The 57,671-nt window shown below is 47.8% G+C and carries 52 protein-coding genes, 3 tRNA genes and 1 pseudogene (1 of these 56 only partly in view); 33 read left to right on the top strand and 23 right to left on the bottom strand.

Going from position 1 to position 57,671, the window contains the following annotated elements; genetic code table 11:
- The 4 genes from METPAY_RS10655 to METPAY_RS10640 all read left to right on the top strand — a co-directional run.
- Window positions 1–926, top strand: partial view of a phenylacetate--CoA ligase family protein gene (locus METPAY_RS10655; protein ID WP_048152317.1) — the 3' portion only. It extends 367 nt beyond the left edge of the window; the window shows 926 of its 1,293 coding nt (coding positions 368–1,293); the start codon falls outside the window, past its left edge; its stop codon occupies window positions 924–926.
- Entirely contained in the window at window positions 923–2,221 is a 1,299-nt protein-coding gene (locus METPAY_RS10650) for a phenylacetate--CoA ligase family protein (protein WP_048152316.1), read from the top strand. The genes METPAY_RS10655 and METPAY_RS10650 overlap by 4 nt, the downstream gene beginning before the upstream one ends.
- Complete coding sequence (locus tag METPAY_RS10645) at window positions 2,221–2,655, top strand: ACT domain-containing protein (protein ID WP_048152312.1); 435 nt, start codon at window positions 2,221–2,223, stop codon at window positions 2,653–2,655. The genes METPAY_RS10650 and METPAY_RS10645 overlap by 1 nt, the downstream gene beginning before the upstream one ends.
- 52 nt (window positions 2,656–2,707) lie before the next feature.
- A tRNA-Arg gene (locus METPAY_RS10640) sits at window positions 2,708–2,779 on the top strand.
- A 36-nt stretch (window positions 2,780–2,815) separates the two neighbouring features.
- Here the strand turns inward: METPAY_RS10640 and METPAY_RS14325 are convergent.
- The 4 genes from METPAY_RS14325 to METPAY_RS10620 all read right to left on the bottom strand — a co-directional run bounded on the left by METPAY_RS14325 (window position 2,816) and on the right by METPAY_RS10620 (window position 12,255).
- Entirely contained in the window at window positions 2,816–4,612 is a 1,797-nt protein-coding gene (locus METPAY_RS14325; RefSeq protein WP_052418782.1) for a hybrid sensor histidine kinase/response regulator, read from the bottom strand.
- Window positions 4,613–4,872: 260 nt separating this feature from the next.
- A complete protein-coding gene (locus tag METPAY_RS10630) occupies window positions 4,873–7,899 on the bottom strand; it encodes a VWA domain-containing protein (protein ID WP_169743665.1) in 3,027 nt (1,008 codons plus the stop codon).
- A 197-nt stretch (window positions 7,900–8,096) separates the two neighbouring features.
- Window positions 8,097–9,515: a carboxypeptidase-like regulatory domain-containing protein gene (locus METPAY_RS10625; RefSeq protein WP_048152305.1), complete on the bottom strand. Its 1,419-nt coding sequence runs from the start codon at window positions 9,513–9,515 to the stop codon at window positions 8,097–8,099.
- A gap of 121 nt (window positions 9,516–9,636) precedes the next feature.
- Window positions 9,637–12,255, bottom strand: a complete 2,619-nt coding sequence (locus METPAY_RS10620; protein ID WP_048152302.1) for an MEMAR_RS02690 family S-layer glycoprotein — start codon at window positions 12,253–12,255, stop codon at window positions 9,637–9,639.
- A gap of 572 nt (window positions 12,256–12,827) precedes the next feature.
- On the opposite strand from METPAY_RS10620, the gene METPAY_RS10615 reads away from it, so the two are divergent.
- A tRNA-Gln gene (locus METPAY_RS10615) sits at window positions 12,828–12,900 on the top strand.
- Between the two features lie 66 nt (window positions 12,901–12,966).
- Here the strand turns inward: METPAY_RS10615 and METPAY_RS10610 are convergent.
- Genes METPAY_RS10610 through METPAY_RS10600 form a run of 3 tightly spaced genes read right to left on the bottom strand, consistent with a single transcriptional unit; the run spans window position 12,967 to window position 15,164 of the window.
- Window positions 12,967–13,674 carry a DUF1614 domain-containing protein gene (locus tag METPAY_RS10610; RefSeq protein WP_048152299.1) on the bottom strand — a complete coding sequence of 236 codons (708 nt, stop codon included), beginning with the start codon at window positions 13,672–13,674 and terminating at the stop codon, window positions 12,967–12,969.
- A gap of 15 nt (window positions 13,675–13,689) precedes the next feature.
- Complete coding sequence (locus METPAY_RS10605; RefSeq protein WP_048152296.1) at window positions 13,690–14,292, bottom strand: fibrillarin-like rRNA/tRNA 2'-O-methyltransferase; 603 nt, start codon at window positions 14,290–14,292, stop codon at window positions 13,690–13,692.
- Window positions 14,289–15,164 carry an NOP5/NOP56 family protein gene (locus tag METPAY_RS10600; RefSeq protein ID WP_048152292.1) on the bottom strand — a complete coding sequence of 292 codons (876 nt, stop codon included), beginning with the start codon at window positions 15,162–15,164 and terminating at the stop codon, window positions 14,289–14,291. The genes METPAY_RS10605 and METPAY_RS10600 overlap by 4 nt, the downstream gene beginning before the upstream one ends.
- A 112-nt stretch (window positions 15,165–15,276) precedes the next feature.
- Between METPAY_RS10600 and METPAY_RS10595 the strand changes: the two genes are divergently transcribed.
- Window positions 15,277–16,203 carry a calcium/sodium antiporter gene (locus tag METPAY_RS10595; RefSeq protein WP_048152289.1) on the top strand — a complete coding sequence of 309 codons (927 nt, stop codon included), beginning with the start codon at window positions 15,277–15,279 and terminating at the stop codon, window positions 16,201–16,203.
- A gap of 19 nt (window positions 16,204–16,222) precedes the next feature.
- Here METPAY_RS10595 and METPAY_RS10590 read toward each other — a convergent pair whose 3' ends face one another.
- Window positions 16,223–17,428 (bottom strand): tripartite tricarboxylate transporter permease, encoded by a 1,206-nt coding sequence (locus METPAY_RS10590; protein ID WP_048152286.1) that lies wholly within the window; start codon window positions 17,426–17,428, stop codon window positions 16,223–16,225.
- 103 nt (window positions 17,429–17,531) lie between these two features.
- Between METPAY_RS10590 and METPAY_RS10585 the strand changes: the two genes are divergently transcribed.
- The 6 genes and pseudogenes from METPAY_RS10585 to METPAY_RS10555 all read left to right on the top strand — a co-directional run.
- The gene (locus METPAY_RS10585) at window positions 17,532–18,227 is read left to right on the top strand and encodes a uroporphyrinogen-III synthase (RefSeq protein ID WP_048152517.1); all 696 of its coding nucleotides are present in this window, start codon (window positions 17,532–17,534) and stop codon (window positions 18,225–18,227) included.
- Entirely contained in the window at window positions 18,220–19,137 is a 918-nt protein-coding gene (locus tag METPAY_RS10580) for an RNA-guided pseudouridylation complex pseudouridine synthase subunit Cbf5 (protein ID WP_048152516.1), read from the top strand. Before METPAY_RS10585 ends, METPAY_RS10580 begins: the two co-directional genes overlap by 8 nt.
- 87 nt (window positions 19,138–19,224) lie before the next feature.
- Window positions 19,225–19,629 carry a pyridoxamine 5'-phosphate oxidase family protein gene (locus METPAY_RS10575; protein WP_048152514.1) on the top strand — a complete coding sequence of 135 codons (405 nt, stop codon included), beginning with the start codon at window positions 19,225–19,227 and terminating at the stop codon, window positions 19,627–19,629.
- A 113-nt stretch (window positions 19,630–19,742) separates the two neighbouring features.
- Window positions 19,743–19,828 (top strand) — tRNA-Ser (locus METPAY_RS10570).
- Between the two features lie 84 nt (window positions 19,829–19,912).
- Window positions 19,913–20,884 carry an alpha/beta fold hydrolase gene (locus METPAY_RS10565; RefSeq protein WP_048152284.1) on the top strand — a complete coding sequence of 324 codons (972 nt, stop codon included), beginning with the start codon at window positions 19,913–19,915 and terminating at the stop codon, window positions 20,882–20,884.
- Between the two features lie 595 nt (window positions 20,885–21,479).
- A pseudogene (locus tag METPAY_RS10555) lies at window positions 21,480–21,728 on the top strand (DMT family transporter); the annotation flags it as partial.
- 8 nt (window positions 21,729–21,736) lie between these two features.
- On the opposite strand, the gene METPAY_RS10550 reads toward METPAY_RS10555, so the two are convergent.
- From METPAY_RS10550 to METPAY_RS10530, 5 genes are read right to left on the bottom strand one after another with little or no spacing between them, the layout of a single operon-like run.
- Window positions 21,737–22,711, bottom strand: a complete 975-nt coding sequence (locus METPAY_RS10550; RefSeq protein ID WP_048152277.1) for a hypothetical protein — start codon at window positions 22,709–22,711, stop codon at window positions 21,737–21,739.
- A gap of 15 nt (window positions 22,712–22,726) precedes the next feature.
- Window positions 22,727–24,529 (bottom strand): type II secretion system F family protein, encoded by a 1,803-nt coding sequence (locus METPAY_RS10545; RefSeq protein ID WP_048152274.1) that lies wholly within the window; start codon window positions 24,527–24,529, stop codon window positions 22,727–22,729.
- On the bottom strand, window positions 24,519–26,264 hold the full coding sequence (locus METPAY_RS10540; protein WP_048152273.1) for a type II/IV secretion system ATPase subunit: 1,746 nt from the start codon (window positions 26,262–26,264) through the stop codon (window positions 24,519–24,521). Before METPAY_RS10540 ends, METPAY_RS10545 begins: the two co-directional genes overlap by 11 nt.
- Window positions 26,265–26,266: 2 nt before the next feature.
- Window positions 26,267–27,994 carry a hypothetical protein gene (locus METPAY_RS10535; protein WP_048152270.1) on the bottom strand — a complete coding sequence of 576 codons (1,728 nt, stop codon included), beginning with the start codon at window positions 27,992–27,994 and terminating at the stop codon, window positions 26,267–26,269.
- A 4-nt stretch (window positions 27,995–27,998) separates the two neighbouring features.
- Window positions 27,999–30,653: a hypothetical protein gene (locus tag METPAY_RS10530; RefSeq protein ID WP_157199066.1), complete on the bottom strand. Its 2,655-nt coding sequence runs from the start codon at window positions 30,651–30,653 to the stop codon at window positions 27,999–28,001.
- 296 nt (window positions 30,654–30,949) lie between these two features.
- Here METPAY_RS10530 and METPAY_RS14320 point away from each other — a divergent pair, with 296 nt between their 5' ends.
- The 6 genes from METPAY_RS14320 to METPAY_RS15530 are packed head-to-tail and all read left to right on the top strand — an operon-like array spanning window position 30,950 to window position 34,641.
- Window positions 30,950–31,561 (top strand): type IV pilin N-terminal domain-containing protein, encoded by a 612-nt coding sequence (locus METPAY_RS14320; protein ID WP_157199070.1) that lies wholly within the window; start codon window positions 30,950–30,952, stop codon window positions 31,559–31,561.
- Window positions 31,558–32,121 carry a type IV pilin N-terminal domain-containing protein gene (locus tag METPAY_RS14990; RefSeq protein WP_052418780.1) on the top strand — a complete coding sequence of 188 codons (564 nt, stop codon included), beginning with the start codon at window positions 31,558–31,560 and terminating at the stop codon, window positions 32,119–32,121. The genes METPAY_RS14320 and METPAY_RS14990 overlap by 4 nt, the downstream gene beginning before the upstream one ends.
- On the top strand, window positions 32,118–32,615 hold the full coding sequence (locus METPAY_RS15355; RefSeq protein ID WP_052418779.1) for a type IV pilin: 498 nt from the start codon (window positions 32,118–32,120) through the stop codon (window positions 32,613–32,615). The genes METPAY_RS14990 and METPAY_RS15355 overlap by 4 nt, the downstream gene beginning before the upstream one ends.
- Window positions 32,616–32,637: 22 nt before the next feature.
- Window positions 32,638–33,219, top strand: a complete 582-nt coding sequence (locus METPAY_RS14305; protein ID WP_052418778.1) for a type IV pilin — start codon at window positions 32,638–32,640, stop codon at window positions 33,217–33,219.
- Complete coding sequence (locus tag METPAY_RS15350; RefSeq protein ID WP_052418777.1) at window positions 33,216–33,746, top strand: type IV pilin N-terminal domain-containing protein; 531 nt, start codon at window positions 33,216–33,218, stop codon at window positions 33,744–33,746. Before METPAY_RS14305 ends, METPAY_RS15350 begins: the two co-directional genes overlap by 4 nt.
- Before the next feature lie 58 nt (window positions 33,747–33,804).
- Entirely contained in the window at window positions 33,805–34,641 is an 837-nt protein-coding gene (locus METPAY_RS15530; RefSeq protein ID WP_048152263.1) for a type IV pilin N-terminal domain-containing protein, read from the top strand.
- 701 nt (window positions 34,642–35,342) lie between these two features.
- Here the strand turns inward: METPAY_RS15530 and METPAY_RS10495 are convergent.
- The 3 genes from METPAY_RS10495 to METPAY_RS14295 all read right to left on the bottom strand — a co-directional run bounded on the left by METPAY_RS10495 (window position 35,343) and on the right by METPAY_RS14295 (window position 38,694).
- A complete protein-coding gene (locus tag METPAY_RS10495; RefSeq protein ID WP_048152261.1) occupies window positions 35,343–36,827 on the bottom strand; it encodes an outer membrane protein assembly factor BamB family protein in 1,485 nt (494 codons plus the stop codon).
- Between the two features lie 742 nt (window positions 36,828–37,569).
- Window positions 37,570–38,124 (bottom strand): type IV pilin N-terminal domain-containing protein, encoded by a 555-nt coding sequence (locus METPAY_RS10490; protein ID WP_084600811.1) that lies wholly within the window; start codon window positions 38,122–38,124, stop codon window positions 37,570–37,572.
- Between the two features lie 6 nt (window positions 38,125–38,130).
- Window positions 38,131–38,694 (bottom strand): type IV pilin N-terminal domain-containing protein, encoded by a 564-nt coding sequence (locus METPAY_RS14295; protein WP_052418776.1) that lies wholly within the window; start codon window positions 38,692–38,694, stop codon window positions 38,131–38,133.
- Between the two features lie 129 nt (window positions 38,695–38,823).
- Here METPAY_RS14295 and METPAY_RS10480 point away from each other — a divergent pair, with 129 nt between their 5' ends.
- Both METPAY_RS10480 and METPAY_RS10475 read left to right on the top strand, forming a co-directional pair.
- Window positions 38,824–39,678, top strand: coding sequence for a DNA-3-methyladenine glycosylase family protein (locus METPAY_RS10480; protein WP_048152254.1), 855 nt, complete (start codon window positions 38,824–38,826; stop codon window positions 39,676–39,678).
- Between the two features lie 189 nt (window positions 39,679–39,867).
- Window positions 39,868–40,269, top strand: a complete 402-nt coding sequence (locus METPAY_RS10475; protein ID WP_084600809.1) for a type IV pilin — start codon at window positions 39,868–39,870, stop codon at window positions 40,267–40,269.
- Between the two features lie 43 nt (window positions 40,270–40,312).
- Here METPAY_RS10475 and METPAY_RS10470 read toward each other — a convergent pair whose 3' ends face one another.
- On the bottom strand, window positions 40,313–40,672 hold the full coding sequence (locus METPAY_RS10470) for an ArsR/SmtB family transcription factor (protein WP_048152249.1): 360 nt from the start codon (window positions 40,670–40,672) through the stop codon (window positions 40,313–40,315).
- 204 nt (window positions 40,673–40,876) lie between these two features.
- On the opposite strand from METPAY_RS10470, the gene METPAY_RS10465 reads away from it, so the two are divergent.
- From METPAY_RS10465 to METPAY_RS10435, 7 genes are all read left to right on the top strand, one after another.
- Window positions 40,877–41,950: a permease gene (locus METPAY_RS10465; protein ID WP_048152245.1), complete on the top strand. Its 1,074-nt coding sequence runs from the start codon at window positions 40,877–40,879 to the stop codon at window positions 41,948–41,950.
- 7 nt (window positions 41,951–41,957) lie between these two features.
- Window positions 41,958–42,212, top strand: coding sequence for a hypothetical protein (locus tag METPAY_RS10460; RefSeq protein WP_048152242.1), 255 nt, complete (start codon window positions 41,958–41,960; stop codon window positions 42,210–42,212).
- A 4-nt stretch (window positions 42,213–42,216) separates the two neighbouring features.
- A complete protein-coding gene (locus METPAY_RS10455; protein ID WP_048152239.1) occupies window positions 42,217–42,456 on the top strand; it encodes a thioredoxin family protein in 240 nt (79 codons plus the stop codon).
- A 1-nt stretch (window position 42,457) separates the two neighbouring features.
- Window positions 42,458–42,862: a putative zinc-binding protein gene (locus tag METPAY_RS10450; RefSeq protein ID WP_048152237.1), complete on the top strand. Its 405-nt coding sequence runs from the start codon at window positions 42,458–42,460 to the stop codon at window positions 42,860–42,862.
- Between the two features lie 36 nt (window positions 42,863–42,898).
- On the top strand, window positions 42,899–43,222 hold the full coding sequence (locus METPAY_RS10445; protein ID WP_052418774.1) for a putative zinc-binding protein: 324 nt from the start codon (window positions 42,899–42,901) through the stop codon (window positions 43,220–43,222).
- A gap of 488 nt (window positions 43,223–43,710) precedes the next feature.
- Window positions 43,711–44,163 carry a DUF2178 domain-containing protein gene (locus METPAY_RS10440; RefSeq protein ID WP_245611629.1) on the top strand — a complete coding sequence of 151 codons (453 nt, stop codon included), beginning with the start codon at window positions 43,711–43,713 and terminating at the stop codon, window positions 44,161–44,163.
- Entirely contained in the window at window positions 44,147–44,341 is a 195-nt protein-coding gene (locus tag METPAY_RS10435; RefSeq protein WP_048152500.1) for a helix-turn-helix transcriptional regulator, read from the top strand. The genes METPAY_RS10440 and METPAY_RS10435 overlap by 17 nt, the downstream gene beginning before the upstream one ends.
- Before the next feature lie 278 nt (window positions 44,342–44,619).
- Here METPAY_RS10435 and METPAY_RS10430 read toward each other — a convergent pair whose 3' ends face one another.
- From METPAY_RS10430 to serA, 5 genes are all read right to left on the bottom strand, one after another.
- Window positions 44,620–45,852, bottom strand: coding sequence for an ABC transporter permease (locus tag METPAY_RS10430; protein ID WP_048152232.1), 1,233 nt, complete (start codon window positions 45,850–45,852; stop codon window positions 44,620–44,622).
- A complete protein-coding gene (locus tag METPAY_RS10425; RefSeq protein WP_048152230.1) occupies window positions 45,849–46,544 on the bottom strand; it encodes an ABC transporter ATP-binding protein in 696 nt (231 codons plus the stop codon). Before METPAY_RS10425 ends, METPAY_RS10430 begins: the two co-directional genes overlap by 4 nt.
- 12 nt (window positions 46,545–46,556) lie before the next feature.
- Complete coding sequence (locus tag METPAY_RS10420; RefSeq protein WP_245611620.1) at window positions 46,557–47,801, bottom strand: CARDB domain-containing protein; 1,245 nt, start codon at window positions 47,799–47,801, stop codon at window positions 46,557–46,559.
- 287 nt (window positions 47,802–48,088) lie between these two features.
- Window positions 48,089–48,697 (bottom strand): hypothetical protein, encoded by a 609-nt coding sequence (locus METPAY_RS10415; protein ID WP_157199065.1) that lies wholly within the window; start codon window positions 48,695–48,697, stop codon window positions 48,089–48,091.
- Between the two features lie 141 nt (window positions 48,698–48,838).
- Window positions 48,839–50,425 carry a phosphoglycerate dehydrogenase gene (gene serA / locus METPAY_RS10410; protein WP_048152219.1) on the bottom strand — a complete coding sequence of 529 codons (1,587 nt, stop codon included), beginning with the start codon at window positions 50,423–50,425 and terminating at the stop codon, window positions 48,839–48,841.
- Window positions 50,426–50,562: 137 nt separating this feature from the next.
- Here serA and ppsA point away from each other — a divergent pair, with 137 nt between their 5' ends.
- Genes ppsA through METPAY_RS10380 form a run of 6 tightly spaced genes read left to right on the top strand, consistent with a single transcriptional unit; the run spans window position 50,563 to window position 57,253 of the window.
- Window positions 50,563–52,842: a phosphoenolpyruvate synthase gene (ppsA, locus tag METPAY_RS10405; RefSeq protein WP_048152217.1), complete on the top strand. Its 2,280-nt coding sequence runs from the start codon at window positions 50,563–50,565 to the stop codon at window positions 52,840–52,842.
- 6 nt (window positions 52,843–52,848) lie between these two features.
- Window positions 52,849–53,940, top strand: coding sequence for a tyrosine decarboxylase MfnA (gene mfnA / locus METPAY_RS10400; RefSeq protein ID WP_048152215.1), 1,092 nt, complete (start codon window positions 52,849–52,851; stop codon window positions 53,938–53,940).
- On the top strand, window positions 53,940–54,491 hold the full coding sequence (gene hpt, locus METPAY_RS10395) for a hypoxanthine/guanine phosphoribosyltransferase (RefSeq protein WP_048152212.1): 552 nt from the start codon (window positions 53,940–53,942) through the stop codon (window positions 54,489–54,491). Before mfnA ends, hpt begins: the two co-directional genes overlap by 1 nt.
- Window positions 54,469–55,464, top strand: a complete 996-nt coding sequence (gene dph2 / locus METPAY_RS10390; RefSeq protein WP_084600807.1) for a diphthamide biosynthesis enzyme Dph2 — start codon at window positions 54,469–54,471, stop codon at window positions 55,462–55,464. Before hpt ends, dph2 begins: the two co-directional genes overlap by 23 nt.
- A gap of 12 nt (window positions 55,465–55,476) precedes the next feature.
- Window positions 55,477–56,076: an METTL5 family protein gene (locus METPAY_RS10385; RefSeq protein WP_048152209.1), complete on the top strand. Its 600-nt coding sequence runs from the start codon at window positions 55,477–55,479 to the stop codon at window positions 56,074–56,076.
- Window positions 56,077–56,083: 7 nt separating this feature from the next.
- A complete protein-coding gene (locus tag METPAY_RS10380) occupies window positions 56,084–57,253 on the top strand; it encodes an MFS transporter (RefSeq protein ID WP_048152206.1) in 1,170 nt (389 codons plus the stop codon).
- A 51-nt stretch (window positions 57,254–57,304) separates the two neighbouring features.
- Here METPAY_RS10380 and METPAY_RS10375 read toward each other — a convergent pair.
- Window positions 57,305–57,671 (bottom strand): HEAT repeat domain-containing protein (locus tag METPAY_RS10375; protein ID WP_169743663.1); only part of this gene is annotated, 367 nt, incomplete at its 5' end.

Below are 57,671 nucleotides of genomic sequence, written 5' to 3'. Positions count from 1 at the left end.
CCGACGAAGACACGTTCCAGAATGCAGTCAATTACGGACTATTCACAGGCGGACTCGGTTTCCACTACGGCGCCGAGAAGATAGGAATGACCGTTATCCCGAGCGGGACAGGAAATACAAAACGACAGATCGAAATGATCGACGATTTCGGTGTAACGGCAGTCCACTGCACGCCGAGTTACGCAATGCACCTTGCCGAAGTTGCGGAAGCCATGGGAACTACGCTTGAAACATTCAAAACCGGACTCTTCGGCGCAGAACCATGGTCGGAAAATACAAGAAAAACCCTGGAGAAGAAGCTCGGAGTCACGGCCTACGACTCCTACGGTATGAGCGAGATGTACGGGCCCGGCGCTGCATTCGAATGTCCGGAGAGAGACGGCCTTCACTTCTGGCATGACTGCTATCTTATCGAAATCATTGATCCTGTAACTGAAGAGGTGCTCGGACCAGGCGAACGCGGCGAACTGGTCGTAACCCCGCTCGTCAAGGAGGCAATGCCCCTTCTCAGGTACAGGACCGGCGATATCACCTGTATCCTCGACGACGAATGCCCGTGCGGCAGAGGAGCGAGAATTGCCCGCCTCACAGGAAGAAGCGACGATATGCTCGTAATAAGAGGTATCAACGTATTCCCCTCACAGATAGAGCATGTCTTAAGATCAATCCCCGAAGTAGGCGACCAGTTCATGGTCTACGTCGACAGGATAAACCATCTCGATGAGATGACAATAGACGTCGAGATCAAGAAGGAATATTTCTCGGGCGAATTAAAGGATCTCGAGAAAATTCAGAAAAAAATTATTCACGCATTAAAAGAGACACTTAATCTCAGAACAAAAGTAAACCTTGTTGAACATGATTCACTCCCGAGATTTGAGGGAAAAGCGAAACGCGTAATTGACAGGAGAGGTGATTCAATTTGAAATGGGACCCGCGAATTGAGGAGATACCCTTAGAGCAGCTTGCAGAACTTCAGTACAAACGGATGAAGACGCTTGTATACAGGCTCTACAGCTTCTCGGATTTCTATCACAAAAGGATGAAGGAACACAACGTTCACCCGGATGATATCAGGTCACTGGATGATGTCAAAAAACTGCCCTTCATGTACAAGAGCGACCTGAGAGACAACTACCCCGACAAGATCTTCACTGCATCACAGGACGAACTGGTAAGATACCATGTCTCCTCAGGAACAACAGGGAAACCGACGGTCGTCGGCTACACCCGGAACGATCTCGAGATCTGGACTACATCGCTTGCAAGAGCGCTTACCGGATGCGGAATCGGACGCGGGGATGTCATGCAGGTCTCCTACGGCTACGGCCTGTTCACAGGAGGACTGGGACTTCATTACGGTGCGGAGAGAGTCGGCGCCACCGTCGTCCCGACAAGCGTAGGCAACACCGAGCGCCAGATCGAGCTTATGCAGGACCTGAGGGTCACGGCAATCGCAAGTACCCCATCCTACCTGGTCCACATTGGGGAGGTTGCCGATAAGATGGGTGTCTCGATCGACAAAGATACCGATCTCAGGACGGCCGTCCTCGGTGCAGAACCGTGGTCGGTGCAGATGAAAAAGCATATTGAGGACAAAATGGGCATCACGGCCCACAACATCTTCGGAACCTCCGAGATGTCAGGGCCGATGTTTTGCGACTGTGCAGAGCAGAACGGGATCCACATATGGGGAGATATCGCCTATACGGAGATTGTTGATCCTGATACCGGCGAGCAGCTCCAGCCCGGCGAGAAGGGCGAACTTGTCATGACAATCCTCCAGAAAGAGGCACTCCCGATGATCCGCTACAGGGTCGGAGATATTACCTCGATGAACACCGAGGTCTGCGCCTGCGGAAGGACCCACCCGAGGATCGACAGGCTCCAGGGTCGTGTTGACGACATGCTGATCATCAGGGGAATAAACGTATTCCCGTCGCAGGTTGAACATGCACTTCTCGGAATTCCGGAAGTTTCCGGTCATTTCATGATCATAGTGGACAGGAAAGGGGCACTCGACGAGATGCTCGTCCAGGTTGAGATGAATCCCGAGGCGTTCTCGGACAAGGTAGAAGATATAAACGAGATCCGCCGCAATGTATCACATGTCCTGAGGAACTCGCTCAACGTCAGCGTAGGGGTGGAACTTGCCGCACCGGGATCACTTCCAAGATTCGAGGGAAAGGCAAAACGTGTAATCGACAGGAGGATGAACTGATGAAAAAGAATGACCATATCATAAAGCAGATCTCGGTATTCTCCGAGAACAAGCCGGGAAGACTGGCCGCAATAGCAAGAGCGCTGCAGGATGAAAAGATTAACATCTTCGCATTTTCCATTGCTGAGGCGAAAGGCTTCGGAGTCGTTCGCCTGCTTGTAGACAAACCTGAAGCAGCTCTTAAAAAACTGGCTGATATAGGTTTCATGGTCTCGTTTACCGATGTAATTGCGGTCAGGATGAAGGACAAGCCGGGCGGTCTCTTTGACATTGCAAAGATACTCGGGGAGTCGGAGATCAATATTGAATATTCCTATGCCTACTCCGGAAAAGAGGCTGCTGTCCTTATACTAAGGGTGGATCGCATAGACGAGGCCATAGAAAAGCTGATCAAATGCGGAGCGGACCTGCTCAAAGCTGAAATGTTCAGTTAAATCAAATTTAACAAAACTTTTTCCCAAAAAAGAACCAACCAGTAGTGTCAATGGATCCATAGGGTAGAGGATATCCTTTTGGGCTTCGAACCCAAAGACGCGGGTTCAATTCCCGCTGGATCCGCTTTAAAAAATGATAAAAGCCTTTTTAAGAATTTTTTTATTGACCTGTCAACCTGTACCCGCCTTCAGGCACAAGGATCTCAAATCTCGCTCCATCACCCGGTACGCCTTTCTCTGTGATCTCAATACCTGTGATCCCGAGGATCTCCCGTGCGAGGAACAGACCGAAACCGGTGTTATTCCCATAACCACGATCAAAAATTCGCTCCTTCAGGTCTTCAGGGACACCGGAGCCGTCGTCTTCCCAAGTTATCAGGAGGCCTGACCCTGCCTTTGAATACCCGATCCGCACGCAGGTAGCCCCGTCGGCATGGCGGACGGTATTGTCCATCAGGTTCAAAAAGACGCGCTCCACCATCGGATCGGCATGGATCGAGATATCAGAACAGTCGTAAATAATGGGAATTGGCGAATCATCCATCTTCCCAACGATATCATCCAGTGAGAGCCAGACCGGTTTTTCCACATCCAGTCGTTCATACTCTCTTGCAAACTCGGTATGACGACGGATGGCTGCCGCCGCATCCTTTACCCTCCGGAGATAATCCGTCTGAACGGTATCGACACTCAGCTCCTCTGCAAATTCGGTGTATCCCTGGACCACCATGATCTGGTTCAGGATATCGTGACGGGTGATCTCAGAGAGAAGTTTAAGTTTCCTGTTTGCTTTATCGAGAGCGATCTCGGATATTTTTTGCTCGGATATATCATCCAGGATAATCCTGGCTCCTGTGACAATTTCCTGGTCGATAATTGGAGATATATGTACACGATAGTAGGCTTTTTTTCCCCACCTGCTACAATATTCCCCTTCAAACGGAGGAATGGAAAAACCTGAATCTATGGATTTCAGAAGCATCTCTGAAAATCCGATATTGATCAAAGATGGAAATTCCAGGAGGTTGACTGTCCGGGTTTCCTCCTCCCCCGGAGATCCGATAAGATCCAGACCGCGCTGGTTTATGTAAGTGATGTTTCCCTGGGTATCGCAGGTTAGTATACCGATCGGTGCATTCGCTGCAAGGTCGCGGTACTGCTCTTCGCTCTCCCGCAATGCCTTTTCCATCGTTTTCAGGCTGGTTATATCTGTAAGAATGCCCTGAATCCCGATCACGCGACCTTCAATGAATATCGGACGGGCAGCCGTCTTCACCCAGGCAGAACTGCCATCAGCTTTGAGAAAACGATATTCTGTTGCTTCGTTGCTTCCGGAAAGATTTGAAAAGAACTGGGAAAGCCTCCCGTCTATGTCATTGGGGTGGACAAGTTCAACATAGGATCGCCCGATCACATCGAAAGCAGAATAACCGGATATCGATCTGATATTCCGCGATACATAGATGACGGTGGCATTTATATCCAGGACATAAAATACTTCATTGAGGTTCTCCATAATTTCGGGAGGCGCATTTTCTGATAACCATCTGTACAATTCCGCGTTTTTTTCGTATGTCTCTCCAGTACCTTTACCGGTAGCGCGCAGGATCGCCTTGATTAGATCAGCGAACTGCTGTTCGGGACTCCCCACTTTCCGGACATAAAAGACGGTTTCGCCGTTCAATGCATCGATTGTGGTATTTTCGCGCCCGTCACCTGTGAAAAGAATGAAAGGTGTTGTAATCCCGTGCTGTCGAAGGGTATGGAATATACTGATTCCATCCAAAGATCCCGAGATAATTACATCGGCATGTTCCCCGGAGAGCAGATCACCTGCCGCCTCAGAAGCGCAAGTGAATGTTTTAACGGAAAACTCCGCACTTTGCCCAAGAAAGGATTTGCCAAATTCTAAAAGATGCGGATCATCGTCGATATAAATTATGGAGAGCGGCGCCATGTTTTCATCATCTGCTACTGCCTGAAGAAGGCAGAGATCTATCGGGAAAGTCCAAAGTACCCCCCTTGTTATTATTAAAAGTGTTGATCATTTTCTATTATAAAGACAGTAGATTAAAACAATGAAGGACTTTATCGGCGAGACCGGGAAAATCACGGATTAATTCATTGATAATGAAATGAAAGATGAAACGAATAATCTGCAAATCGTGTTGGTCCGGTAAAAAGGGATTTTGGTTGATTTTATTGATCTATTTTCCGCTATTCCAGCTTTATATAAGCATCCACGGAGGATCCAACTATAGTACTCAACTCTTCAACATCATCTGCCGTATCGGGTGCGGAAGCGGTGAGCCTGATATTATAATTCCCCGGCGGCAGATCGCGAATTGCAAATGATGATTCCTGGGAAAGAGATGAGACCGGCCCGGAGACATCATCCATAGTATTGAAATGAATCCAGCCGCTTTCGTCACCCTGCCTGTGATAACTGAGTTCCTGGGAAACAGAGTATGTACCGGTATAATCAAGGGTCCACCTGAGATGGATTAGATCGGTGTCGGTACTTGTAATCTCAAAATTTGAGACATCCATGGATGTGAAGTTAACTCCTGTCGAGTTTAAATCCGCAACGGCTGTGAAATACGTATCAGGAAGCTTCAGGGTATCAGTACCATTATTGAACGTTATATATGAGGAATCATTGAACAAGTTGATGTTTCCTGCTTTTTCTACCTTAAGAACATAAGTAGCCTGCCAGGTCTGGTTCAGGTAGACAGTACCAACACCGAAATACAGGGATTTGTTCTCCGCCCACCACGCACTTTGGTCCACAATTTCAGAGGTGTATGTTCCGTTGCCGTATCGGTTCTCTATGAGAGTTGAGATCTCTGGATCGTAAACATACTCAAGAACAGTGTCACTTCCCGTATTGGAGACGGTTTGATTGTTGATCTCTACATCCTGGAACATCAGTTCCATAGCAGTATCCACACCTGCCGCCTCTTTCAGCTCACCTGCGATATCTTCATAGATCTCCTTCAGATCGTCTCCGGATGGTGCATAATAATATTTCCCACCGGTATCCTCGGCAAGACTCTGGAGAACTGCTTTGCCTGCCGATGAGATCCCGTCTGCATATGCTATTGAGAATATCTTTATGCCATTGTCTTTTGCAAAGACTCTCATATCCTGCTCTGGATAATTGAGATCGCTGAAAGTGTAATAATTATTCTGCATAGAACTCCAGTCCCATTTTGTACCCCCGTACCCTCTTGCAAGGGGGTCACCGTAGTAATTATAATCACCGTCGGACAGGACTACGACAGCCTTCACGGCATCATCCCTACCGTTATCGCGGAGATGCTTTATAGAATAATACAGGCCTTTTCTCATCGGGGTTCCGTCATCCGGGACAAGAGCCTTGACTTCAGTATTATATTCTGAAAAATCCTCTGTCAGTTCAAGATCGATAGTTGCATAATCGTTATAGTTCTTATCGTTTCCAGCATAGTGCTCGGAGATATATTCATAATCATCGGAATATGAATTATCATACCCCGCCCAGTACCTGTTACCATAATCTATGATATCCGCATTACCGTAAGTTCCGAATGAGACCAGCCCCAGCCGATCCCATCCTTCCTTCATCTCGATCCCGAAATCTTCCAGTGCGTCCATAAGAGAGACCATCCTGTCAGGGTAATCTCTCAGCATACTGCCCGACCGATCGGCAGTAAGCATCACATCAATAGGATCGGGCTGGAGCGCCCACCCGTCGCCGATAAGCTGAATAGTTACGGTAACTGTATCGTTTACGGCTACTGTTTCAGGAGTTACATTAGTTTTTACAGTCAGGTATGGATAGTTCTTCCATTCGAGATCGATCTGCCGGACAGTCGTATTCCACTGTGCACGCACCTGGCAGGACGCATTGGCCAGTTTTGAATAGTCAGTCGCGTCCCAGTCTGTCTCAAAAGTTCCGGGAACAAAATTAATTACCGCGAGACCATCCTGATCAGATACTGCCGAGATGCTTTCAAGATACGGGACGGCCAGTTGTGAATCAGGATATTCACCGTCTATTATCGAGAATGTTACAGTCTCCCCCATTACCGGATTTCCCTTCTCATCGATTACCTTGGCACGAAGTTCCGACGTGAAGGCAGTATCCACATCATGGCTCGGCATTACCTGTGGATTAGCGGTAAGAAGCATATCCGTCGGATCTGTGCTTACGAATTCGAGATCAGTCTCCCTGGAAATACTCAAGTTATCTACAGAAGTTGCGATAAGAGAATAAATTCCCTTGATCTCCTGCGGACCATAGGAGATCTCAATCTTTCCTGAGGAGTTTGAAGCCCTGTAAAATGCAGATTCATCAGGATCGGTCGGCTCTATGTACAGCTGCCTGTTTCCGGAAGGATTGCCCCACTGGTCAATCAACTGGTAGGTAATATAGAATTTGCTTTCCCCGTCTGCAGGCTGATACGGGGGATCTCCGGAGGCCGGACTGACTGTAACTACTATATCTACTGGTTCGGCGTCTGCCAGACTGGTGATAGTCAGAATTTTGGAGTCAATGCCCGATGAAGGGACTATATTTACGAGATTCGTCCCTGCGATCTCTGATATGCGGAAGAGAGCTTCCGCATATCCTGTCGAATTAACATAAACATCAATGATATTACTGGTGAAATCGGAACCATCCCAGAATTCCGAAGTCTCGGGACTAGAGATAAGTTCGAATGATTCGGATGTTCCCCCCACATCCTCCTCTTTTTTGCTGTCAATACGGTTCCCGTATTTGTCTACAGCACTTATTGTGATCGGAACGATACTGTTTACAGTGGCCTCATAATCGTAATCAACGGATGCAAAAGAATACATTGAAGCATGATCTACTTTCTGCGGGAATTCCTTTGTAAGTGAGTCGGCGTAACCGTCGGCAATATAATTTACAGTTACCTGAATATCGGCAATTCCGCTTTTTTCACAATAAAAATCAGTTTTCCATGGAGAAACCGTATCTGTTGAAGGGGTTGCATTACCAACAGAAACAGGATATGAAACAGTTGTAGACGGGAGACTTATGTTTCCACCCGATTCTTCCTCATCAACGACCATATAAGCCTCAAACTCAACGCTCTGAACTGAAACGGACGTATTGCTCACAATGACTTCGATTACAGCAGGATCGCCCCCCGCAGTCATCCAGTCTTTATCGGATACTATCGTTATTTCATCAGAATCCAGAGCATAGACCGTGGAAACAAAAAAAAACAACATTATAATTATGGCTGGCAGCCATATTCCCCGCCTGAACCCCATCTCAAATATCCCCGGTTATATATATCATTGTTAGTCTTCTGCAGAGGTATATATACCTGAATATTGCTTTCAACAGAAGAAAATAAACCGAAAAAGCGGTAGCCTAAAAGAAATATATTTTCAGGATATTCTAAAAAAATGAATAAATTCAATTATCAGAGACTTCCTCCGTCTCTGCCGCCGGGATATCTCCCCCTTCCTCTTCTATCCCTCTTTCCTACAAATTTCAGGGCATATACCACAATTACGACAATAACTATCAGCACAACGACTCCGCCTAAAAGTGCGGTATTGAATGAGCTCTCCATTGTCAGTGTTATTGTCATCTCAGTGCTGCCTAAAGGCACGTCTTCAGTCTGTGTTAAGTCTTTATAACCGTCCTTAGTAACCGAAAATGTATAATCCGAATCTGTCAGAAGCTCTGTAGTAATAGTACCCTGTGAGTTTGTCGATCCAATGCTTTTTCCGTCAAGAATTACGGATGCACCGGAGATGGCATTATGATTACTGTCTTCTACGACTACGGTGACATCAGCCCGGATGCTCTCCATAGTAGCGACAATATTATCACCCACTCCATCGATTAGAACTGTCTCCTCCCAGTCAGAATAGCCGGTCTTCCTTATTTCGAAGGTATGTTCGCCGGCATTCAGATTTGTGACGTCGCTTTGGCCGTAATCATCGGATTTGCCGAAATAAATGTCATCGATATAAATCTCTGCCTCTTCAATAGGAACTTTGTTGGAGTCATATACGGCTATTGAAACCGGGTACAGCGTCTTTGATATCGAAACAGAATATATTATATCATCGATGCCGAAATAGTGAGTGTCTGTGTAAGACTGATATTCATCAACCTTAATCTCGATATAATAAGATTCCTCATGATCCAGATATACGTTCAGACGACCCTCACTGTCTGTTACACCTTCAAGATCGCCGTCTATATACACTGAGACTCCGTCAAGCGGAAGTCCGCTCTCGGATTCGGTGACCTGAAATATTACACGATCGTTTCTCTGGAGCAGATAGTCTACGTCCATTGAACTCTCGTCCATCTCGACTTCCCTTTCAATGGAATTGTAATTGTCCTTTTTGACAACTACGATATACGTTGAACCCGTGTAAACCGAAAATTCAGCAGAACCATCGTCATCCGTCGATTCACTGTCATCTATGTCATCTCCAGAGACCTTAACAATTGCATCCTCTATCGGTTTGAGAGTATCCGAATCCAGAATATTTATTGTTAAAGATCCGCTCGCTCTTTCAAGTTTAACGTCCAGTGAAGTTCTGGTATATGACACCATATCTGTCCAGTAGTCATATCCGTCTTTTTTAATAGTCACCCTGAATTTTTCACTCTTGGAATGGGTATATTCATATTCACCATCAGAATCCGTTTCTCCAACATAAGTCCCTGCAATATAGATAGAAGCATCTTCTATTGCTGAGCCATCATAATCATCAGTTACAGTTATTGTAAGAGTTGTTGTGCTGGCTGAAACCGGGGGTATCAGAAAAAGCAGGATAAAGAAGATAAAGCAGGCTGCAAATATTCGTTTATTATCCATATTTCTAATTTAGACTTAATATAAAAAAAATGTTTCTTCAAAATATAAAATTCATATCTCAGAATTTTATGTTATTGAATAAATCCTGAATTTAATTTAAAGAAAAAAAAATTTGATGAGTTTATTCTTTCCTGAGAACAAGTGCAGCTACTGCGCCAAGTCCAATCAGTGCGACAAGAGCTCCGAATCCGGGTGCTGCTGTCTCTGTTGGTGTTGCCTGGGTTGCAGTTGCAGTTGTTGTTACAGGTCCGGACGTCGCAGTTGCACTTGGTGTAGGTGTCGACGGACCGGGTGTCAGGATGTTGAATGTTGTTGTTGCAGTTGCTGTAGTCTCGATAGACTCAACGTTAACAATATACTCATCTGCCTTGAATGACGATGCATCTACATCCATCGACCATTCGTTGTAGGTTGAACCTGCAACGACCTTTACGGTCTCAGACTGTCCGGAGAATTCTCCGCTCTGTGACTTCTGTGTCGCTGTGAATGATGAGGATGTTACTTCAACAATAAGGTCATCGTCGACTGCGAGGTTGGTTGTACCCGAAATTGTGAATGAGTCACCAACGTAGTGGTCTCCGACTGTGTTGATCCTGATCCAGGGCTCTTCTATAAGGAATGTGAGCTTCGTGTATGTATCATCGATATCAGCCGAGTCAATCATTTCTATAAGTGCCTCTGCTGCATCGGATCCCTGAAGTTTGTTGTCTCCGCCCCAGATTACAAATTCTGAGTTGTAGCCAGTGTTGGTGGTCGCAGAGTAAGCACTTGCGACAGGTGCTTCTACAACATACGTTGGGTTAGTACCGGATGTGAAGACGTTAAACTCGTCGTTGTACATCGGGTGCTGGACGACTACGAAGTACTGTCCGCTTGCGAGATTCTTCGTGTCTCCGCTTCCGAACTCATACTCGAATGATCCATCGTCATTGACGGTCTCGGTTACCATTGCATCGCTGTTGGTAGCCTCTCCGTTCCAGTAGTTCTTTCCAAGGATCCAGATTGCTACACCCTGTGTGGGGTTGCCTTCTGCTGTTCCGCGGATGTAAAGCTTGTCACCCTTTGCGACTGTTGATGCTGAAACTGTTGCTGTAACGAACGGCTTCTTGACAACAATAGAAACGGTGTCATACTTTGTTCCAGAAAGGTGATCCTTGTCGTAAGGTCCGTTGACTGCATATACAGTGTATGTACCTGCATCAAGACCTATCGTAGAAGTCTCAAGCTTGTACTCCCATGTATTGTCAACGTTTACAGCCTTGCTTACAAATGAGCTTGCATTTTCATTGACTACTGCAACCGATGGTGTAGCAAGATTTGCACCGTTGTCTGCAAGGTTAGGTCCTGTAATAAACAGATAGACATAATCTGAATCGGTGTCAGTACCGGAGAATGTGATCTGTTCACCAAGATAATATGAACCGTCGCCGGATGCTGTAATCGTAACTGATCCCTTCTCGACTGTAACCTTAACGGTCTCGTAAAGCTGGGTGTCGGTCTCACTTTCTACACGGACAGTGTATGTTGCTGCCTTTGTGTTGGGAGCAGTTGTAATACCGATTGTGATTGTACCATCTTTACCGGTCTTTGCTTCTACAGCATAGGGGTTATCTACTGTCGCGGTAGATCCAACGTCTGACCTGTTGTTTGCCACGTCAGAGTACATCTTTGTATTACTCTTGTATGTGTAGTTAAGGCCTGTGTTGATTTCCGCAGAGATGTTGTTGTTCAGGAAGGTTACATCATCCTGACCAGTCTGGAACTGTGGCGGGATGTCAGCGGTAACTGTATCGCCCGAGCCATTACCATAGTTGTATGAATTCGTGCCTGAGATCCAGACATAGTATTTCGTGCTGGGCTTACCATCAATCGTTACTGAAAAGTCATTGTTGCGGACAACAGTCTCTTTATCAGCTGTAATTGAAACGGTATCCTTATCCAGCTCAATGGTTCCAGTCTCGGAAACTGTCTCTCCGGTGATTTCACCCAGGTTGTCCTTCATTCCGTTGACATTAGACTTCGCAACTACCTGGTATGTTCCGGCAGAGTACCTGCTTATGCTAAGCTGCCAGGGTGTCTGAGTACCGGATGTGGGTTTTGCCGCCTCGGAAATCAGGTAATACTGAGAGGATGATGGCTTAACACCTGTAATTGTGGTAGAGTTACCGGAAGCGTTTATCAGCTGAACGAGAGTTGCCCCGCTGGGTGTGATAACGTTGAGGTCGATACCTGCTGAGTAGTTAATGCCGGAGCCAGCATCATTACGGGAAAACAGCGAATACATATTGCTGTCGACACGTAATGTAACATTGTCTCCCGTAATTACTTTCTTTCCTGTGACATCGGTTACTTCATCATCAGTAACGTCCCAAATTGAAATGTCCAGAGTTGGCACGTATACATAGAAAGCAAGGCTTGCACCATTCGGCTGTGCACCGGTATAGTTGTACCATGAGCCTTCATATGCTGAAAACATTCCCGGATTTACATAGAAAGATCCGTTGTCGCCTACAGAGTATACAATCGCAGGCTGATCTGTTGATGCAGTTGAACCTGATGCGAACCATGCGAGCTTAGATGTGTTTCCCATTGCAGGTGCAATGTTAAGACCGGATTCTCCAACGAATATCACATCGCCGGTAGTAATGTTCGGAGCATATACTCCTGCAGATGCTGAACCTACTGCCATTGCTGCGAGCACCATTAGAGAAACCAGTGCTAATGCAAATTTTTTCGTCATTTAAACCTCCTTAAATAATTCCTTTTCAAGGATCAGGCAATCAATCGTATTTCGACAGATGCCGAATACTGATTCACCTTGCCCCATACTCCGAACGACGGAATATATAGCAGTATTTGTGGAACACATAATATATCCTTTGTGGTTGAAAACTCGAAAGGCGTAATATAAAGACACTAAAATTGAGAGACAGAGTGCCCTTATTTTCACATTTTTTGGAGGTGGTTGAAAACCCGGCCGAAACGACCATCATAAGGCAACTGCATTTCGTCAAACAGTAATCACTGCAATCCGGAATTTACAGCCTTAGTTTCATTATATAATCATATATTCCCAATAGATATTAAATGCGCTGGGATAAAGAGTATGAAATTAAAAAATAAACCATTAGAACAGAGTATTTCTATAAAAAAAATAATTCTGCAATTATTTGTATGGCACTTTGAGACACCCCCCCATGATAGAAAATACGACAAGAACACAGACCAATGCTGATGAACCGGAATCACCCCCGGACCTGATTCGTCAGGTTAATTAATACTTACAGCAAAAATGTAATGGCACAATTAATTAGTCCGGTAGTGTAGCGGTCAATCATGTGAGACTCTGGATCTTGCGACAGCAGTTCGAATCTGCTCCGGACTATTCTTTCTTTTGTTTTTGATCTCAAATTAAAAAATAAGACCAGGATTTATCAGTTAATTTTCGGTTTTAGGCAAGAAGAGCTGCTATTATTCCAGTTAAGAAAATACCGTCAAACGTTCCGGCACCACCTATCGACACCATATCCGCACCGACGGAACTCATTTTCCGCAGATTAAGGAGATCTGCACCGATAAGCGTCCCGAGAGTTCCACTTACATAGGCAATCACCGGAGCAGCCCCGGAAATCCCGAATGAAAGCACCAGACCGCAGATAAGAGCGGACAACGGTGGGATCAAAATCGGAATTCCCACCCCAACTCCGGGAACGGGCTTTGCTACAAAATATGAAACTGCAGCTACAATCATAATTCCGGCCAGCGATGAAAACAGGATACCAGACCTTTCCTGGAAGATGAATACCCTTGCAAGAAGATATGTAGAAACCAGAAAAGGCACAACTGCCCCACCTATATTTACGGCAATTATCGTGATTCCACCGGAAAATTGCGGGCGGTACCTGAAGTCCATCAACCGGCCGTGGGGAACACGGATCACTTCAGGGTCCGATTTGATCCTCATGACTGGAATATTGAAGAAACTTCCTGCGATCGTTGCAACGAGTATCAATAATATTCCTGCCAGCCCGAAGCCCAGTTTCGAAAATGCACTCCCGATGAGTCCGAGGAAAAGGAGGGGAATCATCAGAATAAGGATTACAACAAGTGCCGCTATCAAAAGGAGTGAAAACGGGGTCAGGTAGATCAGGCGTTTCATAAACCTACCTGCAGTTCATACATGCCTGCAGACAATACATGCATGGTCTTTATGATATGGCTTCAACCAGCAAGAAAATTCAATTTCAAGGCCGGATGACTCGATAATTGTTTTGGAATCCTCGAAGACGCTCTCCGGAGTTTCACATACATCCACGCTCCTCGTCTTGAGCATGAGGACAAGAGTTCCGCCTTTTTTCAGGAACGGGAGATTTGAAACGGCAATCTCGGCCTGGTTAGGCTGGGCGACATCCTGGTAGATCATATCGACCTCGCTCACAAAGGCTGCATACTCGACAGGCCGGGTCGCATCGGCCATTATGGGGACTATATTTTTTCTCCTATCGGATACTTCGATCAGGTCCTGCATAGGTCTCGGTGCAAACTCTACTGCATATACAGTCCTGACATAATCTGCAAAATGGGATACGGTCGTGCCGTTCGCAGCCCCAAGATAAAGGACATCCCAGCCGCTTTCGAGATCGATGCCATCATATATTCTGGCGAGTGCGGCGAATTTACTCCTGTACGGATCCCATACGCGATATCCCTTAAGCATCTTCTCGCCGTAGACTCCGCCTTTTCCTTCGGAGACCAGAACACTGCCGATCCTGATCATTCGACATCGCCTCCGGCTCCGCCAAAGACAGCATCGATCCTCTCCTGTGCCTTTTTGAGAAACTCCACGTCCGCTTCGCCCCTGAAATAATCTATCCTGGCGGCAATACCGAGTTTGCCGGCAACTACCCTCGCAACCTTTCCCCTTACCGCCTTATCGGCGTTGTGGACACGCCTGTGCTGGAAGATTATCCCGTGCTTGGGAGAGGGGGTTCCGCCTTTAAGGTGCGTAAAAAGTGCACTCTCAGCCCCGGTAACCTGTATCGCAGAGGCCGGAAGGAATGCAAGCTCCCTGAGCCCTCCGACAGAGGAGATCAGGCGTGCAGCAACAAGGCCGCCGACGATCTCGCTGCAGTTGGGGGCCACTTCTACAGCTTTTCCTGAGATCTCCTTCATCAGGCGGGTTCTTTTATCAGAGAGGGCGTCGATCTCTGCAGCAATCGATGAAAGGCCGGATCTCTTCTGCCGCCTCATCATTCCGATTACCTTCTTCTGGTTCATATTTTTGTATTTTCTCGAAAAGTCGGGGTTCTTTACTATATACCACTCCATTCCTCTCTCGACAAGGAGGTTTATCACGTGGTCGAGTTCGTTGAGCATCCGGACCATCTGGATGAGTTCGATATCCCCGGAGCTGTAATATTCACTTATCTTTTCGCGGGCAAGAGCAGCGGTGACCTTACGAAGCTCCGCGATGTAATCCTCACGGGATGAGAAAACACCGCACTCAACTGCTGTCTCCGGTTCAACCGGGACAAAATTATCCATCTCAGGCTCAAGCGATCTGCACCTTTCTATAAGCTCATTGGTTTCCCGTGAGAATGGTATGCATTCCCCGCCATCTGTTATATCCCCGAACCAGTATCTCTGCATGACAATACATTAATCGATAAGTATCCTATTTAATTATAGCATCTGAAATCAGAAAGAATATCGCGTAAAAACGTAAAAATTAAGCATTAAATAGAAATTTAAGTGTTCAGCCATGATTATTGACATATTGCTCTTCATTGCAGGCCTGGCATTCCTGATTAAGGGTGCAGACTATTTCGTTTCGGGAGGTGCCGGGCTTGCGGCAAGATTCGGGGTATCGCCGGGAACGATCGGGCTTACGGTAATTGCATTCGGAACTTCTCTCCCCGAGTTTGTCGTAAGTCTCAATGCCCTTGCAGAAGGGAGTTCCGGCATCGCACTTGGGAACATAATAGGGAGCAATATCGCCAATATAGCACTTGTACTTGCATTATGCGCCGTAGTCGCCCCGGCAATCCTCTCCTGCAAAGGATGCCTGAGAAAAGATCCGATAGTAAGCGATTACCTGATGATGATTGCTGCAACAGTGATATTCCTTGTATTTGCGTTCTTCAGCCCGCTCGGCATCCCTGCAGGAGTCGTTTTCCTTGCTGCATTCGCTGTGATAATATACCACCAGTGGAAGAAGGGCAAAACCGACAGCGAGAAGATCGAGGCTCACGGAAACCTTGACTATATATATATCGCCGGTGGAATTGCGGGCGTTGTAATAGGTTCAAGGATACTTCTTATAAGTGCGACCTCGATAGCCCAGACTTTCGGTATTTCGGACTATGTTATCGGCATCTCGATGGTTGCCGTCGGAACTTCACTGCCCGAACTTGCGACATCTCTTGTTGCAGTGGTCAGGGGGCAGCACGGGATATCGATCGGAAACATCCTCGGGAGCAATATCTTCAACCTTCTCTTCGTTCTGGGTGTCGGATCACTTGTCACACAGGTACCGGTTCCGGACTATTCTCAGGTGCTGGTGATGGCCGGATTCTCCGCGGCCGCAATCCTTCTCTTTACGAAGTCAAAAGCTGCAACGAGGGCCTTCGGGTTTGTTCTGCTTGCATTATATGCAGTATATATCTACCTTGCATTTACCGCGATCTGAGGAACTTCCCTTTTTTTAGTTACAGCAGGCCGAAAGACCAGCATATCACCGGAAGCATAACGGCACCAATACAAGGAATCCTTCTGATGTTCACGTAATATGGAACAAGTCCGGTCATTGTAGCAAGAATAAGGATAATCAGGCCGAACGGTCCGGTAAATGCAAGACATAGAATCGTTACGAATCCGATTACTGCAAAACCAAGCTTCCTTGCATCGATGCCGGAGAAGAGCGAGGCGCTTCCGGATAAGAATATTGTGAGTGTGTATGCGGCAAAGGCGGCCAGTGCACCGGCAAACAGGAGGGTTGTCACCGGCGGGATATCTCCCTGGGAAAGAGCCACCATGACACCGTTTCTGGTTCTCGATATGGCATAAAAAGCGGCAAGGGCTAGGAAGGCATTCGCGGTATTCGCCGCCCCGGTGGCCGTTATGAATCCTTCGCCCTCCTTTTCTATCCTGAATACCGAGGCCAGAACGGCATTTGCCGATGCATTCGACAAACCGGGCAGCCAGCCGACGACAGCGCCTGCAAAAGTTCCGGCAGTCCCGCTCTTTGCGATATCCCGCATGAGGAGACTTACCCCGTTATTCTCCTGCAAGGGCATCTTTCCCTGTTTTGTATGGAGAAGCACCGATATCCCGAAAAGTCCTGTCAGGAGCGGCATCAGGAAGGATGAATCCCCGAGAGTGTTCCACGAGAGCCAGCTGTACCTGAACGTGAGCAGGCCGAGTATGCCGGATACCATAAAGACGGCAAAGGACCACTCGGGAGATTCGGACTGCAGGATCAGGATGCCTGCGAACGTAATGAGTATGATTCCTATCCACCAGTCGATATAGCCCTGGAGAGAAGGGAGAAGAAAATAAAATGCGGCGAAGAGCGGCAGGGATATTGCAGTGCCGAACGCTCCGCCGATTGCAGAGAGGCGGACCGCTTCCCCTGCCCTTCCCTCGAGGCACATCCTGTGCGAAGGAAGGACTGATATGGCCGTATCTGCGTCCGGCACCCCGAGAAATGCCGCAGGGACGGCATCAAGGAATGTATGAGTTATGAGTGCTGAGAACATCGATACGGCAAGTGCGGCCGGGCCGGCGATGACAAGAAGAGCCCTCTGCACGGATAAAAGAATTCCGGCCATTGTATTGGCGTGTATGCCGGGAATAAGGCCGCTTATGGTCCCCAGGACCACCCCTATCACAACCCCGGCGATTATATCGTACATCAGTCCCCCAATGATTATTCAAACCCGGATATTGAAAAACACAGCGGTTTTGCCCGGCCGGATTGACAGATTATTTAATCTTATATCTCTTAATCTCTGGATAATGAGGATTGCAGTCACGAGGCTTCGGGAAAAAGCCGGGAAAGATGCCGAAACCTGCAAAAGATACGGGCACGAGTGCTATATCGTATCGCCGCTTAATGCGAGGGTCTACGAGAAGGCGGTCATGGAGTTCGTATCGGCGGCAAACAGGGACGAGTTCGACTGCATCTTTTTTACAAGCGCACTTCCGGCGCAGGTCATTGGTCCGCTCCTCCAGGTCCGCCCGAGGATGGTGGCGATTGGACCCCAGACTGCAAAGACACTGACCGAAATGGGATTCGACTGTGAGACTCTTCCTGACTTTTATTCGAGGGACTTTGCACCATATCTCGGCGACTGGATCAGGGGAAAAAAAATAGGAATTCCGAGGGCAGATGTTCCTAATCCACAGCTTATCGATTCCATAGAAGACAAGGGGGGAATCGCGGCAGAGACGCGGATCTACGGACTTGAACCGACGGGCGAAAAGCTCGACCTGGATGGTGCCGATGCTGTGCTCTTCACAAGTGCCGGCTCGTTCAGGAATGCAGTATGGGACAAGGATCAAAAGATCTTACGGATCGCTATCGGGGATGTGACAGGAAAGGCGATGGACCTTTCGGGGTGTCCGCCGGATGTGACAGGTGACGGGTCGCTTGCCGGGACTCTTGAAGCCCTGAACAAGTATCTTGAAAGCGGGGATATGCAAAGTGACTGAATTCATAGATCCCGAACTGAATTCCGCACTGAACTGCGGGGTTGTAGTGCTTGACAAGCCCCAGGGGCCGTCAAGCCACCAGGCGGCTGCATGGGCGGCTGAGATCCTCGGTGTCAATACCGGACAGGGGGGGACTCTCGACCCGATGGTATCCGGTGTTCTGGTACTGATGCTCGGTCGGGCGGTCCGGCTCGCTCCCGTTCTCCTGAACCACAGGAAAGAGTATGTTGCCCTAATGAGGCTTCATAAGAATGTCCCGGAAGAGAAGATCAGGACTGTCGCGAAGGAGTTTATCGGCCGCCAGTACCAGAGGCCCCCGAAGATGAGTGCGGTCAAAAGACAGCTTCGTATACGTGAAATATACGACCTGGAGATCCTCGATATCGACGGAAGGCTTGTCCTGATGCGGGTCGAATGCGAGGCGGGGACATACATCCGCCTTCTCTGCCGCCACATCGCACTTGCGATGGGATCAGGGGGACAGATGGTCGAACTCCGGAGGACGAAATCGGGGCCGTTTACCGAGGATGAATGTGTAACACTGCATGATCTAAAGGATGCGGTTGAATATGCAAAAGAAGGGAACTCCGGGCCGCTGAAGAAGATGATCCTCCCGGTCGAGAGGCTCGCCGGCAGTCTCCCTAAGGTCGTCATCAGGGACAAGGCGGTGGATGCGATCTGCCACGGTGCGATTCTTGCTGCGGTGGGCATCCTCGAAAAGGACAACTATAAGAAGAACGCCCGTGTAGCGGTCATGACACAGAAGGACGAGCTTGTCTGCGTCGGGAAGGCGATCGTCTCCTCCGAGGATTTCGCGAAGAGCGATACGGGGTTTGTCATCAGACCGGAGATCGTCATTATGGAGCCGGGCACATACGAGAAGGGCTGGAAGACGAAGAAAAGAGACTGAATACTGCCGGATATTACCGGAAAACATTCTTTTTGCAAAGTTATAACTATCCTGACCGTTTATCTCTCAATGAAAGGAGTGACGAATATGGTAAAACTTACAGACAATATACTCGAAGCAATGGGAAATCTCAAGACGTTCTACCTTGCGACAGCTTCAAAGGACGGTGTCCCGAACGTAGCGCCGATGGGTGCGGTCTTCGTCAAGGACCCGGAGACGATCTGGATCCAGGACAACTTCATGATGAAAACGCTTGCAAACGTCGAAGAGAACCCGAAAGCGGCACTTTCCGTCTACGGTGCAGGTGCGAAGGGCTGCTTCCAGATAAAGGCGGACGTGACCGTCATGAAGTCAGGGCCCGAATTCGCCGAGATGAAGGCACTTATCGAGAAGATGAAGCCCGGCCTTCCGGGAAAGAGCCTCTTAGTCCTGAAGGTGACCGGCGTCTACCAGTGCATGCCCGGACCCGAAGCAGGAAAGAAACTTCTCTAAAATCCTTTTTTTACACGACGATTCAGGGGGCAAAATTCCGCTGAAAAACAACACAAAAAACAATAGAGTTATTAGAATACCACTCCAATAATGTGAAGCACTATTCTTACCTTGCTGAGGTAGTCTAGTCCGGTAGGGCGCAGGCCTGGAAAGCCTGTGGGGAACTTTCCCCTCGGGAGTTCAAATCTCCCCCTCAGCGTTTCTAAAAATTAATGCTTAGATTGACAAGTGTGATATAGAAAATTACACATACCTGACTTTAGGAAGTCCTGCTATGCGTAAAATGATAGAAAAAATATATCTGGTAGCCATAATTTTTGCTGCAGTTCTTGTAATATTTTCTGCCGGATGTACGGATAAAACTGGTTTGGACAACTCCCTGTCTGAAAATTCAGATAATTTAACCCTGTCCAAAACGAACAATTCTGTCTTTGATGATGCAGAGCTGCATTATGCAAACGTAAATGGAATTAACATCGGCTACAAACAGGCAGGAGAAGGCTATCCTCTTGTAATGGTGATGGGATATGCGGCAACAATGGATGCATGGGACCCTTCCCTTCTGAATTCTCTTGCAGAAAATTATAACGTCACGATCTTTGACAACAGAGGAACAGGCTATACAGATATAGGTGAAATCACGGCTGAAAACATGACATATGAGACTTATGCTGATGATACCGTTGCACTTATGGATGCTGTTGGCATCGAGAGATCATATCTTATGGGATGGTCGATGGGGACAGCTGTTTCCGAGGAGATTATTCTGAAGTACCCGGAAAAGGTTGAAAAAGCTGTATTGTATGCACCTTATTATAACGTATCATCTTCAGATGAGGAGTACCTGAGGGAATATCTACGGCAGGTAGCTTACGGAGAGGCCAATAAATCGACTGTTATTGAAAACATGTTTCCCAGGGACTGGCTTATCTGTCATAACCCCGATGAATACCTGCCTGCTTCTTCTGAAACACTGAATAAAAACGGAATTATGGCCGCGTATTATGCAAGTCTTAACTGGAACGGCTCACTGAACAGGCTTAATCAAATAGAGATCCCTGTACTTTTAACCGGCGGAACAGAGGATGTTCTAACGCCTCCGGAGTTTTTAAGAATAATGGCAGGGGAGATTGATGGTGCATGGACAGCAGAGTTTAAAGGTGCAGGACACGGTTTGATGTACCAGAATCCTGATGGCCTGGCAAAAACTGTGAATCTCTTTCTGGACCTGGATGAGGATATAAGTTGCTATTAAATGTAGTATAATACTAATTTCGGCTCTGTATAAATCCTCTAAACAAGTCTTCATAAAGCAGTTGAATTGTAAAAATAAGCCAATAAAAACACCACAATGAAAAATCCATTTTTCATACAGTAAACCTTAAATAAATCCCAAAATACACCAAAATCGCCGAAAATATCGTCCGCATAGATTGCCTGTATCAGACGATCTCGTCCTCGATCGATGTGAACATCGTCTGAAAAAACAGGGCAATCTCGTGCCGTTATATCAATGCAATCCACAGGCATTTGGCGATAAAAAGCGAGATATGCGGGTATTTTCCAGGGGTGATCGAAACATTCCAAAAAAGGCTAAAATAAGGCCAAAATGAGCGTTTTTTACCATGCCTTTACACAGACAATACATGGACATACCCCCCGGAGAAAGTGAGGATGCTCGCCCATCCTCACTTTCGACTATCGCCATCAGGGGGAGGGTCACAGGGAGGGGGACTTGTTCCCCCTCCCTCTCAATAACCCAGACACAATAATAACCCCTGCCAGTAAAAACAGAAAACATGGTTTTCAATAAAAATTCAGGTGGTCCGGCATGATGCGCTGGCTTTTCCAATATCTACGCCTCGATACTGACCTTCGTCCTCTGGGGGATCTCGTTTACGGTCTTCATCTTCGCCTTAAAGCACTTCGATCTCAGCTTCGCCTACGCGATCTGGGCGGGAATGGGAATCCTCCTGGTATCGATGATCGGGATTCTTTATTTCAAGGAGCCCGCCAGTTCGATGAAAGTCCTCTCAATCATTGTAATAGTAGCAGGAGTCATAATGCTGAACCTGAGCGACGTCCGGGCAGGGGCGTAACAGATTTCTCACCCGGCAGAAACCACGATCTCTGTCTTCTTTATTACGACCGAAAACGGAGACGATGCAATAAGAGTGATTGTACCGCCATCCGAAGATGAATCCGTCTCAACACTATCTATATTATCGTAGGCGAGATCTGCCATGGAACTATTAATTTTTTCAAATATGCAGGTGGAAAATTCAGGTATTAATCCTTCTCCGGTAATATTTTCAAACCTGAAAGAAAGAGTCGTTACATTATCATAAGAAACCGTGTTCTCGCTCGGATCTACTGTCTCGATCTTCAGTGTCGTCATACTATTGCCGCTCACAAAATTATTTTCTCCGGGGATCAGGGTGACGAGATCTATCTCGAGCGAAGTCAGGTTAGAGTCTCCGTCATCCTCAGGATCAAAATCAACAAATGACTTTGCAAATATCGACAAGCCTCCGCTATTCTCAAAATCATCAATTACATCGGCCATCTCGTAATATTCAAGCGGAACCTCGATATCATCCTTTGTCACATTTATGTAGCCATACTGCCAGCTGTAGCCCTGCCCCTCCCAGAACGTATACGACGGCTTAAACTCCGCCTTTACCATCGCGGCAGAGGCAACCGGATCGCCGGATGAGTTGTTGTATATATCAAAGATCGTCCCCGCATCGCTGACCGACAATGTCCCGCTAGACTTCTCCGGGCTCATTATGACATCACCCGCACCAAGCGGGATCGTATGGCCATACGATGCACCTTTCTTCTCGCTAACGATATGCCCGATATCGTTTGAAAAGTCCATGAAAGCCTCCTTTATCTCCGAAACCTGTGCAATTTCGGACTGCTCCTTCAAACCCGGAAGATACTCCGTCGAATAAAGGCTGATGAATGTAGCAACAACCGCCAGAATCAGCATAAGTGCGATCACGGGAGCAACAGCTTCCTCACAAGCCGCTTTCCGGGAAACTTCCCCTGAAACCTTCAACTCTCTTACTCCTTTCATCAAAAAACCTCCATCTCAAAGAATATACACGAAGAGAACGATCGATGCAATCAGAAAGATAATCGTGTGCTTAAGCCCGGCAAGGATGTTGTTTGAGCTCAGCTGTCCGGCCATTATACCCGAAAAGCCGCCGATGATAATCCCCACCCTGAACATGTCGCGGAGATTTCCGGTAATATCGAAGGTAACGTCAAGATCCTCGAAACTCGCGACGAAGGAATCGTTCAGCTGGTAGGAGCAGTAGAGATAGATGCCAAACGAGAGATAGATCACCGCAAGATAGACAAAAGAGACATTGAACCTCTTCGACTGCATCTTCAGGTAGTGATCCAGATCGCTTATTGCAATCGTGAGTATGTCCCTCAGCTGATCGGTAATCTCGCTCGCCTTCACAATAAGAGATATGGCACGCTTGACGGAAACGAGACCTATCCTCTCCTCCATGCGGACAAGTGCACTCGAAACGCTGTAGCCCCACTTCACCTCCCTCGACGCGATCTTCAGTTCGGACGAAAGCAGCCCCAGCTTCGAACTCGACACCATCTCGATCGCGGTCTGGAGCGTCATTCCGAGATCCTTCATATCCGCAATATCCCTAAGGAACTCCGGCATCTGGGCCTCGACCCTCCTCGTGTACATCTTCCTCGATTCGTACGCAATCGATACCGGAAGAACGAGGGCGATGACGAAGAGGCAGATGAAAACTTCAAACGTGAACTCCGGAAAGATTGCCGCAACTCCCCCTGAAACATACTGCCACGCGACAATCATAGAAAATGCCAGCCCGAAGAAGAGCCCGACCTGGTAGTCGGATATGTAAAACCTGAACGGGTCTCTCAGGATCTTTTCGATCGCCAGGAACTTCTTCCTCTTCTCAAGGCCCTTGAAGAAACCGGCATCATACTCATTCTCGGTTTTCTCTTCGATGATTTCGTCGGTAAACTCGGTCTCCCTGATCTCCTGGTGCGAGATCGTGAGGTTGTCGCTTGGAAGAAGGTAGTAGAGGATCATGATCAGCGCTATCGCACCCAGGGGAAGACCGATATACATGAGCGGCATTATCCCGCCGAGCTGCCCTTTTCCCGAGAGATTTTGCGCAACCAGCATTATTATAAGCGCAATCGGCCCTGCAACAAAGGCGGTAACATACACCTCCGCAATCATCTCCATAATCTGGAGAGTCGCCTCCAGCTCCTGCCGGGCAAGCTCCCTGTAACTGTCAGACCGCGAATTGAAGAACTCCTTAAGATTTCCGCCGGTCCTGAAAACCAGAGCCAGATCATTTAAGAGATCTGCAAAATTCTCCGATGGCGTTATCTTCTGCAGGTTTCTCATGGCCGTCAGGAGATCCTCCCCGAAGATTTCGACATCCCTGACAATCATCCCGCATTCATGTGAAACCTCCCCGTAAAGATCCTCTGCTTCAAAGACACTCTTAAACAGGGAATACAGGGTGACATTCGTCGAAAGCGCCTCCATATATGTAAGTGCATATGGAAGATCGATATCTATCCGGGTCTTCCTACCGGCTGCAACAAGAGAAGGGTAGTAGAGCAAAGCGGCAAAAATTGCAGACACGGCGATTACGAATACCAGCAGCTGGGATATCGAATACGGGAGAAAAGGCAGAAGGTTTAACTCCACTCCGAATACGAGAAGAAACAGCTGGACGATAAGAAGTGCAAAGGCGCTGAGAAGCGTAAGGATAATACAGAAATGAAGATAGAGGCCTGGATTGATCGGAAGCCGGGCTCCCTTAAGCGATCTTCCCAATTTTTTTACATCCAGGAGCGACTCGACGAACGTATTAATCTGCATTGTATGTCTTCTTCCTCAGCTCGTGGATGAAATGCGATATCTCGTTGATATCGTAGATCTTCTTCTCGCAAAGCCGCTCAAGAAGCCTCTTTCTTATATCGATCTGTCTGCTGAGCTCCTCGTCCGTCCAACCATGGGTATATGCGATGCTTTCAAGAACCCTTGATTCCGAATACTTCTTCTCGAATATATCGGTCCTGAGATCCCATTCGTAAAGCGGGTTCCAGCGGATCGTACCTTCGTCGGCATACATCTCGTTCAGCGAAAGGCAACGCCTGTACCCGATGCCTGCATTGAACTGCAATCCCTGTATAAGCATAAGATCAAGTGCGCCGAACATGACAGGGGGAACGTTGATCGGGTCGTGCGTCAGCCTGTTTATCGCCTCCCTCACACCGCCTGCATGCAGGGTCGAAAATGTCGTATGGCCGGTATTCATCGCCTGGAAAAGTGTCTGGGCCTCCTTCCCCCTCACTTCGCCGACAATGATGAACTCAGGCCTCTGCCTGAGCGAGGCCTTGAGAAGGGTAAACATGTCCACGTCGCCCATATCGAAATTCTTACCGCCCTCACGGGTTACGAGGGGAAGCCAGTTCTTATGGGGGAGCTGAATTTCACGTGTATCCTCGATGGAGACCGTCTTCGATACGGGAGGGATGAAGAAAGACGCTGCGTTCATCGTCGATGTCTTGCCACTCGCCGTTCCCCCGACGATGATCATGCTCTTGTTGTTCTCGACACACAGCCAGATTACTGCCATGAGCTCGGAGCTGTAGGTGCCGAGTGTAATGAGGTCGACCGGAGTCATCGGGTCTGCCTTGAACTTGCGTATTGTGAACGAACTGCCCTTGGAGGAGATTATGTCGCTGTATGTAAGCTGTGCCCTCGAACCGCCGGGGAGGGCTGCATCGACGAGAGGAGTCGTAAGAGACATCTGTTTGTCGGCCTTTTGTGCGATCTTAAGAGCGTATTTGTTAAGCTCCTCGTCACCGAAGGTGATGTTCGTTGCAAGGTTGGCATATTTCCGGTGATATATGAAGATCGGCATGTCCTTGCCGTTGCAGGTGATATCCTCTATATTTGCGTCCTTCATGAGGGGATCGATCTTCCCGTATCCGGCAAAATTGCGTTTCAGGAAATATATCAGGATCTCAAGCCTGTCGTCCGGAATTTCGGGATCGAAGGATCGAATGATTCTTTTAACCTTCCTTTCCTCGAATGCCACTTCGTCCTTCTGGTGCGGGGACGTGTAGATCAGAACGTTCCTTAACTCTTCGTAGGTCTCCTCAAGAAGCACGAACTCTTTCTCGCTTACCTTCGGTTCGACGATGACATATTCGAGATCCATCTCCCAGTTTTTCATGATCTTAACGTAGGTAAAAGGGGGAACCAGCCAGTACCTGTCGATTACCCACCCCTCTTCCTCGGGAGCGAGAGGAGGAAGCGGCGGGGTCTCTGCATAAGGGTCATGAGGAAGCAATTCTTCGACGGGATCGGTCTCCCCTGCCTTCACCTGCTTCAGCATGCCGACAAGCATGGACAAAGTATCATTCGAATCCGGGTTGCCGGATTTTTCCTTCTTTCCTTTAAGAGAATTAAGAAAATCATCCAGTTTCCCTGTCAGCCTGTCTTTGAGCGGGGGGGAAGATGATTCAACAGGATTTGTTTCAGCCCCAGGGGATGGTATTTCCTCAAAGGAATATGCATTCTCCCCGGGAATTTCTGTCTCATTCATTATCAGGCCGCTCCACTGCCATGCACCTGGATGGAGATTTCAGCTTCGCAGTTCCTTACAAAGACGGCAATGTAGAAGTTTCCGGTTTCATAGAAAGGAAGATACTTTACGTTCTCCTGCCCGGTCTTATAACCGTAAGACATCTCCCCTGCGAGTGTTGCCGTTCCGTTATCCTCGTCCACCCTGAAGACTGCAATTCTTATATCGGAAAATGAGGATATTTCATCAAGATCCCTGTCGGGAGGATCTACCGGCCGGGCAACACATTCTATTCTCCATGCCGACGGTGGGGAGATATAGATCTCGTTCGATTTAGTGTAAAGCAGCGTGGGCTCGGCGATCTCGTAATTTATGACATTGAGATACCATGTCTGGTCGTAATAGTTCACATTCGTATCGTACCATACATCCTCCCAGTACTCGTCCTCCAGGGCGTTGTTAGCCTCACTGATCTCGTCCACCAGGCCGACAGGCCCGGGCGGGAGTCCGAGCACCTCGGAAATACCGGCCTTAAACTCCGTATCAGATATATCTTCCAGTGGAGACGGCCTCCTCAGCAGTGGTGTCATAGTGGAGTCTATTTCATCGTCGCGGGTGATCGTTATGTCATTTTCAGGGTCGATCAAGGTGTCGAATATTTCGGGTTCGGTCTTTGAAAGCTCCCCGGGGATCTCGCCGGGAAGTACGGACGAGTTAAGTACGTCTATATATACATACGAATCCCCGGCAACCCAGGATGCATTTTCAATCCTGCATAAAACCGGCACCATTCCCGGCCGGGAAGTGAAATTTTCGGGTGTTTCCAGTGTAGCAGCAGGAATATTCCATGAAACTTCTCCGGCGGCAGCTGTCTGTCCGTCAGAATATTCGACAGTTCCGTTTCCTTCAAAATAACCGTATTTAGGTTTGAAACTCTGCATGGATGGTATATTGAAGGTACCTGCCTGGATGTAGCAGTTCACGTTGCCGGCAGGCACGCTCCGGAGAACCGTATAAGTCTTACCATCCGTTCCCTCTTCGCACCTGATGCCTATTGCAGGATATTCCCATATCATCTGACCGCGGTCATACTGGTCGGGATAGACCATGATCGCAACAGGATAACCCATTTGATCAAGAATTGACGCAGCAAGGATACTCATATCCTCCCGGTCGCCCTTGCCTTCCCATACTGTTTCGAGCGGGTAGCGGTAGCTGCCGTCATTCGCCGTATTTTCAAAGTCTCCCGGTCCGAACTGCTCAATGCAGGCAATTGTATTCATTATTGTGTCGTAATCGCCCCATCCGTTCTCCACGGACTGTTCCAGTATATAATTTGACAGTCCCCTGACAAGCCTGCCATCACCGTCTGTTACAATATATTCGGTGATAACATCGCCTGTCTCTTCACCGGGAACAGATCCGGCCCGTTTTGCTTTGAAAGAATTGTATGTCGAATTTTCGATTGTGAAGCTTAAGGAGAACTGTTTATCCTTATATGTCCAGTTAAAATCTACGACTTTTTCATCGGAATCTTCATTTGTACTTTGTGATGAGTTTTGGGTTCTGATCGTCGACGAACTTTCCGTAGCTGTAGATAATGAATTCGGACCTGAGGTTATACTTCCGGATTCATCCCCTCCAAGAAATCCTGCGACCTTAAGGCCGATAATCGCACCCACAATGACTATACCGATAACGATTGCAATTGTAATTTTGGAGAGAAGGTCCTGGTTAATCGCGAGATCCATATCTTCACCTCCTCTTTGAATACAATAGTGCACAGGCAGTAAACGACAGGGACATTACGTAGAACAAAGGCCCGAATCCTGATGCCTTTGTTGTGGGTTCCTCAGTAATCCGGGTTGTTGGAGAACGTGTATAATATGATGTGGCAACGGTGGTGACCTTTGCAGTAGTAGATTGTGGCCGGGCAGACAGTCCCTCGCCGACATTCTGGCTTGCTGAGACCTGTTCTTTATCGTAGCCCTCTTCATGCAGGGTAAACAGGAAGGGCTTTTCGAACTTGATCTCTTCGCATTTTATTACGCCTACATAATCCCCAGGTTTCATCTGTGCGGAGATGTCTGCAGGAATTTCAAAAGAAAAACTCCTTGAGTCCTGGTCGACAGTATTTCTTCCCGGGTGCGTGCTGCCGCTGTAGACCCTGTATGTGCTCTGGGTCTTTCCGGAGTAATACATATCAGCCTCATAGACTGCCAATGTCATACTGTCCCCTGAAAGATCGATCTGGTTGTACGGGTAATCGAGTGAGCATTCAAGGTTTGTAGTACCCGTGATGGGCACTGCCTCCCCAACCTCGTAGTCAATGACCGGATCTACATTTACCCTCGCTCTTTCTATGACGAATTTCTGTTTAACCATCGTGTCGTCGATGTAAGGCGAATCGAATGCTTCTTCAATTGCGGCAAGTGCCGAATCCGACTGAAGCGACGAGAAATCGATAGTCTTTCCGCTGGTCGTGACAATTGTCGTTATTGTTCCGGAATAGGAGTTTCCTTCTTCGGGAAGAACATCGAAAACCTGGTTGTTCATAGGGTGCTGGTATATAACATAAAAGCTGCCCTCGCTCATGTTATCGGAAAAACTCCGGGGAAGATTCAGGCCCGAGTACCCGGGAAAATCGTTTTTTTCGGCAAGTTCGCTCAACTGTTCTGCATCAGTGCTGTCCGAATCTACCTTCAGGAGAGGAAACTGAGTATATCCTGTATATTTGAAATTCTTCCCTATGATATAGTAGCGGATTGTACCGGTATATGAAGATTCGTTCGGGCTTCCTCTTGCCGACCAGAGAGACACTATATGATCTCCCTGGGCAAAAAATCCTGGAGCTTCTTCAGGGAATTTGACATTTATCGAGGCGTCGTTTAAATCTACAAAAAGATAGTCTTTGACCTCCTCTTCAGAAAGCCCTCTGCTTTCATAGCCGACAGGCTCCGTAGTTGCAAAAATTGTGTATGTCCCTGAAGAAAGACCTGTTTTTCCCGTATCCCAGTCAAATGAAAATTCCTGCTGACCGGCGGAAATCTTCACCGAATCAAATGTGGAGTTGTCGCCGTCTATGACCGCAGTTGATGGACTGGAGGGTTTCACACCGTTTGAATCCAGATTGTAGCCTGTAATATAGAAATAGACATACATATCGCCACTCGCAGGGGCTGCGAGTGTTCCTTCTACCGGAATCGTATCGCCGAGACAATAATACTGGTCGGCACTTAGCGGGAGATCGTATAGCTCGATGTCCTGGCTTGTCCCAGGTTCTACCATGATCCAAGCAGTCGTATAGGTATCAGGATTATTGGTTTCGTAGATCTTAGGATAGAAATTCCTGGTGGTGCGGCTGTAATCGCCTCCTATTTCAGGAATATTGAGCTGGACTCTGACGGTTCCGCTCCAGTCCGGGTGTACTGTCGCATTGTATTTATCAACATATATATCATAATTACCGGAAGATGGAAGTTCGGGTTTCCCCTCCATTTCATCCTCGATCGAGATTGTATAATATGTGTACGGCCTCCCTCTGATTGTCAGGGTCGTTGAATCGCCCATCTGAACTGTTGATGGTGATGCCGATGCTGCGAGGGTGTAGCGGACGACATCGAAATCATAATCTGCAGTATAAAAAGAGTTCTGACCGTTATATGCAGTAAACTCCATGACATATGACCCTTCCTCCGGATTCAGGTTCTGGTCTCCGATGCTAAATGCAAGGGTATTATTGTTTCTAGTAGGGTCTTCCATCAGATCCATGAGTGAGACGGAATCGCCGTCCATATTCGTAACTCTACTCAATTTAAGGCCGCTGGCAGTTTTGAGACTGTATTCATACCACGGGTTGACAAAATTCCCGTTGTTCAGGTTCGTCGAGTCGATTTTGAACTGGACGTTCATATTGAGAGGAATTACAGCAGGTGTTTTGGTGTCGGTTGTCGCCGGATTCACGTCGGTCCCAAGTGCCGTTCCTGTCCGTATTTCTATCCCCCCGTCCGGTTCGGAGACAATGCAGATTGAATTTCCCCACGAACCGTTATAGAGTTTAAACGGCCTGTCAAGGTACGTCGACAGGACATTGAGCCGACCTGAGAGCACAGCTTCGGCATCCAGTGTCTGCATGGCGAGTGCGCCGGAAGATCCGCCATCGCAGGCGAGCCAGAGGGGCGCCTCAAGAGGCGGCGTAGTCTGGAAAGTAGAGAAATTGAGACCTCTTTCCCCGTTGAACACAGTATCGCCGGGATTTACTCCGGCATTTGATCCCTCAGGAGAAGAATATCTTGCGGATGCTGGTACGGTTATTAAAATGCCGATAACGACCAGTATGACTAAAAATACGACTCTCCCCTGACTCTTTGCTTTCAGGACCCTCATAAATGTACCCGGATTAACTTCCATGTAAGGTTTGCAGCACTAATAAAAAAAATTTGTTTTTTATAAACTATATTTGGCAATGCTCGGGAATTCTCAACACCCACATTGCCACCCCGACGCCAGTAAAAATAAAAATTTAACCTTAATTCCTCATTTCGACTGAAAATGATACAAAAAAGATGAATTGGGGCAATATGGTCAGTTTCACTATATTTATCAACCATCAAAATATAATAAAAAAACAACTCTTATCAAAAAAAATTGTTAAAAAACAATTTGTGTTGGTTTGGGAAAAATACCTACCTTTGGTGGTATCTGGTATGGAGAAGAAGCATAGAGATTTTAGTTCGGAGGCTGTTTCTCCCGTGATAGGGGTTATGCTGATGCTTGTCGTGACGATAATTATCGCCGCGGCGGTCTCGGCATACGCGGGAGGTATGGTCTCTGACCAGAAGGAAACACCAACTGCGCAGCTTGATGTGGAGTTGAAGAGTGAAGGAACATATCCGAAGCTTGTCTTCACGCATCTCGGGGGGGATTCGCTGGACACGAGTGAACTGAAGATCATAACCTATTTCCACGACATCACCCGCACAATTGACGGAACCACATTGACAGGGATCTACAAGCACACAACCGACGGCTCTCTCAATCCTATGGACCCGGAAAACTACTTCGATGCAGCGGATTATGAGACAGGCAACGGATCTCTCATTTCCAACAACGGGTACCCGTGCACGATATCGAACGGAGAGCCAGTCAAATACTGGGGCAACTCCACCATGATGCCGGGCGACATCTATACAACGATCGATCAGGCATCGCTCAGAAGTGTCATAACCGTTGGAACCGTCGGTGACGAGCCGATCGAGGTTGAAATCATTCACATACCGAGCGGCAAGACGATCTTCAGCGGAGAGGTGATCTATTGACAAAAAGAGCATTTCATGAAAAAGAAAGCGGGGTATCGCCAGTCATCGGTGTAATGCTGATGCTCGTAGTGACCATCATTATAGCGGCAGTCGTCTCGGGATTTGCCAGCGGACTCACGGATTCGTCAACAGACACACCCGTAGCCACGTTCGAGTTCAAGGTCTATTCTGCATATGTCATTGCCAGCACCAATGGCGATATAGCACCATATGTAGAGGCAACTATGAAAGGCGGTGAGGCGATCGATACGGCAGATCTGAAGATCGTGTCCTATCACGAGGATGAAAACGGCACACTCTGTTCTTATGAATTTACAAAATCAGTTGTTACACGCCCCGCCCATTACACGCCGAATGCTTTTCTGAGTTTTACAGGGACAAGTACCGACAATTTCTTCGGGGAAACCGGCTGTTACTGGCACACAGGTGAGAAATTCACCGGAGGTCCGGGATATCTCCTTAATGTCGCACACCCCCAGGCAGGCAAGAAGATCGAGATTAACATGGTGTATGAACCGTCCAACACGATCATCTGGTCGGATGAGGTGACCGTCATATGAAATTGAGAACCGAAGATGCAGTCTCCCCGGTCATAGGCGTAATGCTGATGATCGTAGTGACCGTGATTATCGCCGCAGTCGTCTCAGGTTTTGCCGGAGGATATTCTGATGAGGATCGAAAGGCCCCGACAGCAGTAATTTCATGCAGGGCAACAGACAACAAACTCCTTTTCACCCATGAATCGGGAGACTTCGTGGATCTGGTGGACTGCAACATAATACTGACAAACGGCGAAGAGACAAGGAGTTTTGCAGGCATATATAAGCTCGAAAAGGTTAGTCCACGTGGATCTACTTCAAAGGACACACAGATCACCACCGGCAACCAGTTCTACCTGACTGCAGACAATGACGGCAGCGGAAGCGGAGTCGACGGTGCATACCTCGGCTGGGATGACCCTGATTTTTACCTGACAATCGACGAGATCGGGACCTACAAAGTAATAGAGAGAGAGAGCGGACAGATCATCTCTGAAGGCGTTATCGCCATATAAATTAGGAATTCAAGGTGAAAATATGAAAAAAATGGAAATAAGAGAAGATGCAGTCTCACCAGTTATCGGCGTGATGCTGATGATTGTCGTGACCGTAATTATCGCCGCCATTGTTTCGGGATTTGCAGGAGGAATGAGCGATAACCAGAATGCAGCACCAACTGCGGCGATACAATGCAATATCGTGAAAGAGGATGCGGACAATGTAGTGATGACTTTAAAGCATGTCTCGGGGGATTCCCTCAAGACAGCCGACCTCAGGTTCTATGTCAGCTACATAAACTCGGGAGGCATCCCTGTTCAGAACAGGTCGCAGGGGGTCAAGGTAGAGAACGCATTTACCGATTCTGAAGGGAATATCGTGACCGCAAGAGTTCCATATCTTACCGATGTCAAAGTAGGTGACGTAGGAGATGACGACACCAATTACGGGAACTTCATCTGGAACCCGGGCCAGATTATCACGACAGGCAACGGGGATGGATTTGCAGCAATTACCGGTCTTGATCCGGAAGAAGTAGAAATCGGCGATATAATCGGCATAAGGCTCGTAGACACAAATTCCCAGAAAGCAATCTTTGACAAGGATGTGAGAGTACAATGAGAAAAATTGCAGCGATACCCGAAGATGCAGTCTCCCCGGTCATAGGCGTGATGCTGATGATTGTCGTTACTATAATAATAGCGGCAGTCGTATCGGGATTTGCAGGAGGAATGAGCTCTACAGAGAGCAAAGTACCGAATGCGGCATTTACGGTCGATCCCGATCTGGACGGCAACGGGACGATCATGTTCAAACACACCGGCGGAGACGAACTCCTGATAGATGAGGTCCTTGTACAGTTAGAGTACGATGACAAGAGTATCACTTTGTCGAACCTCGACAATATGACAGGCCCTGATTACGACTATCTCACCGAGATGGGCGGCGATGCGGACGGTTTCATAACCGGAGGCGACAGGATGGTCCTCACTTGCGACGACAACGATGCCTCGAACAAAACGTTCACATTCAGGCCGGAAACTGCAGCAGTTAGCTTTACAATCCCGTACTATGCACACGTCGGTTACATGATACTTGACAAGGAGAGTGCAAAGGCGATCCAGACAGGAGAGTTTGTCCTGAGATAAGAAACGCCAGACCCTGCATATTGTGGCAGGAGTTACGGCGTTTTCAGGAGGATTTCAAATGAAAAAGATAAGGAATAATCACGAAACAGAGGCGGCTTCGCCGGTGATAGGCGTGATGTTGATGCTTGTCGTGACAATCATCATTGCGGCGGTTGTCTCAGGGTTAGCAGGAGATATAGGGCTCGACAAGAAGACAGGGCCGAATGTCGTGCTATCAGAGCCGGTACTGGACTTTGATTCAAACGTGATCAGAGGAGATTTGATTAAGATTACATGGATTGCAACCCCTTACGGGAACCCCTCTATGGAGATGCCACTCTCCCCTCCTCAAGAAGTGTTCCTACCCCCAACTGTGAATGACCAGCACGGACTGACTTTCACACACCTGGGAGGAGACCCGATCGATCTCAAGGACCTGCAGATGTCATTCAATTCAAACGACATGGGCATAGTAGTCGATTACGATTCAGTAAGGTCACAGATATCAGCCGGGGCCTTTGAGCCACAATATGAGATCGGTGATGATTTTAATAGTGCCGGCAATATCTCCAAGTGCGAGCTGTCTTACTACAATAACCCAGGCAGGGATGTAGAATACACTCTGGACGAACTTGTGGAACTGAGCAACAGCCAGCACTACGGTTACTTTGCCAAGGTGAGCCCGGAAACGGATGACGACACCATAATACGCACGGGTGACCAGTTCAAAATCTATACCGACGACGGAGGCCAGCCATGGGCGATTGCGGCCACGAATGATGCGGGAATTACACAGTCATTTGCCTTCGAGTTCGGCTCGGGCAACAACTGGATACTGTCGCACAAGCCTTCGGGAGAAATCCTGGGACAGGGAGATCTCGTCTTCCCTGACAACAGCATCATCGAAACAGAATGAAACGGAGGTTTGAAGAAGAAATAAAGAGGCATCAATCATTAAAAAAACCCTTTCTTTATAAATTCAATACCTTTCACAGGTAACCGTTCTTTTTTACTACCATAACATTTCGGCCAGACCTTATCCTCTCACGGAACAGATAAGATAAACAATCTGTTGTTTCTGTCAGGGACTTTATCTAAAAGGCCAAAGACACCGGCGATTCCTGAAGAAACCGTCCCCGGAATCAGCAACAAAAAAAGTCGAACATACCTCTTTCGTTGAAATATCCAGCAAATAAACGTAAAGTTATGACCTGTTCTTTTGATGTTCAATAGAACATATCGCTTAGAATATGCCGATACTTCATCAATCAGAAATTCCATGCCCCCTCAATAATCATATGAAGAACAAACGTTCAAGCAGGACTTTGATTTTCCCAATATTGTTTTCAGGAGCCTATGCGCTTCTAAGATAATATAAGAGATCCTCCGGGAATAAAAATACCACACAGACGGTTCATTCCTTCGTACCCCCCACTTCAAATTGCTTAAAGTACCCGGGATAAATCAATGAGACAACTGCAAGGAAAATTTTCACGGCCATTCACAAATATAACCTACTCCCGCACCAAAGATCAGAAAAATGTTCCAAACCTGAGTTTGTAAATTAAAAAAGGATGACGGGAATCATCCTTTGTCTTGAATGAACGATCAATCTGTTCAACCGAACACGTAGAGCTTTCCGTCATTTCCGGCAGTGTAAACCTTGTCGTTTGCAATTGCCGCCGTAGCTCCCCCCGCAGGGTAGGACCACTTCGTAGTGCCGTTATTTGCGTAAAGTGCATACGTTGTGTTGTAGCAGAATGTATTCATATCACCGGATTCTTTTCCGGCAAAGACCAGCTTGTGTCCAGCGCTATCTTCTCCAATGGTTACAGAGCCCGTCCATCCACCCATGGATTCATTATAACGAGTCCATACAGGAGTCAGAGACGAGTCGGTCTGGAAGCACCTTACGCCAGGAGGTGCAATGCCCCAGTCACCGCCGTTCCATCCACCGGATATGTATACACGATCGTTTACCAGATCAATTGACGGTGTTGCGTCGGTGCGCTCGATAGGTCGGCTGACAATGGATGACCTGTCTTTACTAATCCTATACAGATTTCCATCGCCATTGAAACTATATGATGCAATATAGACGTTGTTCTCATCAAGTGACGGTGAGCCGCAGAATGATTCGGAAGTTCCTGATGATCCTACACCATAACTCCAGTCTTCAGTGCCTGCAGCGACATCCACCTTGTACAGGTAACCGGTGAACGATGTGTTGCTGTTATAACCCCATCCGCAGACATACATCTTTCCTTGAGTGCCTTCATCCGGATCGTACGCAGGTGTTGCCTGCGAATATGTCATATCATACCAAATAGTATCTGTGTTATTAAAGACCCATTTCATGGTTCCGTTGCTCTTGAAAAGACAGTAATAGTCACCATACCAGTCGCTGCCAAAAACATAAGGGCCGGTATTAACTGTCAAACCGCCGTTACAGATAGCGTTCCTGATTGTAGTAAAGTTCCACATCTCGTGGCCGTCAGAGACACGGATCTTATAAATCTTGTTGTCCGAGGCTGCATAGACATATCCTCCGTCAAATGCAGGTGCACCCCATGAACCCAGATGCTGTGTTCGCGGGAGTACAAAGTCCCATTTGACTGTCAGGTTGTCTTCGTACAAACATGTGAGGTTGATCGTAGAAAGTCCGCTTGGTTCGTCAAAACCCGAGTATCCCGTATAGAGAAATACGTACCCTCTCGCGATCACAGGATTAACAGTACCTATTACTTCTCGGTCATCAAAATAAGTATTCGGAGTGTTGCTGGACGGAAGACCGTCACATGGCGAGTACCCGACATTTTCCTCATCATACATAAACTGGGGCCAGTCGTCCGGAACAGGAGTAATAATAGCTGTTACAGGCACCTCAGGAGAAGTGGCTTTCGCTACCACCTTAGATACTGCCTCATCGGCAGAATAAGTCGTACCTCCATTCTCCGACGAGGTATCCTTGGCGAGTTTGTCCTCATCGTAATGCGCAATGAACTGTCCTGCCTGCGGATAGTCCGCTGCCATTGCCGCTGGTGCGAAAAGCACCAGGACCATCATTCCTGCTATAAATAGCATCAATGTCGTTTTTTTCATTTTTACACCTGAATTCGTTTAAAAGCGAGATGAAAGGAGGCTAAAAGTGATTATGATGAATAATCGATTACCCCACCGGATGTAAGGTATGTAGTGTCCCCCATTGCAGCCCGCCACGCCCAAAACGGTGATTGACCTGCAAAAAAAGGACAGATTGCGGTGCACTCTCCATGCAGGCCCAGACCATTTCACATTGTGGGCAAATAAAGTTGATCTAACTAAATATATTTTAATATTGCGATTGATAATTTTTAACAATAATTTAAAGAACAGAAAACCGCATTCCGGAATAATAACCGGAATGCAGCTGTTTTGTTGATAGAGAGAGATAATGAAAAAAATTCCATTATCGAATTTCCCTTTTTTCGACAAGACAGCAGACTCAATGAGTGCAAGCCCCCCGCCCTATCAAAATTGCGGGATTAAAACGTCCATAATGGCATAAATCTCTAAAAAAGCCGGATCTTTCATTCAGCCCCCAAGAGAAAGATGCAATGTCTAAGGATGGACAATTTTAATTGTTGTTTAGCAAACTATTTTAAAATTATTGTGTAGTTTGTCAAAATATTCATTTAAGAAAGGAATTAGATCATATTTTTCTCATCCGAAAGGAAGGGAGCCAATAAATATCCTGGCCAACAACAGAGAGAAGATTTGCACGCGCCCCACCCACAGAAATTAAGCAGACCAAAATATTTAGTTAAAAAAAATTGAAAACACAGAACGAAATACGTAAAAAAAGTCAGATCTCCACAGGTATCGAACCGGCACTGATCGCCCTGCCGGATCTTAGATCGATTATCCTGTAATCGATATAACCATCAACCGGCACGGAAAACTCAGCATCAGCACCGTCCTTTTGCCAGTAGATCGCTGTGACTGCACCGCCATCCTCATCCGACCCATCGGCATAGAGTCTAAAACGATCGCCGACAGTCACTGTAGTATCATCCTCCCCATAGTTTTCGATATACTCATGCCCGCTATCGCGAGGAACATCGTTGTTGCTGATAACAGTCTTATCTTTGGCAGAGGAGCGGTTAGCAAGGTTGATCTCGATACTGTTGAGATCGACAGGGTCCCCGGAGAGGTGATCGAAGATAATATAATATAAAGACCCATCCTTACCCCAATCCGAAGCAACAATATTTGCCGATATGGAATCATCCACAGTGTCGAAAGAATGACCGCATGCAAATGCTGCAACCACACAGGCAATTATCAGCGTGATGGTAAGCATCAGCATCACACCGAATACCTCAGAAAGTCCGGATAAATGATCCCTACAAAATTTCATAGCAATTCACTCCAACAGGAACTCTGTCTTCAGGATCGTGTTTCCGCTCGGAAGATATACGATCGTAACCTCCACTGGAGAGCCTTCGTAATCATCAAGAGTTTTGTCTTCAGGAATGTTCAGAAATTCCTCAGTTGCATCCGCATCGCGAGTTCCTGCAACAGTCCCAGGTTTCCATAACGCCTCACCGAACTCGGAATTGTTAGAACCAGACACCTGACTGTCATAGACATAGGGGAGCCTCAAATAAGGATAAAGAGACGAACATTCGGAGCTGAGAGTATGATCGGACTTGATCGGATCACCGGAACCATCATCAATCCAGGTGATAATCTTCAGGTCGTCGGTAGAGATCTTATCACCGCCAAGATGGTCGAATATTATGTTGAAAGTCCCGTCGTCAACCGAACCGTCACAATATACCGCAAGGCTGGCAGCAGGAGTATCCTCGAAGGTAGTTGAAGCCCCACCGGCAAAGGCGGCCACAGTCGATGCAATAATAATAGTAACGGCAAGCATCAGCATTACACCGATAACCGCTGAAACAGCATCTTCAACAAAGAATCTCATCCATCAACTCCGACAAAGAAAACAGTATAGACTGTACCGACATTTATTAAAATAATATTGTTATATGACAATTTATTTTTTACGTGAGGAACAATATTTTTCTATATACCCGGGCAATAGAAGATTCAAATGGAGGGTTATAGATCAATTGAGATCAATGAAGACTCCCCTTTTAGCCTTGATAGCACCCTTGCAAGCGGACAGGCCCCGCGATGGGAAAAGGTCAACGGCTGGTGGTACGGAGTCGTCAAAGACAATGTAATCAAAACCAGACAGCTCGATGACAAAATATACTTTTCGGGATGCTCAGAAAGATGCTATAGAGAATATTTTTCCCTGGACTACGACCTTAAAGAATTCTATGACTCTTTCAGCGGCGACATGTACTTGAAAAGTGCCATAGAAGCCAACCTGGGACTGAGACTGGTCGGTCAGGATCCCTGGGAATGCCTCTGTTTCCAGCTGACGATAAATAAAAAGCGCACAAGCCCCGGAGAGGACTGCTTCACCAGAATTTCACAGAAATTCGGCGATGAGATCGAGCTTGACGGGAAAATTTACCACACATTCCCCACAGCCGAAACACTGGTAAAAGAAGGACTTTCAAAGCTGAAAACCTGCAACCTCGGATACAAGGCCAACAACATCCACTCTGCAGCAAAAAAAGTTGCAGAAGACCCCTTGTGGTCAAAAAAGATCGAGTCCATGAAATCAGAGGATGCAATAAAGATCATCTCGGGATTCAGGGGGGTGAAGCCGACTGTTGCCGAATGGGTACTGATCTTTGCCTTCCGCCGCTATGAGCTCTTCCCTGTAGATTCCCATATTCGCAGCAGGATGGTTAAAAAATACCTTTCAGACGTTCATTTCCCCAACAACAGTAAAACGATCGATAATTACATCCTCAATTTTGCACATGACCATTTTAGAGAATACTCGGCATATGCACTCGAATATCTCTTTGCGTCCCCCAATTCATTATAGAAGAAATATCCCAGCAACCCCCCACCCCTACACCACACATCACAGAAACAGGGGAGATCCCAATCCCAGGCATGAACAGACATTCGCGCGCGATTCAAAAGTGACAGGGCCGACACAATCAGAATATTTTTAAAAAATAATTGATATAAAACAATAAAACTTAAACCAAAATGAAATGTAAATTAACACATGCACCATAATCCGCCGGATGACAGCGCTTTATCACCAGTCATAGGAGAGATGATGATGATCGCACTTGCGGTGCTCCTGGTTTCTATTTTTTCAGTAACACTGCTCGGCCTCCTGCCGGCAGAAAGAAGTGACTCAATAGATATCATCCGGAGCTACAACAGTTCGTCCGATACATTGCAATTATGGCACAAAGGAGGAGACTGGGTTAAAAAATCAGATCTGAAAGTAGTAATAATCAGAGATGACCATACAACCGAGACAATAAGTTTATCGGACGACAACTTAGAGGGCGATTCGTTCGACCTGGGCGACAACATAACCATCACAAAAAATCTCGTCTCAGGAGACATCGTCCGGTTGATAAGCGATAAAAACGTGATATATTCCGGAATTATTTAAATACAGGCATCATATCTATAGAAATACAAAAGACCCGACCCCTTCAAAGAACCCATTTCTTCCCATCTTCCGTCAGACTGTAAATAATCCAGTTGCCCTGCTGTTCCCCCTTTATCAGGCCTGCCTTCTTCATCACCGAGAGATGATAAGAGAGCCTGGAGTCCGCGATTCCAAGACCCGCCTTCAGGACGCAGACACAGAGCGGCTGGATGCCGAGCATAGACATTATCTTCAGGCGAATCGGATCAGAAAGCGCTTTGTGGACCTCGCCGGATGAAGCAAGTGTTTCATCATCCGGCAGACGTTTGAGAAGTCCGTCAATCCCGCCATATTTCCGGAGCGACAGGACAATCTCATCCGGAAGCGACATGGTTTCTTCAGAGCAGCTGCATTTCTTCTCCATTAACCGATCTCCAGTTAAAAGGAATATGAAATTACACCCGATATATAAACACCGGTATTCTCCCGATGAAAAAAAGACCAAGAATCATTTCAAAAAATGTTGAAATAGTAAAGTATATACGTAACACAATCAAAGAGTAATTCAAATAAATTTGAAACACTCCTTTGCCCTAGAAGAGAGAGGAGAAAACCGGAGAAGAAAAAGATGATTGAGGCAATTCTCGGATCATTTATAGTCGGCTGGAATACCCTCGCAGGATACCTCGCAGAGCATGTTCTCACCTGCCTGATTCCCGCTTTCTTTATCGCCGGTGCAATCGCCGCATTTGTAAAGAAAGAAGTGATATTGAAATATTTCAGTCCAGATGCCAGGAAAAGCATAGCCTACGGCCTTGCATCGATCTCCGGAACGGTGCTCGCAGTCTGTTCGTGCACGATCCTCCCGATGTTTGCAGGCCTTTTCAAACGCGGAAGCGGGATCGGGCCTGCAACAACCTTTCTCTACGCAGGACCTGCGATCAACATCCTCGCGATCGTCTACACGGCAAATGTGCTCGGCTTTGATCTCGGAGTAGCAAGAGCCGCATTTGCAATCGCAATGGCGATAATCATCGGCCTTATCATGGCGGCCATCTTCAGGTCGCATGATGAGGAGACGAAAAAGAATATGACCACAATGCCGTCAGTTCCGGCCGGGAGAGAAACAGATCGCCCAAGGTGGGTAGTCCCGCTTTTCTTCGTATTCCTGGTAGGAATCCTGATCGCCGGTACCGCACAGGCGGACTGGATGATCAAATTCCCTGTAATCTATGCACTCACCATCGGCATTGCCGTGCTGGTAATCTACTTCTTCGAGAGAGACGAGGTTTCGGAATGGGGGCTGGAGACATGGGACCTGACAAAAAAGATCTTTCCCATACTGATTGCAGGAACATTCATCCTCGGGATGATCTCGTACTTCATCCCCCCCGAGACTTTCAGCCCGTTCTTCGGGACGAATTCGTTCACATCAAGCCTTCTTGCAGCAATAGTCGGAACGATCCTCTACATGCCGACGCTGCTTGAAGTTCCCGTCATAGGGACGACCTTCGGTTATACGAGCGGAATTATGGCAGGAGGGCCGGCACTTGCCCTCCTCCTCTCGGGACCCAGCGTAAGCCTCCCGTCGCTCCTGGTGATATCAAGAATTATGGGGGCAAAAAAGACAGCAGCCTATGCTGTTCTTGTGATACTATCGTCTGCAATTGCAGGAATGATATACGGAATGATAATCGGGTGATCCAAAGATGACCAATAAAGACATACCATGCTGCGCCGCAGATGCGATGAGGCGCGTTAAACAGATCGATGTCGATGGTGCAGTAGTCGGCATAACGATGCTTGAAGAGATTATCGCCGAAATCCGCCAGATAGGCCTGCGGAGCAAAACAGAGATTACCGAGACTCTTCTCAAAAAAGTCAGGATTTACAACTACATCCCGGACGCAGCAGAAACAAAATACAAGATTGCATTGTTTAGAGAATATGAAAACAGGAAGTGAAAAAATGAAGATAGAAGTCCTCGGAACAGGTTGCATGAAATGCAAACGACAAATGAAAAACGTTGAAAAGGCAGTCGCAGAGAGCGGTATTTCCGCCGATATCCAGAAGATCGAGGATATCGAAGAGATAATTGACCGGGGCGTAATGCTCACCCCCGCGGTAGCTGTCAACGGGGAGATCAAGGTCTCCGGAAGGGTTGCCGATGTTGCCGAACTGAAAAAGATACTTGGAGAGGTGCAGTAAGTTGCAAGACGAACAAAAATGCTCCTGCTCGTGTGGCGGGAATGAACCAGAAAGGATCATCTTCCCCTGTTCCGGGCAGGCGAATGCAGGTCAGATTACAAACCTTGCGGCAATCCGGCTTACTGAAGAAGGATTCGGAAAGATCGCATGCACTGCACTTCTCGCGACAGGAGAAGAAGATCTCATAAAAAGAGCAAAGGATACCGGCGGAGTTGTCGTGCTCGACGGGTGCCCGATGAACTGTGCAAAAAAGATTGCGGATGCAAACGATGTCCCGGTGTCTCAACATCTTATCATGACAGAACTCGGCATCACAAAAGGCCCTTCAAAATCCTACTCGGATGATGATATTGAGACCGCAGTCTCCGCCTGCTGGGAAGGCAAGGGAGAAAAGAATTCCGAATGAAAAGGTTTCAGGAATCATGGGCATTACCATCATCACATGCTCCGGCGTCTCAAACACAGGCAAACTGACGACACAGGCCGGGCTAACCCTCATGCACCGTGCCCAGGAAAGATTGACAGATGTATTGAAGCAGGAAGGCTTGAGGCTCTTAAAAAAAATCCACAGGATAAATTCGAAACGATCCTTGCACTCGACGGATGCGAAGACTGCTGCGGGAAAAAGAAGATCGAATCCCTCGGCATAAACCCGGACCTCCGGATAATCGCAACCGATTACGGGATCAAAAAACGCGGGATGGAAGAACCACCATATAGCGAAATTGAGACAATCGTATCGGCGATAAAAAAGGCGCTCGAATAAAAACAATCTGAAAATCGATTGAAACACAATAGAAATCCATTTTTCAGGCCCACAGAGAATATAATATTAAATAGCAGATGAGATCTGAATATACTGCTCCGGTATGATCAAATGAAATATGTAAAATATATAGAGATGCATAGATTATCTGATGACAGAACTCAATAAAAAAACCACCCTACAGGCAGCAGGAGTTACGGCGATGTTTCTGCTCTTCTTCACGGCACTTTTCCTTGCAGCGGGATTCATGGGATAACCTCATTGAAGAATTCAAAAAAAGATAAAAGCTGCATATGAAAAGCAGAATGCAGGCCAATCCCTTAACGCAGCTGGAAACAGGTTGCCTTCGCAAGACATCCATATAGATGAACTGCACAAATAGAAAGGTATTTTTTAGTTTTACATCGATACGTTCTCTCACCCTATACAAAACAAATAATAATGTAAAATATAACCTACATATTGTAGAAAATCTTGCTGTGATCGATATGAAGCTCTCACTGAAAAGGAATACCTCTTATATAATAGTGGCATTTATTGCCCTGATTGAGATAGGAATTATTTGGTGGGCTGCGGATTACAACCGCCCTCCCGCAATGGAATTAACTACTATCGCTCTTGCTGCAGGAATAATTATTGCCTACTTTATCCTTGAGCAGGTGAATACGGTCGAACCCGGAATGACGGACGAGAGACTTGCACTTGTAAACTATAAATCAGCATTGAGAACTCTCCAAATCTTCTGGATACTGACCTTCTCCATACTTCTTACAATGATCATAAGGTTCATAGATTTTGAGAGAGATGTCCGCCGGCTCATATTCGGACCCGTATTCAGCCAACTCATAATGCTTGTAGGAATCATCTTCCTATTCGTCGCATTCAGGATCTACTACAACAGCAAATACGGAGGATATGATTCCGATGAAGAATCGGATTAAGGTCTTTCGTGCTATGCATGACATGACCCAGGAGGGGCTTGCAAAAGAGCTTGGAGTGACACGACAGACTATTCTCGCAATAGAGAAAGGAAAATACGACCCTTCACTGGATCTGGCATTTAAGATTGCAAATTATTTCGATGTAAAGATCGAGGAAGTGTTCGTCTACGAAGGATGAAATCCAGGATCTGTTTATAATCAACAGCTAACCTGATTATTCTGTCCTTCTAATTTCCTGTCCCACAATTGAATACCCGGAGTTTGTTGTTTTATAATGCCCTTTATAATCATAGAAAGGAATTCGTTTCTCTTTATAAATTCATCCTCCCGCACTGATAATTTAGCTGAACGAGAGAACAAAACCTGAAAAGAAAACAAAATACCACAAATTAAATATTCAATTCAATGATGAGAAATTAAAAAAAATCGAAAAAGGGATTATGCAATCCCCCGGGTTTACTCTGACCTCAATGCCTCTATCGGATCAAGGCATGACGCCCTGTATGCCGGATATACACCTGAAAGAATGCAGATGACCACTCCTATAACCATTCCGAGAGGGACATAAATAAGGCTTTCAAACGTGAAGAAATACTCTGTCGTTCCGATCATTCCATACGTAAGAATGTAGCCTCCGATGAAACTCGCAATGGCACCTATACCGGCACCGACTACTCCGAGAAGCATTGACTCATAGAGGAACATCTTCCTGATCTCGCTCCTCCTCGTACCTATACTCCTCAGGATACCTATCTCCTTGATCCTCTCGGTGACCGACATCATCATGACGTTGAATATCGATACTGCCGCTACAAGAAGCGAAATCGCACCGATTGAAGACATAAACGATGTCATGGTCCCGACAGTATCCGAGATGGTATCGATCATCGAACCTGAATCCTGTATACGGACTTCATCTTCCCTGTAGTTCAGGGCATAATCCAGATCTTCCTCGAGCTCATCTATGTCGTCTATATCCCCGGCAATGAGATTTACCTGATCATACTCGTATTCACTGCCAAGATGTGCGGTATACAAATCCTCGTCCATCAGGATGGCATTGTCGGTGCTCAGATCGGACGACATCCCTTTCTCTTCCAGTATGCCAGTCACACGGACAGTGAACTGCGGAACATCGTCATCGTCTTCGACATCCTCGTCTCCGATCTTGATCCTGCTGCCGACAACAAGATTATATCTCTCCGCAAGGTTCGAACCGACAAGAACTCCACTTGTACTGAGCGGCATAGACCCGTCTTCTATATCAACAAGATCGGGAACGAGAGTCATATCAATACCGTATATTGTGGCCCTTCCTTCCTCGCCTCCCACTTCCATGGTTTCACTTGTGGAATATAACGGAACAACGAAATTGTCTCCCGATGCTGCGATCTGCTCTATCTTCCTGAGCTGAGTCTTATCGATATATTCGTCCTCGTCGTCCGATGAACCGCCGCCCATCCCTCCGGGGCCGCCACCGCCGCCACCGGATTCAGGGCTCATCATAATGACATTGCCGCTCTCAGAAAGTTCTGCGGTGATGGAAAGGGTCATGTTCGCACCCATTATTCCGATTGAAGTAATGGCCACAACACCTATGACTATACCTATCGCCGCAAGAAGCGATCTCAGGAAATTCAGCCTGACGTTCCTGACAGAGAGTTCAAAGAAGATATCCCCAAAGATCATGAGAGTCCCCTTCCTTCTGAGAGTATCTTCCCGTCTCCCATAACGATCGTCTTCTCGGCATACTCTGCAATGTCGGGTTCGTGTGTCACCATCACGATAGTCCGTCCTTCCTTATGGAGTCCGGATATCATGTCCATAATCTGGACGCTTGTTTTTGAATCCAGGTTTCCGGTCGGCTCGTCACAGAGAATTATTGCAGGATCGTTTACAAGAGCTCTTGCGATTGCGACCCTCTGCCTCTGACCGCCTGAGATCTCATTGGGCTTATGCCAGACTCTTGTCTCGTCAAGACCAACCATCTCAAGCAGTTTTTTTGGGCGGCCTGTATCGTCCCTCTTCTTGTATTTGAGAATCAGCGGGTACTCCACGTTCTCGCACAGGTCAAGAAGGGGGATCAGGTTGAAGTTCTGGAAGATGTATCCTATCTTATCGCGGCGGAGGTCGGTCAGTTCATTGTCATTCAGCTCCCTCACACTTTTACCGTCGATATAAAGATTGCCTGATGTCGGAACGTCAAGGCATCCAATCTGGTTAAGAAGGGTCGATTTTCCCGAACCGGATGTACCCATAATGGCTACGAACTCCCCTTCCTTTATCTCAAGATTAATATTATCCAGGGCGATTACGTCATCCGTAGGAAGGGAATAGACCTTTGTGACATTCTCCAGTTTGATAACCGGCCTGTCGGTCATTGCTCTCACCGCCTACTTCCTGTCTCCTTTATTCAGCTTCTCCTTCACGGCTTTGGCTGCCTTTGCAAGGTATCCCTTTTTCCATGCGACTACAAGGCCAATTACAATAATCAGGCCGATGATTATCTCGGCAATGGGCATATTGGCAAAACCTGCGCCGCTCATACCCATCATGCCCATTCCGCCGCTGCGGCCGCCGCCATTCATTCCGGAGGGTGCTCCGCCTGATGGAGCAGAATCATCGCCCTCAACAGCCATGCCAGAGGAAGAAGCTGAAACGGTATATTCGGATGAGTATGTGTTTCCGTTCTCGTCCTTCCATGTGATTACAAGCGGGAACGAAGAACTGCTTCCCTGAATGGAATATGTGACTTCAAAGCTGGAAAAGTCGTCTGACTCAAGCGAACCGAGAACATACTGCTTATACGGCTCTATAGCTTCGGCGGGCGATCCTACTGTTACTATAACCGAATAGGCATCTTCAAGTCCTGCATTGGAGACATCCCCTGTCACCGTTCCTCCGGAGACCTCCACATTGTTGATAACGAGATCGGCACCGGTCGTATCCTCTCCGAATTCCACAGGAACGGATATCCCGGACGTATGCGAATTCATGCCGTTATTCCATTCGGCATTCAGTTTCAGCGTCGTCTCCTTTGACGGAGTAATCTCGAATGTAACATCCACATATTCGTTCGGTTCGAGTGCACCTACGAAGTAGCTCGTCTGATCCGACTCTATCCCGTCGCCGGATGCATATATTATTACACCGTCTGCAGTCACCTGACTCGGATTTCCTACCCTGATCTGGATGGACTTGGACACATCCTCCTGCCATGCATCAGGCGAGTCGATAACCGAGATGGTTAAGCCCGTGTCATCCACTTTTACCGGCACATTGTATGACAGGCCGCTTGAACCGTAGAAATCGAGATAAAATCTCGGATAATAGATGCCCTCTTTAAGGGGTGCCTTCACATTGAAGGTAAATTCCATTGAATTTCCTGCACCCAATGCTCCAACAGTATCATATGCCTCATCATTTAGGTTCGTCACATCCTTGGAATAGATCTCAGCCCTGCTGATGGTTACACTTTCATCCCCTGTATTCTTTACAGTTATAGTGATTGTCCCTTCATCCCCGGGCATAAAGACTTCAGGATCGTATTCGACTGAAGTTACGGTTACATCCGTATAGGATGAATCTTCGCTGTCATCTGCTGCTGCAATAAACGGGATTGTAGCAAAAATAACCAATAATATTAGAAATATGTTTATTCTTTTCATATCTGAAAACCTACTTTTCTTTTCAGCTGAAAGATCAGGAGTTACACATTGGGTAAATCCTGATCCTAACAACAGGATGCACACAGTGCACCCTGATTTTTAGTAAAATTTACTTTACATTTAGTAAAAAGATACCTACTAAAAGTATTTATAAACTTCCATCAGACCAGTCAGGCCGATGAAAAGGTAAAAGAAACTGAAGTTTTATATTCAGAGAATTTAAGAGCAGAAAAGTCTCTAAAAATAATAAAGATGAGTTATTTCTGATCCTCACCATCGATAAAACGCATAAGACGCGCCCCGGCAATACTGATCAGCTCGTTCTCCCGGAGCAGTGAAGAGATGAGATCGACAGGTTCAAAATCATGTATATCCATCTCATCCTTCAGAAATTCCCTGAATCTTCCGACAAGGTGGTTGTTAAACCGCCGGGGGTTGTTCATGACGGGATCGGCGATCTTAAGGCTTCCTTCAGATGCGACTTCATCCCACTCGATCCTACCCTTATCAAAGAGCCTGCCAAGATTGTCAAGGGTGATCCATTCGCTTCCGAGTTTATTCCTGACATCTTCACCACTGTTTCGGATCTCTGCTATAAGTCCGCGGAACTCCCCTACAAAATCCCTGTAGCTTCTCAGGAATTCATTAAAAACCTGGTCTGCCTGCCAGAGTGGATCAGGTGGATCGATGACCATTCCGAGAACAGACGACCCGAACGCGATGTAGATACTCTCCATGAGCTTCTCCATGCTCTCGATCGTTTTCCTGAACCGGGCATGGAGGGGACTTTCAAGTTCGGGCTGAGCGTCCTCAGCCGTATAGAGCCTGTCGTAAGCGGTCTTCAGAAGCGCCGACAGGGAAACCATAGCTGAAAGAAAGGATATTATTCTCATATATACCAAATCCCAGATAATCTAACCATGACTGGTATTTCATTTACCACTAAAAAAAGCACTCCATCCGCATTTAATCCGTTTAAAAAGATCGATAAAAAAATGATTGTTTGATTATATATGAGCGTATTTGGCGGTGTAGACCCCTTCAATCTTCAGGATCTGGTCCATCGCCTCCTGGGGGACCTCTGAATCCACATTGAGGACCATAACCGCTTCTTCGCCGGGCTGGTTCCTTCCCACCTGCATGCCCGCGATATTTACGCCATATTTTCCGATAATCGTTGCAAACTGCCCGATAACACCGGGCACATCATGATGCCTTGAGATGACGACATCCCCGCCCGGGGTCATATCGGTCATGTACTCGCCGATCTTTACGATCCTGAGTTTCTCCGGGGAAGATACGTTTCCACTTACTGTCTCGGACATCTTGTCCGTCTCTATCGATATTGTGACAAGGTTCGTAAATCCAAGTGACTTGTCTGTAATCGTCTCCGAAACCCTGATGCCTCTCTCCTTTGCCGCCAGTTCGGCATTGACGATATTGACCGGCGTCTGGAGGATCGGATCGAGGATTCCTTTTAGGGCCATTCTTGTGATATATTTAGAACCGCTCCCGAATTCAGCCGCTTTTCCGGCGTACTCGATCTCTACGGATTCGATCCTTCCTTCTATGAGCTGTATGAGAAGGCTTCCCATATTCCTGACAAGCTTTACGTAAGGATCGATCCTGTCCTGCTGATCGGGAGAGATCATCGGGGCGTTTACAACGAACTTGGCCGAACCGCCCTTAAGAACCTCGATACACTGCTTCGCAACCGAGACTGCGACATTCAGCTGTGCTTCTACAGTCGACGCACCGAGATGCGGTGTCGTTATGACCTCGTCGAGAGTTATGATCTTTGAGTCCTTGGGCGGCTCGTTCTCGTATACGTCGAGCGCCGCACCCGCAACCTTTCCTGCAACTATCGCATCATAAAGATCGGATTCGTTGATTATGCCTCCGCGGGCACAGTTGATGATCCTGACGCCGTCCTTCATGACAGCGATGGACTTCTTGTTGATGAGGTGTTTCGTCTCCTTTATGAGGGGGGTGTGGACTGTAATGAAGTCGGCGACCGGGAAGAGTTGATCGAGGGTCATTACCTCAACGCCGAGCTCTTTGGCCCTTTCCTCGTTGATATACGGATCGTATGCCACGACCTTCATATCGAGAGCGATTGCACGCCTCGCAAGTTCCTGCCCGATTCTGCCAAATCCGACGATACCGAGCGTCTTTTCATTCAGCTCGACACCCATGAAGGCAGATCTCTTCCATTCACCCCTCTTTACCGAGGCGGTCGCCTGCGGGATCTTTCTCGCAAGAGATGCCATCATGGCAAGGGTGTGCTCGCATGCTGCAAGAGTGTTTCCCGCAGGAGCATTGGCAACGATGATGCCGCGCTGGGTTGCCGCATCGGTATCGATGTTGTCTACACCGGCACCTGCCCTTCCGATAAACTTCAGTTTTGCTGCCGCTTCGATCACATTCGCGGTAACTTCCGTGCCGCTTCTTACAAGAAGGCCGTCATAATCGCCGATTATCTTTATAAGTTCGTCTTCGGAGAGGCCTGTATTGATATCCACTTCGCAGAAGCCGCGAAGGATCTCTATTCCTTCATCTGCCAGCGGGTCGCTGACCAGCACTTTATATGTCACTTGATAATCCCCGTAATTATTTCTACATATTATATCTTGATATTTTTCTCCCGTCACGCCCGGCACCAGTTAGCAAACATAAATTATCCTTGTAGTTCAAGATATTTACACAACCTGTTACCGGGTGGTTTTTCAGCATGAGCAAATTGCCAGATATTCTGTGGTTAGCAGATATTAAAAAGGAAGATATTCCGTCTGTAGGGGGAAAAGGAGCCTCTTTAGGCGAAATGACAGCGGTGGGCCTTCCTGTTCCGCCTGCATTTGTCGTGACTGCACAGGCATTCAGAAAATTCCTTGTAACATCGGGAATAGACGAAAAGATCTTTTCCACTCTAAAAGATATCGACGTGGAGGATTCGGATCTTTTAGAAAACGTAGCGGAAAAAGTGAAAGAGATCGTGATGTCCGCAAAGATGCCTGAAGACATCAAAAACGAGACCATTTCCGCATACGATAAGATGGGCGACGATGCGGTCGTCGCAGTAAGGTCGAGCGCAACCGCAGAGGACCTGCCTGATGCAAGTTTTGCCGGGCAGCAGGAGACTTATCTCAATATTACAGGCGAGAAAAGCCTCATCGAGTCTCTTCAGAAATGCTGGGCCTCGCTATATGGCGCAAGGGCGATCTACTACAGGGTTAAGCAGGGTTTCGACCACAGTGCGGTGGATATTGCAGTAGTCGTCCAGAAACTTGTATATTCCGAAAAATCAGGTGTCATGTTCTCCTCTCATCCGGTGACCGGAGAGCCGACAACGATAATCGAAGGGTCGTGGGGTCTCGGGGAGGCTGTCGTATCAGGGATGGTCTCTCCCGACAATTATGTATATGACAGCAGGTCAGGGCGCGTAATCGACCGTTATATCGCGACGAAAGAGATCGAGATCCTTCCTGACGGAACGCACGGCACAAAGGAGATCAGGGTACCTGACGAGAGGCAGAAGACAGCGGTTCTCTCAGACGCCGAGATAGCAAGGCTGGCAAAGTTTGCAAAGATATCGGAAGAGCATTACGGTGTCCCGCAGGATGTCGAGTGGGGTATAGTGGGAGATGAGATCTTCATTCTCCAGTCCCGCCCTATAACAACCATAAAAGGCACAGCTACTACTAAAAAGGGTGAAAAGGTGGAAGGAAGCGGAAATATCATACTCGAGGGGCAGGGGGCATCCCCGGGAATCGCAACAGGAAAAGTTGTAATCGTCGGGTCGACAAAGGACCTCAGCAAGGTAAATACCGGGGACATTATGGTCGCAAAGATGACCAATCCGGACATGGTCCCTGCAATGAGGAAGGCTGCGGCAATTATTACCGACGAAGGCGGAATGACATGCCACGCTGCGATTGTAAGTCGTGAACTCGGAACACCTGCGGCAGTCGGAACAAAGAAGGCCACAAGCATTCTCATCGACGGCCAGGTGGTCTCGGTAGACGGAGAGAAGGGTCTTGTATACGAGGGCAGGATCTCGATACCGGAAAGTGCCGCGCCTGCGGCAGCGGTTCCTGCAGGAGTTGCCGTTTCTTCAGCTCCGATTATTACAGCAACAAGCATTAAGGTCAACGTATCCCTTCCCGAAGCAGCAAAGAGGGCGGCTGCCACCGGTGCAGACGGTGTGGGACTGCTCAGGATCGAACACCTTATCCTGGGTCTCGGAAAGACTCCCGGCTGGTTCATCAGGAACAAGAAGGAAGAGGAATTCATAAACGAACTTTATGTCGGCATAAAAACCGTCATGGACGAGTTCCCCGGAAAACCGGTCTGGGTCAGAACAATCGATTCACCGACCGACGAATTCCGCAACATGAAAGGCGGAGAGGACGAGCCGGAGGAGCACAACCCGATGCTCGGGTGGCGTGGTATCCGCCGTGATCTCCAGAGCATAGACCAGTTCAGGCTTCAGGTAGAGGCATTCAAGAGACTCTGGGAACAGGGATACGACAATCTCGGAATAATGTTCCCGCTCGTCGGCCACCCGGACGAATTCGTAGCTGCAAAGGAGCTCATGCGTGAGTTTGGCGTGGACGTGGATGACAAAACGCTCGGCATTATGGTAGAGATCCCCTCAAGCGCGATACTCATCGATGATTTCATCAAAGAGGGAATCGCTTTCGCTTCGTTCGGAACGAACGACCTGATCCAGTACACGCTCGCGATCGACAGGAACAACCAGAACGTCGCGGATATGTACAAACCCAAGCACCCGGCAGTCCTGAAATTAATCAAATATGCAATAGAGAAGTGCAGGGCAGGAGGAGTCGAGTGCTCCATCTGCGGACAGGCAGGATCAGACCCCGAGATGGTGAAGTGGCTCGTCGAGACGGGAATCACAAGTGTCTCGGCAAACATCGATGCGGTGCAGAAGATTCGCGAAACCGCTGCACGCACCGAAAAGAAGATCCTGCTCGATGCTGCAAGGAAGTAACTTCAGATGCTGGAAGACGGACTCCGGGAAGACAAACTGTTCCGGCATCTCTCCTCGGTAAAGGAGACAGACAGGAGCTACCGGAAGGTGCTCTCGTCGATGTGCTCGATTCCGCACCCGGTGGCGGTCAGGGCGCACAACATTTTTATCGAATCCAATCTTGGAGACCCGGGACTTTTTATGGGAACCGCCTCGCTTGAGGCCGAACTTATCGAAAGACTGGGAAGCCTGATGAGTCTCCCCGAAGCATGCGGTTACGCAACATCCGGGGGCACCGAATCGAATATCCAGGCTCTCAGGATCGCAAGAGAAAATGCAGGGAAAAAGAACCCGAATGTGATAATTCCCGAATCAGCACATTTCTCTTTTGAGAAGGCATGCGACATTCTTTCAATAGAGATGCGGCAGGCCCCCTCGACTGAAAAGTACGTCGTCGATACTGAAGGAATGGAAGACCTGATCGACGGAAATACCATAGGAATGGTGGGTGTCGCCGGAACGACTGAATACGGAACAGTCGACCCGATAAAACGCCTTTCGGATATCGCATTGGACAGGGATCTCTTCCTGCATGTCGATGCGGCGTTCGGCGGGCTTGTCCTCCCATTCATCCCGGGATCGCCTCCTTTCGACTTCAGGCTCGAAGGCGTATCCAGCATCTCTGTCGATCCGCACAAGATGGGCATGTCCACGATACCTTGTGGCTGCATAATGGTCAGGAACCCGGACTTTTTCAGGTCGACCGAGGTGGACACGCCATACCTTACAGTAAAGAAGGAATGCACGCTCTGCGGGACGAGACCCGGCGGCCCGGTGGCGGGAGCGCTCGCGGTCCTCGATCATCTAGGGCGAAAAGGTATGATTGAAGTCGTCGAAAGGTGCATGGAAAACACCCGTTTCCTCATCAGGGGAATGGAAGAGCTCGGGCATCCCGTTGCAGTCCAGCCTTCGGTAAATGTCGCATCCTTCTCCTGCGATGAAACTCCGGACGGATGGATCGTATCGAGGACACGGCACGGGCACATGAGAACGGTATGTATGCCGCATATTACAAGAGAGACACTTGAAGAATTTTTAAAAGACGTTGGTGAGATGTAATGTTCAACAAACTCGTGGAATCACTGGAAAAATGCCCCATCGTAAAAAGAGGAGAATACAACTATTTTATCCACCCCATCAGCGACGGAGTCCCGATCGTCGAACCTGAACTCCTCAGGGAGGTTGCTGCACTTATGCTCAGGAACCTCGATCTGGATCATGCAGACAAACTTGTCGTCGCAGAGGCAATGGGCATACATATCGGCGTGGCGCTCTCGCTGATTACAGACCTCCCGCTGACAATAGTCAGGAAGAGAAAATATGAGCTGCCCGGGGAACTTGCACTCCACCAGACAACCGGCTACTCGAAGGGCGAACTCTACTTAAACGGGATTGAAGAGGGTGACCGTGTCGTAATAGTTGACGATGTCTTCTCGACCGGCGGGACTATGAAGGCTCTCCTCAAAGGACTCGAACAGAAGAAGGCAGAGGTAGTCGATGTTCTTGTTGTGATCAAACGCGGCGAATGCGACATCGGCAGGCCGTACAAATACCTCGTCGAGATAGATGTCGACGAGACCGGTGTAAATGTCATCAAAAAGAACTATTGAGAGTGTTCAGGCACAACAAGAAGATCTGACAGTGAGAATCATCTCGCTGTTAAAGGAAAAAGAGAAAGAGAGGACTATACGGAAGGTCGCTCTCCAGTTCCCGGAGGGACTGAAAAGGAAGGCCCACGGGATTTCGGAAGCCCTCAGGAGAGCAGGCTACGAGATCGTAATCTCGGGCGAACCATGCTGGGGTGCCTGCGACCTCGACCTTGATCTGATGAAAAATTCCGATATTCTCATCCATATCGGGCACGCTCCCGTGGACGAAAGGGAGAACGTCATCTACGAATACTTCAGCCAGGACTTCGATATCTCCCGGCTGGAGGGAGTAATACCCTCAATCGAATCCAAAATAGTGGGGCTGATAACAACAATCCAGCATGTCCACCTGCTGGATGATATCATACAATTTTTCAGTGATCGCGGCATCGAATGCGTGATCGCGAAGGGAAGCGAAAGAACTCCGTTTAAGGGCCAGGTCCTCGGGTGCACCTATGATGCAGCAAAAAATACAGGATGCAGCGAGATCGTCTATATCGGTACAGGGCTGTTTCATCCGCTTGGAGTGCACCTTGCGACCGGTGCGAGAGTCGTAGCATTCGATCCCTATACAGGCAGAACCGAGATCCCGGACGAACGCCGCATGCTTATAAAGAGGCATGCACTTATCGAAAAGGCGAAGGAGGCACGGAGCTTTGGGATACTCCTGAGCAAAAAATCGGGGCAGAGACGGGAGGAACTCGCAAAGAGGCTTGAAGGACTATCTGATAAGGCCGACATAATCGAGATCGGCGAGATCACCCCGGACGCCCTCCTGAACTTCGGGTATGATGTCTACGTCAATACGGCATGCCCGAGGCTTGCGTACGACGACCAGGCAAGGTTTCCGGTTCCTGTTCTCTCCCCACAGGAGTTTGAGATCGTCTGCGGTGCCAGGGAATGGGAAGAGTTCGAAATAGACGAGATCACTTGAGGGAGTTAGCATATGAAACTCAGAAAACTCGAGATGCTCCTTGAAGGATTCGAGACATTCGAAAATCCCGATCCTGCTCTCGAACAGTACATGACCCCTCCTGTCGTCGCCGCAAGACTTCTCTACCATGCATATATGAAAGGAGATATCGAAGGACGATCTGTCCTCGATCTCGGATGCGGAACAGGCATCTTTGCATGCGGTGCGGCTCTTCTCGGCGCTGAGCAGGTCACCGGGGTGGACATCGATCCCGCCGCCGTTGCGGCAGCTTACAGGAATGCAGAAAGAGCAGGAGTCACGGCCGATTTTGTTGTAAGCGACATCCCGGATTTCAGCTGCAGGAGCTTCGACACTGCGATCATGAATCCTCCGTTCGGCGCCCAGAAAAAATATGCCGACAGGCCGTTTATCGACAAGGCCCTCGAATGCGCCGGTGTAACCTACGGGATATTCAACGAGGGCAGCACCCCGTTCATAAGATCCTATATCAGCGGAAGGGGCGTGATCGATGAGACTGTAAGATGCGACTTTCCGATAAAAAGGACCTTTGCACACCACAGGAAGGACAGTCTTGAGATCAGGGTTGAAATAATCCGGATTACTAAAATATAACACAGAAATGGAGAAGACTACACGCTCTATACTGGGGCTCTCGGCAGCCCACATGGTGAACGATATCTACTCGCCGGTTCTGCCCGCAATTCTCCCTCTCCTTATTCTCCAGAACGGGTATTCGTATTTTCTCGCAGGTTTGATCGTCACTGCATACAACCTTTCATCATCCTTCACACAGCCGGTTGTCGGGTGGCTTTATGACAAAAAGAACATCCGCATGCCGGTTGCGGTAAGCGTGATGATCTCCGCTTTCTTCATGTCCTTCATCGGGTTTGTAGAGAACTACTACTTCCTGATCGCTTTCGCAATCATAGGCGCACTCGGGCATGCGTTCTTCCACCCGAGCGCACTCGGTCTTGTGAGCAGGATGGCTGCCGGGGCTAACCGCGGGAGACTGACATCGCTGTTCGTCGTCGGAGGAAACCTCGGCTTCGCCATAGGGCCGATCCTTGCGGGAATCGCGGTCGCAAGCTACGGTCTTCACGGCCTCGCTCTTATAATAATTCCGGGAATTTTAATCGTCCCGCTGCTGAGAAAGGTGCTTCCCCCGGTATCCGAACTGGAGAACAGCTACTCTAAAAGCAGCGGGAAGAAAGATCTGGAAGCAAAGTTCCCATACCTCCCGATCACCCTTCTTGTGACGGCATCGGCCTTCAGGGCATGGGTAATCTTCGGATCTGTTGCATACCTTCCGACCTATCTTGCAAAGACGGGGATGAGCCTCGTAACTGCAAACCTCCTGACATCAGGCATGCTCATGGCAGGTGTTGTCGGGCAGGTGATAGGCGCGGGAATGTCGGATAAATACGGGCGGAAGGAATATGTCCTTGCAAGTCTTATACTCTCGATCCTGCCGTTTGCACTCTTCATAACGTCCGATGGAATCATTTCCCTGATATCGCTGATGGCGTTCGGTTACCTCCTCTGGTCCTCGTTCTCTGTGACGGTCGCGATGTCACACGAGATGGCCCCCCAGGGAACAGGGACCGTCTCAGGTCTTATGCTCGGCCTCGCGGTAGGAGCAGGCGGACTGGGCGTTGCGATTACCGGGTATATTGCCGATATCACGAATGTCTCAACAGCCTTCGGACTCCTCGTAGTCCCTGTGATAATATCGATATTGATCTTCTCTGCGACTCCCTACCCGTGGAAATCGATACGACAGAAGATCTGAAAGAAAAAAAACGTTCATGAAACAAAGGTTTCATGCACTGTTTCATGTAAATCAAATCTTATAATTTTGTCTCAGTATATCTTCGGCCTCTGAAGAGACCTCGGGATCATTATCGTCAAGCGCCACTCTCATCGCCTCGTACGCGACGGCGGTTCCAATCAGTTCCAGGGAATGAACAACCCTTATACGAACCTCGGCATCCTCTTCCCCTTCCAGAACCCTGACAAGCGATTCGACAGCCTCATCCTTCCCGCTGCGGCCGAGACCGCCGACGGCTGCCAGCCTTACCCCGCGTGACTCGTCATCTAGCATGCCGACAAGATAATCGAGATTCTCATCCCTTCCGACACGTGCAAGTGATTTGACGACCTCCTTTCGGACATAATGGCTCCTGTCATCCAGCATGCCGGTAAGGAGA

This window comes from Methanolacinia paynteri, from assembly GCF_000784355.1.
GTDB lineage: Archaea > Halobacteriota > Methanomicrobia > Methanomicrobiales > Methanomicrobiaceae > Methanolacinia > Methanolacinia paynteri.
The sequence above is the reverse complement of the archived record's forward strand: the minus strand, read 5'-3'. Positions and strand labels throughout refer to the sequence as shown.

Bases quoted from the DNA above. Each gene is read 5' to 3' on its own strand.
- METPAY_RS10455 (WP_048152239.1), top strand. From the start codon at position 42,217: ATGAAGATAGAAGTCCTCGGAACAGGTTGCATGAAATGCAAACGACAA.
- METPAY_RS10415 (WP_157199065.1), bottom strand. From the start codon at position 48,697: ATGGTTTCCCTGTCGGCGCTTCTGAAGACCGCTTACGACAGGCTCTAT.
- METPAY_RS10590 (WP_048152286.1), bottom strand. From the start codon at position 17,428: ATGTACGATATAATCGCCGGGGTTGTGATAGGGGTGGTCCTGGGGACC.
- METPAY_RS10575 (WP_048152514.1), top strand. From the start codon at position 19,225: ATGGTAAAACTTACAGACAATATACTCGAAGCAATGGGAAATCTCAAG.
- METPAY_RS10645 (WP_048152312.1), top strand. From the start codon at position 2,221: ATGAAAAAGAATGACCATATCATAAAGCAGATCTCGGTATTCTCCGAG.
- METPAY_RS10600 (WP_048152292.1), bottom strand. From the start codon at position 15,164: ATGCAGAGATACTGGTTCGGGGATATAACAGATGGCGGGGAATGCATA.
- METPAY_RS10495 (WP_048152261.1), bottom strand. From the start codon at position 36,827: ATGAAAAAAACGACATTGATGCTATTTATAGCAGGAATGATGGTCCTG.
- METPAY_RS10585 (WP_048152517.1), top strand. From the start codon at position 17,532: ATGAGGATTGCAGTCACGAGGCTTCGGGAAAAAGCCGGGAAAGATGCC.
- METPAY_RS10435 (WP_048152500.1), top strand. From the start codon at position 44,147: ATGAAGAATCGGATTAAGGTCTTTCGTGCTATGCATGACATGACCCAG.
- METPAY_RS10605 (WP_048152296.1), bottom strand. From the start codon at position 14,292: ATGATCAGGATCGGCAGTGTTCTGGTCTCCGAAGGAAAAGGCGGAGTC.
- dph2 (WP_084600807.1), top strand. From the start codon at position 54,469: ATGTCATCAAAAAGAACTATTGAGAGTGTTCAGGCACAACAAGAAGAT.
- METPAY_RS10445 (WP_052418774.1), top strand. From the start codon at position 42,899: ATGCTCCGGCGTCTCAAACACAGGCAAACTGACGACACAGGCCGGGCT.
- hpt (WP_048152212.1), top strand. From the start codon at position 53,940: ATGTTCAACAAACTCGTGGAATCACTGGAAAAATGCCCCATCGTAAAA.
- METPAY_RS15350 (WP_052418777.1), top strand. From the start codon at position 33,216: ATGAGAAAAATTGCAGCGATACCCGAAGATGCAGTCTCCCCGGTCATA.
- METPAY_RS10530 (WP_157199066.1), bottom strand. From the start codon at position 30,653: ATGGAAGTTAATCCGGGTACATTTATGAGGGTCCTGAAAGCAAAGAGT.
- METPAY_RS10470 (WP_048152249.1), bottom strand. From the start codon at position 40,672: ATGGAGAAGAAATGCAGCTGCTCTGAAGAAACCATGTCGCTTCCGGAT.
- METPAY_RS10430 (WP_048152232.1), bottom strand. From the start codon at position 45,852: ATGATCTTTGGGGATATCTTCTTTGAACTCTCTGTCAGGAACGTCAGG.
- METPAY_RS15355 (WP_052418779.1), top strand. From the start codon at position 32,118: ATGAAATTGAGAACCGAAGATGCAGTCTCCCCGGTCATAGGCGTAATG.
- METPAY_RS10550 (WP_048152277.1), bottom strand. From the start codon at position 22,711: ATGAAAGGAGTAAGAGAGTTGAAGGTTTCAGGGGAAGTTTCCCGGAAA.
- METPAY_RS10480 (WP_048152254.1), top strand. From the start codon at position 38,824: ATGGAGGGTTATAGATCAATTGAGATCAATGAAGACTCCCCTTTTAGC.
- METPAY_RS10620 (WP_048152302.1), bottom strand. From the start codon at position 12,255: ATGACGAAAAAATTTGCATTAGCACTGGTTTCTCTAATGGTGCTCGCA.
- METPAY_RS10535 (WP_048152270.1), bottom strand. From the start codon at position 27,994: ATGGATCTCGCGATTAACCAGGACCTTCTCTCCAAAATTACAATTGCA.
- METPAY_RS10380 (WP_048152206.1), top strand. From the start codon at position 56,084: ATGGAGAAGACTACACGCTCTATACTGGGGCTCTCGGCAGCCCACATG.
- METPAY_RS10610 (WP_048152299.1), bottom strand. From the start codon at position 13,674: ATGAAACGCCTGATCTACCTGACCCCGTTTTCACTCCTTTTGATAGCG.
- METPAY_RS10490 (WP_084600811.1), bottom strand. From the start codon at position 38,124: ATGAAATTTTGTAGGGATCATTTATCCGGACTTTCTGAGGTATTCGGT.
- METPAY_RS10625 (WP_048152305.1), bottom strand. From the start codon at position 9,515: ATGGATAATAAACGAATATTTGCAGCCTGCTTTATCTTCTTTATCCTG.
- METPAY_RS10630 (WP_169743665.1), bottom strand. From the start codon at position 7,899: ATGTTGTTTTTTTTTGTTTCCACGGTCTATGCTCTGGATTCTGATGAA.
- METPAY_RS10460 (WP_048152242.1), top strand. From the start codon at position 41,958: ATGACCAATAAAGACATACCATGCTGCGCCGCAGATGCGATGAGGCGC.
- METPAY_RS15530 (WP_048152263.1), top strand. From the start codon at position 33,805: ATGAAAAAGATAAGGAATAATCACGAAACAGAGGCGGCTTCGCCGGTG.
- METPAY_RS10465 (WP_048152245.1), top strand. From the start codon at position 40,877: ATGATTGAGGCAATTCTCGGATCATTTATAGTCGGCTGGAATACCCTC.
- METPAY_RS10425 (WP_048152230.1), bottom strand. From the start codon at position 46,544: ATGACCGACAGGCCGGTTATCAAACTGGAGAATGTCACAAAGGTCTAT.
- METPAY_RS10545 (WP_048152274.1), bottom strand. From the start codon at position 24,529: ATGCAGATTAATACGTTCGTCGAGTCGCTCCTGGATGTAAAAAAATTG.
- METPAY_RS10540 (WP_048152273.1), bottom strand. From the start codon at position 26,264: ATGAATGAGACAGAAATTCCCGGGGAGAATGCATATTCCTTTGAGGAA.
- METPAY_RS10385 (WP_048152209.1), top strand. From the start codon at position 55,477: ATGAAACTCAGAAAACTCGAGATGCTCCTTGAAGGATTCGAGACATTC.
- METPAY_RS14325 (WP_052418782.1), bottom strand. From the start codon at position 4,612: ATGGCGCCGCTCTCCATAATTTATATCGACGATGATCCGCATCTTTTA.
- METPAY_RS10440 (WP_245611629.1), top strand. From the start codon at position 43,711: ATGAAGCTCTCACTGAAAAGGAATACCTCTTATATAATAGTGGCATTT.
- METPAY_RS10595 (WP_048152289.1), top strand. From the start codon at position 15,277: ATGATTATTGACATATTGCTCTTCATTGCAGGCCTGGCATTCCTGATT.
- METPAY_RS14305 (WP_052418778.1), top strand. From the start codon at position 32,638: ATGAAAAAAATGGAAATAAGAGAAGATGCAGTCTCACCAGTTATCGGC.
- mfnA (WP_048152215.1), top strand. From the start codon at position 52,849: ATGCTGGAAGACGGACTCCGGGAAGACAAACTGTTCCGGCATCTCTCC.
- METPAY_RS10565 (WP_048152284.1), top strand. From the start codon at position 19,913: ATGATAGAAAAAATATATCTGGTAGCCATAATTTTTGCTGCAGTTCTT.
- METPAY_RS14320 (WP_157199070.1), top strand. From the start codon at position 30,950: ATGGAGAAGAAGCATAGAGATTTTAGTTCGGAGGCTGTTTCTCCCGTG.
- METPAY_RS14295 (WP_052418776.1), bottom strand. From the start codon at position 38,694: ATGAGATTCTTTGTTGAAGATGCTGTTTCAGCGGTTATCGGTGTAATG.
- ppsA (WP_048152217.1), top strand. From the start codon at position 50,563: ATGAGCAAATTGCCAGATATTCTGTGGTTAGCAGATATTAAAAAGGAA.
- METPAY_RS10475 (WP_084600809.1), top strand. From the start codon at position 39,868: ATGCACCATAATCCGCCGGATGACAGCGCTTTATCACCAGTCATAGGA.